This is a genomic window from Pseudomonas shirazensis, from assembly GCF_050496565.1.
Lineage (GTDB): Bacteria > Pseudomonadota > Gammaproteobacteria > Pseudomonadales > Pseudomonadaceae > Aquipseudomonas > Aquipseudomonas shirazensis_A.
The window spans coordinates 679040-735270 of record NZ_JBNWAE010000001.1 but is presented as its reverse complement, the minus strand read 5'-3'; the positions used below and the strand labels follow the sequence as shown (position 1 = coordinate 735270).

Sequence of the window (56231 nt, the reverse complement as noted above, 5' to 3'; positions counted from 1 at the left end):
GTGTCGGCTTCATTGCACTGTCCGGCGTTGCAGTCCTGAACGGCCTGGTGATGATTGCCTTCATCCGCGGGCTAAGAGAGGAGGGGCGGACGCTCAGGCAGGCAGTCGATGAAGGCGCATTGACCCGTCTGCGACCTGTTTTGATGACAGCTTTGGTAGCGTCCCTGGGCTTCATCCCGATGGCCTTGGCCACCGGTACCGGTGCAGAAGTTCAGCGTCCATTGGCAACGGTGGTAATTGGCGGGATCCTGTCCTCCACCGCACTGACCTTGCTGGTATTGCCTGCCCTGTATCACTGGGCACACCGCAAGGATGAAGACGGCGACGAGGCCGAAGTGGTTAGCTAACAGCCTCCGCTAAAGAGAAGCCCACAACACGTGGCTCAGGCACAAACTGCGCTGTGTCATCTGGCGACAATGGAAGCAGCCTTCGACGAGGGCTCGCAACCTGATACGGCTGGGGCTGGGTGCAGAGCGTGCCTGTAAATCGACCTCCAATGGAAGGCGGCCATGGTGGAACTCGGGTGCACCACATATGAATCAGGCGCTGCCGAAGAAACTATGGGACGCCTTGGGCTTGTCTCGATACTGGATACGATCAACCGGCTTAGTCGCATAACCTGAACCGCCGTGTACGGAAGCGTACGCACGGTGGTGTGAGAGGACGGCGGGCGTGAACCCGCCTCCTACTCGATTAAAGTGAAGTAGATGCACTTACCTTTCAAAATTGTAAGTTTCTCGTCATGCCGGTGATGCCTATGCATTGCTAAGGTTATGCCCGAGAAGTTTTGAAATTTAGAGGGTTTTATGAAAAAGCTAATTATCGCTGCTGCACTTGTTGTTTTCTCGGTGGCTTCGCAGGCCAACACTTTCTCCGAGAGCAAGCAGCTGCAATACACCAAGGAACACCAGACCGCAGTGGCCAAGTACGCGGAGAAAAATGGCAAGCCAATGCCAGAGATTCAGGATTACAAATATGGCATGAAGATCGACGTTGCTAAGTTCGTACGTCAGTCGCAGGACCCCCGTACCTGCCAGGTCTACCCACGGTTGATGACCTTCGAGGACTCCCAGGGCACGCTGAAGACTGTTCGTTACTCGATGTATTCGCAATGCATCAACAACAAGTAGTAAATGATTTGAACAGTACAATTAGAGATTTCGTAAATGCCAGGCAGTGCCTGGCATTTTTTATTACGCCCGTTGCCTCCATAGGTTCGAAATTTTTGCGCCTGGGCCCGGGCAAACCGTGCAATAGATCTCAGCCAACCAACAGAGACGGCTCTGAGCCAACCCGTTCAGGCCCATCGCCTGGATGCCCAGCAGAGCGCGGTGGCGTTCCAATATGCGAAAGGACCGGAGATAGCATCGAAGGTATTAGGCTCTCAGATGCTCGCGGAGCAGTGGCTTTGTCGGCCGTGCGGTCATTTGATGGGTTTTGTTCCATTCGAGATGCTCGACACGTCGCTCGGGTTCAGCCTAGTAGTGGACTATCTTGAGCGTCTACTCTTGGGTGTCTACCAATAGTTTGCCTGAGGGGGAACGGGTATGCGGTGAAGCCGCAACGCTACCTTCTTCTGCAAGCGGGACTTACAACCTTGTAATCCCCGTATCACTCAATTGACAGCGACCAAACCTTAATCTTCAGTCACGTCTAGTGGAGTGATTGAAATGAAAGTCATCAAAAGTATCACCGCCATCCTGGCCATAGTGGCCTCCTCAGCCGCACTCGCCGAAGGAGGATCCGACCGTCTATACGGGAAAATGATTCAGGCCAATGAGCAAGCTATGCGAGCTTATGCAGCCGCCAATGGTAAGAAGCCACCGGAGGTGATCCATTATCGCTACGGGATGCGGCCCGACGTGGCGAGGGTAATCAGCATGACATCGACCACGGCGAGCTGTGACGTGATGCCGGCACAGATGAACTACGAGGATTCCAACGGAGACGTGAAAATCCTTGAATACCGGACCGCTGGAGTCGGTTGCCGGGGCCAGAACTGAGCACTGAGCGAGCGGACAGGACTTACGCTGATAAAAAGCCGGGTTGAAGCGTCAATTCCGGCGATTGATCGCCTGGTGACCGGCTTACATGACTCGTGGAGTACGATGAGGATTGGTAGCTCAGACAGGAGAGCCTAATGACTGAATCAGTGCGCACCACGGTAAAGTGCCTGATCCCGGCGACGGCTCCGGCGATGTGATTGTGGAATTACCCGACAATATTCTGCGCGAGCTCGGGCTTACGACGGGCTACATACTCTCCATGGAGCTCATCAACGGCGATATCGTACTCAAACCAGTACGCGAGCGCCGTGAATCTGATTAGCTATCTTTTACAGGCCCACTGTATCGTCGTGTTGAGCAGATGAAGCTTTCTAGCCGGAGCACATGGGACGGCAGTCAGCCTACTGCCGTCCTTCTGGTCGATGTGTTATTTGGCCGGATAGTTGGCGACTACTTGGTCCTCGCCGCTTTTGGTTAAACCAATGACTTGGTAGGTATGGCTTACGCCATCAACCTCCATGCCTGGGGATCCAGCTGGCATTCCTGGTACGGCGATCCCGGCCAGATCGTTCCGCCCCCTGAGCTCTCGAATCTGCTCAGCTGGCACGTGACCTTCGACAAACTTTCCGTCGATCACTGCTGTGTGGCAGGACGCTAACCGTGGCGCTACGCCCACCTTCTGTTTCACTGCGCTCATGTCCGTCTCAACATGGTCGATCACTTTGAAACCATTAGCTTCCAGGTGCGCGATCCACTTCTTGCAGCAACCGCAGTTCGCGTCTCGGTGAACGTTGATGGACAATGGCTCGGCAGCGTAGGCCGCCGAGGTCACCAGAAGCCCAGCGATAGCAGCTAGCCGAACGAAGACCCGGTTAGTTGGCATGAGTGTGCTCCTTACCGTCTTTGTGAACATGCGTCTTAGGCGACGATGCCGGGTGGGGATCCGAATGGGCCTCGGCCGCATTGTGGTCACCGTGATGATCTGCCGCTTGGGCGGAGCCTGCGGGTGCAGTTCCGTGGTCGTGAGCTGCCTGGGCATGATCGTCGTCTGCCGCTTCGTCGTGATCACCATGCTCGGCACGACTGCTTACGCCGTGCTGGCCCTCATGGTTGTGCATATCGCTTTCACCGCCGCCGTGCTTGTGGCCACCGCTCGTGGCCACTAGAGCCTTGTACTGCTCAGGATTGATTTGGGGCAGTTGGTTCAGGAACGCGACGATTCCCCAGATGTACTCATCACCCATGCTCTTGCCCCAAGCGGGCATGCCGGTGGCTTTGATACCGTGTTTGATCGTCCAGAATGCGGCGGCCGGATCGCCTCCGACACCGACCTTGGTGAGGTCAGGTGGCGACGGGTATAGCGCTTGGCTTAGTTCAGTCTGCCCAACGCCTGGGGCGAGGTGGCACCCAATGCACATGGCGTTGTAGTTGCCTGCTCCTGCCTTGATCAACGCGGCATTCTTTAGGTCAGGCACTTCAATGTCTCGCGCTCGAACCTCAATCGACCGGTCGCGAGCCATGGCGAGAAACGAATGGACAGCCGGAAAGTGAGGATCATCGGCGCCGACATTCACCAAGCCGAAATACGCCGTGCCCAATACAGCAGCACTTCCGAAAGTACCGGCCACGAGCAGCGTTGTAATTGTTCTTTTCATGTTGAAATTCTCAGAACCACATCCTGATACCGGCAACGAAGCGTGCCTCATTAACATCTCCACCCTCGTCTCGGATGAAGTCAGCGGTGTTGCCGTAGGAGCGGCTCCAGGTAACGCCTATGTATGGAGCAAACTGGCGGACAATTTCATACCGTAGACGCAGGCCGACTTCGGTATTGGCCAGACCCGAGCCAACACCGCGCTCAGGATCGTTCTTGCCATAGAAGTTCGCCTCGGCCGTGGGCTGCAAAATCAAGCGATTGGTCAGCAGGATGTCGTATTCGCCCTCAAGACGCGCAGCAGTCTGGCCGTTCTCGCCTATGAACGCCGTGGCTTCGGCCTCGAAGTCATACAAGGCCATGCCCTGAATACCAAAGGCTGCCCAGGTCTGTGGGGATTCCGGTTTGAAATCCTGACGGACCCCGGCGACCACATCCCACCATGGACTGACCGAGCGGCCGTAAAGCAATTGCAGCTCGGCGTCTTCGGTTACCCCATTGGTGCGCTCGCCTTCCGAACGAACCCAGAGTCGATTAATGTCACCGCCTACCCAGCCTGAAGCGTCCCAGGCCAGGGTGCTGCCCTCATCGGCGTCCTGGTATTCGAGCTGGTCCAACAGGAAGAAACTGTTGATTCCGCTGTCGTGCACCTGGTGGCCACCCAAAGGCGGAAAGGCTGCCTCACGGTCGGCATCAGTGAGCACTGGAATCGGCGTGCGGCTAGTTGTGGTTGGAGAAGTCGCTGAACCATGATTCATCTGGGAATGGTCCATGCCCTTCATCGAACCGTGATCCATGCCCTTCATGGTTCCATGGTCCATCTTGCTATGGTCCACCGGGCTGGATTTGCTCTGGCTTTGAGCATGCCCCATCTGGCTGTGATCAACAGGGGCAGTCTGTTTCTGATGTTTGCTAACCCCCATCTTGCTGTGATCCATCGCCGGCATCGATTCGGACGGAGCAGCATCCATTTGCATGGAACCGTGCCCCATTTTCGAATGATCCATGCCCGAGTGATCCATTTCTTCAGCGGCGAAGCTGGGCGTTACGCCCAGCATGCCGATTGAAACAGTCAGGGCCAGCAGCGAAGGCCGCCCAAAGCTATTGGCCATCTTTCCCTGCCTTAGCTTTGTCGCTGCCATGCGATTCCATCATTTTGTCGTGGTCCATGCCTTCCATCGAGCCATGGTCCATCCCCTTCATCGAGCCGTGGTCCATACCTTCCATGGAACCATGCTCCATGCCTTCATGGTTCATCCCCTGGCCCTGCTTGTCCTGCGAGCCTTTGGCTTTGCCTGCCTCGGTGGATTTCTGTGAGTGCTGATCATGGTTGTCGCTGGACCACGACGACGGGGCATAAACAGCCAGCATGCCTACCATCGCAGCAGAAAGGAAAAAGGCGCTTCGTTTCATTGGTTTGCTCATCTCAGATCTCCGGTTCATTCGTCCACACGGACTTCTCGGAACATGCCCATTTCCATGTGGAACAGTAGGTGACAGTGATAGGCCCAACGTCCCAAGGCGTCTGCGGTGACGCGATAGCTTCGTTTTGAGCCAGGTGGCATGTCGATGGTGTGCTTGCGAACCATGAAGTTGCCATTCTCGTCCTCCAGATCACTCCACATACCGTGGAGGTGGATGGGGTGAGTCATCATGGTGTCGTTGACCAAGGTGATGCGAAGACGCTCGCCATATTTCAACCGCAGCGGTTCAGCGTCGGAGAATTTGATACCGTCGAACGACCACGCGAACTTCTCCATGTGGCCGGTAAGGTGCAGTTCGATTGTGCGTCCAGGCTCTCGACCATCGGGATCGATGAAGGTGCTCCGCAAATCGGCGTAGGTCAGCACTCGGCGCCCGTTGTTGCGCAGGCCAATTCCCGGATCGTTCAGCTTCGGGGTCGGCGACATGGTCTGCATATCGACCAACGGGTTGTTGGTCTCGGAAGCCGGATGGCTCTGCATTGCCCCGCTCATGCCGGCCATGCCCTCATGACCCATCCCAGCCATCTTGCTGTGATCCATGCCGGCCATATTGCCGTGGTCCATCCCAGCCATCTTGCTGTGGTCCATGCCGGCCATGCTGCCATGGTCCATTCCAGCCATCTTGCTGTGGTCCATGCCGGCCATGCTGCCGTGGTCCATCCCAGCCATCTTGCTGTGGTCCATGCCGGCCATGTTGCCTTGGTCCATGCCAGCCATGCTGCCGTGATCCATTCCGCCCATGCTGCCGTGGTCCATGCCCATGTCGCTCATGGCGATGATCGGGCGCGGATCTACCTCCGGCACGGGCGCTTGCAAGCCTTCACGAACTGCCAGGGTGCCTCGGGAGTACCCGGTACGGTCCATGGACTGCGCGAAGATCGTATAGGCCTGCTCGTTTTCAGGTTCGACGATGACATCGTAGGTTTCCGCAACGGCGATCCGGAACTCATCGACCGATACGGGTTTGACGTACTGGCCGTCGGCAGCCACAACCGTCATCTTGAGCCCAGGAATCCGGACATCGAAATAGGTCATGGCCGAGCCGTTGATAAAGCGCAGGCGGATTTTCTCGCCGGGCTTGAAGATTCCCGTCCAGTTGCCGTTCGGAGCCTGGCCGTTCATGAGGTAGGTGTAGGTATACCCGCTCACATCAGCGAGGTCGGTGGGGCTCATCTTCATTTCAGCCCACATCTTCCGATCCGCTACAGCGGCCGACCAGCCTTTCTCGCTCACATCGTCAACGAAGTCGCCAATTGTGCGCTTGTGGAAGTTGTAGTAGTCAGATTGCTTCTTGAGTTTGGAGAGCACCTGCGCCGGGTCTTCATCCGTCCAATCGCTGAGCATGACGACGTAATCACGGTCATATACAAACGGCTCCGGATCTTTGGCATCGATCACCAAAGCCCCATAGACCCCGGACTGTTCTTGGAAGCCTGAGTGACTGTGATACCAGTAAGTGCCGTTCTGGTGGACCTTGAACTTGTATTCGTACATGCCATCGGGAGCGATGCCGTGGAAGCTCAAGCCCGGCACACCGTCCATGTTGGCGGGCAGGATGATGCCGTGCCAGTGAATGGAGGTGTCCTGTTTCAGCCGGTTGCGTACGCGCAGCGTCACGGTGTCGCCTTCGCGCCATCGCAGGATTGGCCCTGGCACGGAGCCGTTGATGGCCATGGCCGTACGAGCTGCACCCGTGATGTTGACGGGCAGTTCACCGATATACAGATCGAAGTCCGTGCCGCTGAGCACGTTCGGTTGGCCAGGGCTGGTCACGGCCCAGACCGGCGCGCGCCACATGCCGAGCCCACCCAGAAGTCCGGTAGCGGCCAGGCCTTTGACGAAAGATCGTCTCGTGGTTTTGCTTTGCATGCCGTTGCGTCCAGTCAGGTAGATCGCTGATATCCAGGCTGCTCGATGGCGCAGCCCTTGGGTTCATTGGTGCTCTCACCAGTCTCGTAGACTTTCGCCACTGCGCGAGGCTGATGAGAGGCCGTAGTCTGAAACTGCCATAGTTCAGATTCCGGGGTGATTACATTTCTGTAAGCTCGGATCAGCAGCTTTCGTGGCCCGCGTGCTTGCTGGACTGGGCGGCGACTGGCGCCTGCTCTCTCTTCTCCTGCGCAACCTGGTAGCCCTGCATGGAACTTTGGCGAGCCGCTTCCATCCGCGCAAAGGTCCGGTCCGCGCCGCCCTCTGCCAGGGCAATGCCTGCCGTGCCGAAGGTAACGACCAACACAATTGCTTTGACCATGTTCATCTGGAGATCCTCAATGGTTCTGCGCCTCATGGCGTCAGGTACGTGGTCAAGTTAGCCTCGCGGTGCTGTCAGAAAACTGATCTCGACATTACTTTTCCGTCAGCTTCTGGTTGGGCGTCTTTTTTCCTGCAAACTGGAGATGCACCCCGCGTGGATGAGAGCAGATGAAATTACTCGTAGCCGAAGATGAGCCGAAAACCGGTGTCTACCTCCAGCAAGGCCTGACAGAAGCTGGCTTCACCGTTGACCGGGTGATGACAGGCACTGATGCCCTGCAACACGCGCAGAGCGAAGCCTATGACTTGCTGATTCTCGATGTGATGATGCCGGGGCTCGATGGCTGGGAGGTTCTGCGCAAGATACGCGCAGCGGGTAAGGATGTGCCGGTCCTTTTCTTGACGGCCCGTGATGGCGTAGACGATCGCGTGAAAGGTTTGGAGCTGGGCGCTGATGATTACCTAGTGAAGCCCTTTGCATTCTCGGAGCTGCTGGCTCGGGTTCGCACGTTGCTGCGCAGAGGCAACGGTGGTTCTGCTCAAACCACCATGAAAATGGCAGACCTTGAAGTGGACCTGCTCAAGCGCCGGGCTACGCGAAACGGTAAGCGTATCGACCTTACTGCCAAGGAGTTTTCCCTGTTGGAGCTGCTCATGCGCCGACGCGGCGAGGTGCTCCCCAAGTCGCTGATCGCTTCTCAGGTCTGGGACATGAACTTCGACAGTGACACCAACGTGATCGAGGTCGCGATTCGCCGACTGCGGGCCAAGATTGATGACGACTTCGCGCCAAAGCTCATCCACACCGCCCGAGGCATGGGCTACATGATGGATGTGCCCGAGTGATGCGCCCGCAATCATCCCTCGTCAAGCGACTGACACTAATGTTCATGTTCGCGGTGACTGCTGTCTTGGTCGTTGCCGGCGTGGCTTTCTACGGGCTCAGCCAGCACCATTTCCGGATGCTGGATGAGCAGGCGCTTGCCGAAAAGCTGGAGTCAACGCGTCATATCCTTTCCATTTCAGCAGCGCGAGGCGAGCTCGACGATCAGGAGCAGCAACTGCGGGCATTGCTCGGCGCACATCAGGATCTTTCGGCGAAAATCACCAAGGCTGACGGCACGGTCCTTTTTTCAGACTCCAAAGCCTCCCAAATCCCTCAGCGGTTCGAGCAGGCGCGCCAGGGTGCGGTTTGGGAATGGCAGGATGAAGCGCAGAACTTCCGCGGTATCACCGCCCAGTTGACTATCGCGGGCGAGCCGGAACCGGTAACGGCCGTGCTGATGCTCGATGTCACCACTCACGCGCATTTCTTTGTCACCCTGCAATGGTGGTTCGGCATCGGCTTGGTGATCAGCGCGATTGTGAGCGCAGGCTTGGGCTGGGTCGTGGCCAAAAGCGGACTCCGGCCTGTCAGGCAAATCACCAAAGTGGCCACCGGGATGTCGGCAAAATCTCTCCGCGAGCGCATTCCACTGGAGCCCGTACCGCTTGAGCTTCAGGAACTCATCCTGTCTTTCAACGGGATGCTGGGACGGTTGGAGGATACATTCGTTCGGTTGTCCAACTTCTCTGCCGATATCGCTCACGAGTTGAGAACGCCGGTCAGCAACCTGCTGACTCATACCGAAGTGGTGCTCACCAAGAAGCGTGACCTGGATGCCTATGAGGAAAACCTCTATTCGAACCTGGAAGACCTCAAGCGCATGTCGCGCATGATCGACGACATGCTTTTCCTAGCCAAGGCGGATAATGGTCTGATCGTGCCCGAGCAGATCGATGTGGACCTCTCCGAACTCGTATCCAAGCTGTTCGAGTACTACCAGTTTCTGGCTGAGGACCGGGGCATTCAGCTGACCCTCCAAGGTCGTGGCAAGGTTCGTGGTGATCGCCTGATGATTGACCGAGCCCTTTCCAACCTATTATCTAACGCGTTGCGCTACACCCCGGAAGGCAATGAGATAGCAGTGCAGATCGAGCAAACACGTGAAACCGTGACGCTATCCGTACGTAACAGCGGAGTAACCATCGATCCTCAGCACATTGGCAAGATCTTCGACCGGTTCTATCGGGCCGATCCAGCCAGACGCGAAGGTGGTCCAAGTAATGCGGGCCTGGGGCTGTCGATCACACGTTCCATTATTGAGACTCACAGCGGACGAATTTGGTGTACTTCAGAGGAGGGTGTCACAACCTTCTTCATCAGCCTTCCTGCCTCCAAGCGGTTGGTTGGTGCAGCCCCAACCCCTTAATGCTGAATTCATCCCGGTAACCTATACTCGCCCATCATGAATCGGTTCATTCGACTGCTCACCATCCTGATGATTATCGTGGCGCTTCCGCTTAACGGGATGGCGGGCATCGATTCGGCGACTGAACCTTGCCCAATGCAGACCATGGGCATGGAAATGATGGCGGGCATGGACCATGACTGCTGCCAGGACCAAGACCCGGGCAAGACTGGTGACCATGCCAAATCCTGCAAGGTGGGTCAGGAGTGCAGGACTGCCAGCACAGTGCAGCTCAGCTTCCTGACGCCTGGACTGACCTATGCAAAGCCACGGCCTGCCGATACCTACGCTGTAGGCATAGCGACAGGTTCTCCCCCCGATCCATGGCGTCCTCCCCGCGTCTGACTCCCTCTTAATTTCACACCATCGTTCTGCTTAGAAGCGGGGCGATGGCACGCGCCTGGGCGCTGATCTTTCGAGGAATCATTTTCATGACTCCCCAACGTTTTCAGGGACGGATCACCACGGCCGTCCTTTTCATACTGCTGCCGGCTGTCTCGGCACAGGCTGTAACGCTGTCGCTGGATGAGGCGCTGCAATTGGCTGAACGCAACGCTCCCTCTCTACAGGCCCGCCTGGAGCAGGCATCAGCTGCTCGCAGCTCGGTCATCCCAGCGGGCGAACTACCCGATCCGCGCCTCAATCTTGGGGTACAAAACCTGCCGATTGAAGGCGCTGATCGCTGGAGCATGAACAGAGACTTCATGACCATGCAGGTGGTTGGCCTGTCCCAAGACGTACCGAATCGGGAAAAACGCAAAGCTCGTGTAGAGACAGCTCAGGCCACGGTCGAGCGAGCCGATGCCGAGGCAGTCTTCGAGCGCCTGAAGATTCGGGCGGCAACCGCACAGGCTTGGGTTACGGCGTACACCGTGCAGCGAAAACTTGAACACTTCGACGCTTTCTACAAAGAAAACCAGCTGCTGGCATCTACGGTGCGGGCGCGCCTGGCCGGAGGCGCAGGCTCAACGGCCGATACGCTGGCTCCCAAACAGGAATTGGCACAGCTGGACGAGCAGAAAGATGTTTTGTTGAGTCAGGCAGCTCAAGCGCGATCCGCGCTGAAGCGCTGGATTGGGCAGGACGCCGAAGTAGGCGCGCCGACTTTCCCTGTCTGGCCAGTAGACGCAGCTGAATACCTGCACTCCGTTCATGCCCATCCGGAGCTCAATACCTACAACGCCATGACACGCGAGGCGCAAGCCCAGGTACACCAGGCCCAGGCAGAAAAGAAGTCAGATTGGTCTTGGGGGGTGGATTATCAGCGTCGTGGCCCGGACTTCAGCAACATGGTCAGCCTGCAAGTTAGCTTCCAGTTGCCGTTGTTCACTGGCTCACGGCAAGACCCGATGATTGCGGCACGACGCGCACAAGTTCGCCAGTTGGAGGACGAGCAGGACGCTGCCCTGCGCGAGCATCAAGCCCAGCTAGAAACAGACCTTGCCGAGTACCAACGCTTGCAACGGGCGGTGCGGCGCAGTCGCGAAACGCTTCTACCTCTGGCCGAGGACCGGGTACGCCTCGCTCTTGCGGACTACCGCGCCGGTAAGTCGTCGTTAAGTGAAGTGCTGTCGGCACGTCGGCAACGCGTGGAAGCGCTGTTACAGGATGTGGACCTGCAAGGACAGTTGGCGGCAACAGCAGCGCGTCTGCATTTCGTATATGGAGAGGTGCAGGCATGAGGGGTAGGTCGATTGGTTTGGTTGTGGCTGCTGCCCTTGCTATTGGGATAGGTGCGGGCTTCTGGCTGGGTGGACGTGGCACGGTTACCCCATCTCAGCCAGATGGTGAGCAAAAAGCGCTGTACTGGTACGACCCGATGTATCCCCAGCAGCATTTCCCGGCACCCGGTAAATCGCCATTCATGGATATGCCGCTCGTGCCCAAGTATTCAGACGACGCGAATGACAAGGGGCAGCTCGCGGTTCAGGTCTCGGCTGGGCTCCAGCAAAATCTCGGGATTCGATTGGCAACGGTGACGGCTGGCCGGCTTGAACGATCCCTGAGCGTGAGCGGCGTTCTGGCGTTCGACGAACGCGACTTCAGCGTATTGCAGGCCCGTACTGGCGGTTACGTCGAACGCGCATATGGCCGAGCGACGGGGGACATAGTTGTCAAAGGGGCTCCTCTAGCCGATGTGCTGACCCCGGAGTGGGCTGGTTTGCAGGAAGAATATCTGGCGTTGCGACATTCCGGCGACGCTCAGCTGACGGCGGCGGCGCGACAGCGGCTCGTGCTCTCCGGCATGCCGGTCGACCTGATCAACCGGGTCGCGAGTACTGGGAAGGTGCAGCTCTCGGTCACACTTTCTGCGCCTACTGCCGGTGTAATCCAGGTTCTCGATCTACGACCCGGCATGACGCTGACGCCGGGGGCTACCTTGGCAAGGATCAACGGAGTGGCCAACGTCTGGCTGGAAGCCGCCGTGCCAGAAGCCCAGGCTCAAGGTCTCCACGAAGGCCAGCCTGTACAGGCGCAATTGCCAGCGTTTCCAGGTGATCCCGTACCGGGCAAGCTGACTGCGCTGTTGGCCGATGCCGACTTGCAAAGCCGTACTTTGCGCCTGCGTATCGAGTTGCCCAACCCGGATGGACGGCTTCGTCCTGGAATGACCGCACAGGTGGCTCTCCATCCCAGCGTGTCCGCCGAGGAGAGTCTCTTGGTGCCTGCCGAGGCGGTCATACGCACCGGCAAGCGGGATCTGGTGATGCTGGCTGAAGACGATGGTCGCTTCCGACCGGTGGAAGTCGTGTTGGGTCAGGAGAGCAAGGGGCAAGTTGCGGTGTTGCAGGGCCTTCAGGCAGGTCAGCGCATCGTCGCATCCGGGCAATTCCTGCTGGACTCCGAAGCTAATTTGAAAGGCATCGAAGCGGCGACGGCGCAGGATGCTCAGCCCAAAGCGGGGCCCGCCCTCCATGAAGCGAACGGCCGTATCGTGCAGATAGACGGAGCCCAGCTCACCGTTGCCCATGGTCCCTTCCTCACCCTGGGCATGCCTGGGATGACCATGACCTTTCCGGTGGCTGATCAGTCGCTCCTTGATGGCCTCAAGGTCGGTGCGCAGATTCGCTTTGGCATACGCGAACGAGACGAGGGCATGGTGGTTGAGCAGATCAAAGTGTTGGAGGGCCAACCATGATTGCCAAACTGATTCGCTGGTCGGTAGGCAACCGCGTGCTGGTGCTTCTCGCCACGCTGTTTCTGGTGGCATGGGGATTCGTCTCGGTGAGGAGCCTGCCAATCGACGCCTTGCCCGACCTGTCGGATGTACAGGTGATCATCCGCACGTCCTACCCAGGACAGGCACCTCAGATCGTTGAGAATCAGGTGACCTATCCGCTGACCACCACCATGCTTTCGGTTCCGGGAGCCAAAACAGTACGTGGCTTCTCCGCATTCGGTGACAGCTTCGTCTACGTGCTGTTCGAGGATGGCACCGATCTGTATTGGGCGCGCTCTCGGGTTCTTGAGTATCTGAGCCAGGCGCAATCGCGATTACCTGCGGCAGCCAAGCCGGTATTGGGACCGGACGCCACCGGAGTGGGCTGGATTTATCAGTATGCGCTGGTTGATCGCAATGGCGGCCATGACCTGTCGCAACTGCGCAGCCTGCAGGACTGGTTCCTGCGCTATGAGCTCAAGACCCTGCCGGATGTCGCTGAGGTGGCCACCATCGGCGGTATGATCAAGCAGTACCAAGTCGTCCTCGATCCGCTTCGCATGGCCAGCCTCGGTATCACCCAAGCTGAAGTGGTGGAGGCTATAGGCAAGGCCAACCAGGAGACCGGTGGCGGTGTGCTGGAGCAAGGCGAAGCAGAATTCATGGTTCGTGCGGCGGGCTACTTAACATCGTTGGACGATTTCAGAGCGATCCCACTGCGACTGGCTGCCAAGGGCGTGCCGGTGAAGTTAGGCGATGTCGCTACGGTGCAGATAGGTCCGGAAGCCCGCAGAGGCATAGGCGAGCTGGACGGCCTCGGTGAGGCCGTAGGTGGAGTGGTTATCCTGCGCAGCGGCAAGAATGCTCGTGAGGCCATCGCGCACGTTAAGGCCAAGCTCGAAACCTTGAAGAAAGGCCTACCTACCGGGGTGGAGCTTGTCACCGTCTACGACCGCAGCCAGCTGATCGACCGTGCTGTGGAGAATCTCAGTCACAAACTTGTCGAGGAGTTTGTGGTAGTGGCGTTGGTATGCGCAGCGTTTCTCTGGCACCTGCGCTCGTCGCTGGTTGCCATCGTGTCGCTGCCCGTGGGAATTCTGATTGCGCTGATCGTCATGCGTCATCAGGGCATCAACGCCAACATCATGTCCCTTGGCGGAATCGCTATAGCCATCGGTGCAATGGTGGACGCTGCCGTGGTCATGATCGAGAACGCCCACAAACGAGTTGAGGCCTGGAATTCCCGGCACCCTAGTCAACTTTTGCGGGGCGAAGCGCATTGGAAGGTTATGACGGAGGCAGCCGTGGAGGTTGGTCCTGCGCTGTTCTTCAGCCTCATGATCATCACGCTCTCGTTCATCCCGGTGTTCACACTGCAAGCCCAAGAGGGCCGCCTCTTTGCCCCCCTGGCCTTTACCAAGACATACGCAATGGCAGCGGCGGCTGCGTTATCGGTGACCCTGATACCGGTGCTGATGGGGTACTGGATCAGAGGGCCACTGCCAGCGGAACAGCGCAACCCGCTCAACAGGGTGCTCATCCGGCTATACCGTCCGGCATTGGAGGTCGTCCTGCGCCGGCCTCTGGTGACCCTCGCTGGAGCAGCGCTTATCCTGCTCAGCAGTCTGTGGCCCTTGAACCATCTCGGCGGCGAGTTTCTTCCCCCCCTTGATGAAGGTGATCTGCTCTACATGCCTTCAGCCTTGCCTGGGCTCTCGGCGCAGAAAGCTTCAGAGCTGTTGCAGCGAACGGATCGCTTGATTCGTACCGTCCCCGAGGTAGCCAGTGTTTTTGGTAAGGCCGGCCGCGCCGAGTCGGCCACCGACCCTGCACCTCTGGAGATGTTCGAGACCACCGTGCGGCTCAAGCCCAAGAGTGAATGGCGTACCGGTATGACCACGGAGAAGCTCATCGAAGAGCTTGACCGTATCGTGCGTGTGCCCGGGCTCACCAACATCTGGATTCCGCCTATCCGCAACCGGATTGACATGCTGGCCACCGGCATCAAGAGTCCAATCGGCGTCAAGGTTGCCGGCAGCGATCTGAACCAGATAGACCGGGCTACCCTTGCTGTGGAGCGGGCAGCGAAAAAGGTGCCTGGAGTGACTTCGGCCCTGGCAGAGCGTTTGACTGGCGGCCGCTACATAGATCTGGACATCGACCGCCATGCCGCTGCCCGTTATGGCCTGAACATCACCGACGTTCAGGCTATTGTTGCCGGTGCAATAGGTGGCGAAACCATTGGGGAAACGGTTGAAGGGTTAGCTCGTTATCCCATCAGCGTGCGCTATCCACGCGAATGGCGTGATTCCGTGGAGGCGTTGCGTCAGCTTCCGATCTACACCTCGCAGGGCGGCCAGCTCACGCTCGGCACCGTGGCCCGCATACGTATTGCCGATGGCCCGCCAATGCTCAAGAGCGAGAATGCTCGCCCCTCAGGTTGGGTGTACATCGATGTGCGCGGCCGAGACCTATCGTCTGTTGTCGCAGACCTACGTCAATCTATCGACAGCGAGGTAAAGCTCGATCCGGGCATGAGCTTGAGCTACTCCGGTCAGTTCGAATACCTGGAGCGGGCGAACGCCCGCCTGGCCTGGGTGGTGCCGGCCACCTTGGCCATTATCTTCGTGCTGCTTTACCTGACATTTGGGCGCTTCGGTGAAGCAATGCTCATCATGGGCACCTTACCTTTTGCCCTAACCGGAGGCGTTTGGCTGCTGTATCTGCTGGGCTACAACCTGTCGGTGGCCACAGGCGTAGGTTTCATTGCCCTGGCCGGCGTAGCGGCGGAGTTCGGGGTGATCATGCTCATTTACCTGAATAACGCTTGGGCTGAGCGTCAGGCCGAATGCGAAACCACACGCGCAGCGCTGCTCGATGCAATCCGTGAGGGCGCGGTGCAGCGCATCAGACCCAAGGCAATGACTGTGGCGGTCATCGTTGCAGGCCTGCTGCCCATCCTCTGGAGCAGCGGTACCGGCAGCGAGGTCATGAGTCGCATCGCGGTGCCCATGGTGGGCGGGATGCTGACCGCTCCATTGCTCTCCCTGTTTGTAATACCTGCGGCGTACTGGCTGGTCCGTCGCCGCGAACTCGCTGTAACAACCCCTCACTTTTCAGGAGTAATCCAATGAAAAAGCTATTCGTCATCGCAGGCCTGGTCACAGTTTTCGCCGCCAGTGTGCATGCCCAGGACATGGATGGTATGGACATGAAGAACATGCCAGCTTCCGCCGAGGGTGGCCAAGGCACCCAGGCGGCATCCACTGCGCATGCTGAAGGGACAATTAAGGCGCTGGATCCGCAAAGCGGAAAAATCACCTTGGCCCACGGCCCAGTAGCAGAGCTCAAATGGCCGGCGATGACCATGGGTTTCCAAGCGGAACCTGCACGGCTGAACGGCTTGAACGTAGGAGACAAGGTGGAATTTGCATTCCGTATGGAGGGAAGCGTCGCGAAAATCGTGAGCATTCAGAAGCAGTGATTTTCCAGCCTTAAATGATCCGGCAGGCCTTCACACCGAGATGCTTCGGACAAGCTTACAGAAATGTAATCAATCTTCAGGACCCCGTCAGGTCGAACGCTACATACCGTTTTGAAACGGTTTACTGGCATCACATCGACCCGATACCGGAGATATGACCATGAACAGTCGCTTTGAAGAATGCATCTCGGAATGCCTGCGCTGTGCGCTGGCCTGTGAAGGCTGTGCGACAGCCTGCCTTCAAGAACAGGATGTAAAAATGATGGCTGACTGCATCAAGCTGGACAGGGATTGCGCAGATATGTGCAAGCTTGCGGCTACCTTGATGGCACGAGAAAGCATGCTTGCCAGAGAGCTATGTGCCCTATGCGCCAAAATTTGCCGGGCCTGCGGGGAGGAGTGCGGTCAGCATAAGGCAGACCACTGTCAGCATTGCGCACAGGCCTGTATGGCCTGCGCAGAATCCTGCGAAGCAATGGCTGCGTAGCGCATCTAGCCCAGTCTTCGCCGGCTTTCCATGCGCCTGATAAAGGACTTGGATACGTCGATAACCGTCGGACTAGGGAGACGGGTAGATCGCTGATGTTGAGTATGCGCTCTGGCGGAGCCTAGCTTGGGCACCTAGCCACCGCTGCCTACGGATCTGGTAGCAAGAAGCCCGCCTCGGCGGCGGGCTATCAGATGTCTCCAAGGGGAGGCTGTAGGCCAACAAGTCTCGGAGCAAGCAGTTGTAGGATACGCCTCTTGGCTGACGCCTGCCAGCTAGCTTCGGCAGGAGCGTATGGTCCTGCTTTCCATCGACCTTAAAAAGCGGCCGTTGTAGGCCCCGCCAATTGGTAGGGCAGTCCGCCAAGACATAGCAGGCCGATTGTCCCCAGGCGGTGTACCCTTCGCCAGAGTCATAGACAGAGCTAGAGGTGAATCTAGCGGGCACCTACATTTGAGGGCAGAATCGCTAGCTCGCCTACATTGCACTGGGTTGAGGGGAAAGGTGTGGGAGCAGAGCTAGATCGGGTAAAGGATCGCAAGAGGAGCAGAGCTTTAATCGAAGACCTCTACCTCGACGCGAACCGAGTTTACGTAATCCACTACTCCTGCGAATCGTTTTATCAGAACGATACCGGGGAGTCGAAACGTGTGACATCCATCGCCACACGAAACCTAAAAACCGGCCAGACCAAGTCATGGTCCATCCATAAAGAAGCAGAGCTCAGTAAACAGCTCTCTAGCATGCAAGCAGAGCTCAATAAATTCGAAAAGTCGATGCTGAAAGGCTTTTTCCAGTGGCTTGATAAGCACAAGGATTGCCGGTTCCTGCACTGGAACGTAAACGGCCAGCCGAAGCGTCAGTGGTCATCGAGTTGCCCATGGCCGGGCAAGTAATCACATTGAAATGGCCAGCCTCGGATCCCGAGGGCTGCGCGCAATTTATCCGGGCTGTGGCCCAATGATCCGCATCGATGCGATCTGGCTGTCCACCGAGCCGATGGACATGCGCGCCGGAACCGAAACGGCATTGGCCCGAGTGATCGCGGTGTTCGGTGCGGCGAAGCCGCATTGCGCTTATCTGTTCGCCATTCGCCGCGCTAACCGGATGAAAGTGCTGGTGCATGATGGCGTGGGCGTCTGGCTTGCCGCGCGGCGCCTGAATCAAGGGAAGTTTCACTGGCCCGGCATTCGCCATGGCTGTGAGGTCGAACTCGACAGCGAGCAACTCCAGGCGTTGGTGCTGGGCCTGCCGTGGCAGCGGGTCTGCTCGTCGTCGTTTCGGGCCTGCTCTGGCACAATCAGCGGCATGACTTCCTCGCCCAACCTCGACCATATGACCCCGGAACAGCTTCGTGCCTTGGCGGCACAGGCGTCGCAGTTGCAGTCCCAAGTCGAGGCGATGAGCAGGAAGATCCAAAATGATGAAATTCTCATCGAACAGTTCAAGTTCGAGATCGCCCTGCTCAAGCGCCACAAATTTGCCAAGCGCAGCGAGCAGATCAGCCAAGCACAAGGCAGCTTGCTGGATGATCTGCTCGACACAGATCTTGAAGCTATCGAAGCAGAGCTGAAACAGCTCCTCCCAGCTTCGTCACAGGTCGAGCCACGGCAATCGCCGAAACGTGCACCATTGCCGCCGCAGTTTCCACGCACGGTGATCCGTCACGAACCGGAAAACACTCAGTGCGCTTGAGGCTGCCAACTTCAACGCATCGGCGAAGACGTTAGCGAGTAGCTGGATTACACGCCGGGCGTGTTTACCGTCGAGCAGCATGTACGTGGTAAATGGGCCTGCCGTCAGTGCGAAACCCTGATTCAGGCGCCTGTTCCGGCCCAGGTCATCGACAAAGGTATTCCAACCGCAGGCCTGCTGGCCCACGTGATGGTGGCCGAGTTTGCCGCTCACTGGGTCTGACCGGAGAAAGCAATGCGGAAACGCCACGCGAGAACGAAGGCTAAATTCCAAGCACAAAAAAGCCAGGTTTTACCCTGGCTTTTTTGTCAATTACTTTTGTCATTTGAAGTCCTATTTAACCGCCGATTAATTGTCGGCTTGTTCCCTACCATCCTTGCTTTCTTTCTTTTGCTCTTGAGCGACTTGTTGTTTGTTCTGGTCCGAAGCGTCATCGCTCCATAGGCGAGCCTGTTCGGTTCGGAAGTTCTCGTTGAACTGTTTCGCTCGCTCGAAGCCGCCTTCAGCGTAAGCGGTACCCATGAGACCCAGCAGCAGGCTGCCAATAGCGATAGATTTGACAAATTTCATTGTGAACCTCGGTTCATACTAGGCCTACCTGATTAGCGGCCTTTGTTGGTTTGTAGTTTAGGAACACGAAGCTAACGACAAGGTGAGTCAATAATTACAATTCCGTAATTTAGGCTGCAGATAGGATGTGTTAAATCGTCAAATCTGGAAGGATCATGTCTATCTCGGCATTGTCGAGGTGGATTAAGAATTTTCTCTCAAATTACAATTTTGATATCTAGCGCGTTAATTCAGCGCGGCGTTGTTGGCCGCCCTAGGAGATAGCCATGAATTACATAGAGCCCTGGGCAGTTGCTATCGGTGACTTTCGCCGCTGCACTGAAAAACTCACTGTCCAGCTCGATGAGCTGACCTCGCAGACGCGCACCTCCAGCGCTGTTCTGGAGAGGTCGAACGAACTGGTGGAGCAGGTGGACGCTGTCGGCCGGCAGATTCAGGAGGAGGTGCGAAAGGCAGAGAAGGCTTGGTCGAATGCGGAAGAGGTTGCCTTGCGCGCCGCTGCAGCAGCGTATTCAGCTGCATGCCGCGGAGTCGACACCGCCATCCAGCCACTGATCTCAGAGCTAACAGCAGCGGCAAAGGTAGCGGACGCCTCTATCCAGGAGCTCAAGCGGGCACCGGTGCTGGCCAAGCGTTATGTGATGGTGGTCGCCACGGCATTCTTCATCTTGGCGCTGATCTGTGTCTACTCGACCATGCGCCTGATCGATGCCGCCGGCAGCGTAAGTGCTCAAGAGAAAGTGAATGCTCAGTATTTCTCCCACCTGTGAAAGAACGCCAATCCTGACGAACAGAAGATTATTAAGTCGGTGATTCTGCGGTCGCCCATGGACCCTGTGGTCCTCCGGCACTGATGCAGTGAGGCAGACAAAAAGGCCCGTCGATTGACGGGCCTAATCATGTCTGCGCGGTTTAAGCGGCGGTCATTGCCGGCTGCAGTTGCTGGGCTGCAGGAAAGTGAAGGTGGAACCAAGTGAAGTTTTCTTCGGTCACCTCCACGCTCGCCGATCCCTGGTGCAGGCTCATGATCGACTGAACGATGGCCAAGCCAAGACCGGTACCGCCTTCGCTCCGTGCTCGGCTCTTGTCCACACGGTAGAACCGCTCAAACAAGTGCGCGTGGTGTTCCTTGGCGATACCGCGGCCGGGGTTGCCGACACTCAACGTCGTACCGCTCGCACTATGCTGCACCTTCACGTAGACCGTGCGGCCACGAGGGCAGTAACGGATCGCGTTCGAGACCAAATTCGAGACGGCACGTTGAACCATCAGGCGGTTCCCGCGCACCACGTCATCACTGCCAGAGATCTGCAGCTGGATCTCGCCTTCTTCTGCCGAAATGCTGAAGAGATCGCACACTCGCTGAACCTCGTCGACCAAGGAGACGGGTTCGAACTCCACCATTGATGCTGGATGACTGACCTGGGCCAAGAACAGCATGTCCGAAACCATGCGGCTCATGCGGTCCAGCTCTTCTGTGCACGACTCCAGAACCTCCCGGTATTCGGAAAGTGATCGTTCTCTGGTCAAGGCTACCTGAGCCTTACCCATAAGGTTGGAAAGCGGTGCTCGAAGTTCATGAGCGAGATCGTCAGAGAACTGCGAAAGCTGCTGAACCCCATCATCCAGGCGAGCCAGCATGATGTTGATACCGTCGGCGAGCTTCTTGAGTTCTGCTGGCATCCCATCAGTTGGAAGGCGATGGTCGAGGCTCTCGGTTGAGATCTTTGACGCTACCTTGAGGAATTTGGTCAGAGGCAGCAGGCCTCTGCGCACAGTCCACCAGCCAATGGCCAGGATCAACGCGAGGATGACAGGGGACATCATCAGCCCCCAGGTTAGCAAAGCATCGAGTAGTGCTTCATTGGATGACTGATCAGCAGTCATGTAGACGCCGACCTCCGTACCATCGCCCAGAGTCATGGCCTGAGAAGCACTGAGCAGGGGCCGTCCATTATAGTCGCTCCACTCGTATTCCGTGGTCTGCGCCGCAGCTTGGAACCTATGAACCTCTCGATTGATCTGTTTGGAACCGATGGTGAGTAAAGGATCTTCACTCTCTGCGGACCTGTAGATGCTTACGTAGAGGTTGTTCTGGCCTGTGACCAAATCCACCAGCTTGTGCGAATCTGAACTGACATCGGCAATATCAGTAATTTCGGAAAGGCTGTGCGCCATTGCCTCCATTTTGACGCCGAGATCGATGCGAGCATTTCTATCCAGTGCTTGCCCAACCATCATGTAACCGAAGGTAGCGAACATCAGCAGCAGCGCTGCGCTCATCAATCCAACTTTTAATCCCAGCTTTGCAGCCAGGCTGAATGGCCTCATGCGCGTTCCTCAAAAACGTACCCAACGCCACGGAGCGTGTGAATGAGCTTGGTTTCAAACGGGTCATCGATCTTAGAGCGCAGGCGCCGGATGGCGACATCGATGACATTGGTGTCGCAGTCGAAATTCATATCCCAGACCAACGAGATGATCTGAGAGCGAGTCAGCGCTTCGCCCGTTCGGCTCATAAGCAGGTGCAGGAGCGCAAACTCCTTGGTGGTGAGATCGATGCGTGTGCCACTGCGGAAAACGCGATGGCGGACGGAGTCGAGTTCCAGGTCGGCAATTTTCAGTGAGCTCTTCTCGACTAACTCATCACCACGGCGCTGTAGCGAACGGATGCGAGCAAGCAGTTCAGGAAATTCGAATGGTTTCACAAGGTAGTCATCCGCGCCGCCGTCCAAGCCCTTGAGCTTGTCATTGATGCGTCCGCGGGCGGTCAGCATGATGATACGGACCCGGCTGGTTTTACGGATGGTTTCCAGCAGGTCCCAGCCGTCGATACCTGGGAGGTTCACGTCCAGCAGGACCAACGAATAGACATTAGTGTTGAACAAGTGCAGGGCATCTACACCGTTGTGCACGATATCTACAACATACCCGCTTTCGGATAGGCCCTGCTGAAGATATTCGGCAGTTTTAATTTCGTCTTCCACAACTAGAACGCGCATAACTTATCTCAAGGTATGAGGAAGGAGTTGGCCTAATCCGCCAAGATTATGGTTGCAGGCTGTTGGAAAGTTTGGCTGGGGGTATGGCATGTGGTAGTCGCTACCTCTGTCCATACGCCGGGTCACCTGAGGACGCTTGAATCTTAACGCGAAGAAGCTGGCCGCGGCGAAATCCTACAAATTTGTAATGTAGCCGCAAGATTTCTGACAGTCATGCAGGCTCCATCTCTTAGCTTAGCGGATTCTGGGGCCTGCGACGGAGTACGACAGCTTCGCCTGATAGGTGGAATCGGCCAGGACAGGCAGCATTTCGGTCGCTAGCTTGCAAGGACTGGTAATGGCCTTGGATCGAGGGCGCCACGCAGGCAGTCCCCATGCACGGCCGTAAACTGCAGCGCCTTTCTGCAAATTAGTTCACGTGGCGGCTCGATATTCTCTCGAATATTTATCTTACAATCTATTACATGTCCAAATTGTAATTGCGCGATCATCTTGGTGTTAGCCTCCTTTGCTAGTTTAAGGGCAGCGGAAGAGGCATCGCTGCTTTGGAAATTGTCTCATTTCAAAGCAGCTTGGCAAGAGCATCGAGCAGTTGTTCGCGCCAGTGCATTCACCTGTAAACCATACGCTCCTTTGGTAGGTGAATTTTAGCGCCCCCTACGGGCGCTTTTTTATTAAGGGACTTCTTATGAACACTACAGTATCAGCGATCGCCGTGTTTATGCTCTTTACATCACTAACAGCCAATGCCCAAAGCGGTATGGAGATTAATCAACGCATCGAGCGTTCTGCTAGAGAGGCTACTGCGGATTATGCTCAACGCGTAAAAAAGCCCATGCCTCAACTAGAAGACTACGCCTACGGCATGGACCTGGACGTTGGTAAGTTGGTGTATGTATCACCCAGCGTGCGGTACTGCGGGGATGTAAGAAGCATGATGACCTACGAAGACTCGAAAGGCGAACTGCACATGGTTCGCTACCTAGTGAAGGGCGAGTGCGTTAATAGCCGTTAAGACTCATCAAGATGATCCCTACGGCCACCGGATCACAGAAGCTCAATGCCGAACCGGCGCAGCAGTATCACGAAGCCCCCGAAGCTGGCCATTGTGATGAGGATGCTGCAGATCAGTGTCGGCCAAAAGCCGAGCTTAGGTAGCAGCAACGGAAAAGCGATAAACATCGGCAGGGTCGGAAGCACGTACCAGAACGTGTACCAGGCATGGTTGGCGATCTTCTCCATGCTCTGGTTCTCCAAGTAGAGCCAGACCAGCGTCAACACCGTGACCAAGGGTAGGGCGGCGACCAGGCCGCCCAGCTTGTCACTGCGTTTCGCCAGCTCTGATACGAGAATCACTATACCGGCAGTGAGTAGGTACTTCGTGATGATCCAAGCCATCGCTGAGCCTTCTGGAGGTTGTGGACGGGGGCAGGCGAAGCCATTCACCAACCCCTCTCGAAGCGCTCCTGCCGTTTACGCCATCCCTCACCGCATTTCTATTGCAGCATCACCCTCAGCCAGGAAGGTGATGTGTTTGCATGGTGTTACCGATCGATCAGTGCGAAGGCGAGGGAACGCTCTCGTGGAAAGCTGCCCGCTCGATCTGGATGGTGCAGTGATGGATTTCGAATGCATCGCTGACAGCTTCCACGACGGCCGCCAGCACAGCATCCCCATCTGCAGAATCCCGTATTACTACGTGCGACGTCATCACGTTGCTGCCACTGCTGACGGCCCAGACGTGCAAGTCATGTACGTCCGTGACGCCATCTACCCCGAGGATCGTGGCCTCGATTGCCGTAACGTCGAGCCCCCTCGGCACACCCTCCATGAGGATTCCCAGGCTTTCGCGAAGCAGTTGCCACGTCCGCGGAAGTACCCAAAGGCCGATTGCCACAGCGACAATCGTGTCGACCCAGGTCCAGCCGGTGAAGCGGATGATGAGCGCCGCGATGATTACGCCTAGCGAGCCGAGCATGTCGCTCCAAACTTCGAGGTAGGCTCCTTTGACGTTGAGGCTTTCGTTGCTCGCTGATGCCAGAAGGCGCATCGAGATTAGGTTGATGATCAGGCCGGCGATTGCGATCCACATCATCGCTCCCGTAGCGATCTCCGCCGGCATGAAGAAGCGCTGGTAGGCCTCGTACAAGATGTACATTGCCACGAGAAAGAGCAGCACGGCGTTGAACGTCGAAGCCAGAATCTCCAGACGCGCATAGCCGAAGGTTCTTTTTTGATCCGCCGGCCGCTTGGCTATCTGAAGTGCAATCAGTGAGATCGCCAAGGCGGCAGTATCTGTAAACATGTGAGATGCGTCCGACAGCAGCGCCAGGCTGCCGGTAATCCACGCACCGATCACTTCTGCAATCATGAAGCTGCCAGTCAAGGCGAGCGCCATGATTAGCTTCTTCTGATGCCCCTCGCGTACTGCGGCGCTGCCATGGTCATGATTTGAACCCACGTATTTCTCCTTGCGCAGGGTTGTGGTCTCGTTGGCCTTCCTGTCTACCTAGCCTTAGAGCGTCGCTTGGCCACACTGACTGCAAAATCTTGCCCCTGCACTCAGCAGCGAGCCGCAGGCGGTGCAACCACTCGATAGCGGTGTTCCGCAGTTTAGACAAAAGCGTGCTGACGGATCGTTGGCCGTCCGGCACTGCCTGCAGCCCTGCAGATCTTTGATGGGGGCAGGAGTGGCAGGGCGCCCGCCGTCATACACCTGATTACCGCCGTCGCAGCCCTGCTGCCGGCCATGGCGATCATACTGCTCGGCCCCATGTCCCCCGCTGTGGTGCTTGCCTCCACCGTGGTTTCCACGGCCATGGTGCTCGCCCAGGATGTTTTTGAAAAAGCTCATGGTATTCGCCCCTCATTGATGGGTGACATATTAACGAGCAAAAGTTGAAAATAATGTTCTGCTCGCGAAAAAGACTTGTAAGTTTAATTGGAAGTTCAAAATTAGCCTACGACAAAACGAAACCGTTTTGTTTGTGAAATTAAATTTATCTAGCTGAGCGGCGTATTGCTTTTAGTGGGTGGTATCCCCCTAATTTTGATCATAGCGTGATCAATGACAATCAAAACAGCTGTTATTGGATTTCTGTCAGCATTGTAATCCCGAGGTCATCGTGTCGTTATCAGGTCCCGGAAATAATGCGCTCAGCGAGATTCATTTCTCTTTTTATCCCTATGCCTCACACATACTAAGCGTCTCCAACGCCTAGGGGCCTAAGGCCTCTGGCGCTCCGCACATTGCGCAATCGCTTAGCATCTGTCGACGGCTTGCCTTGTAGCTCCCGCTAACTCCATAGCTACCGCCATGGATAAGCAGCTTCCAGAGTTTGATAATGACACCTTCCAAATCCATTGTTCACACCCTGTTAAGCAAATGGATCTTTGCTATTCGCAATGCGCGGCAGAAAGGCATCAGTACTAATTTGCTAATCGGCCTGGTGACTTTTTGGTTGCTGCTATTCGCGAACGCAGAGCTCCGGAACGTGCTCTGGAAGCTGGTATTCAAAACCGATGAAGTGAACTGGCTGCTAGCGGCCAGCCTCCCAGTCATAGTATTCGCATGGGTGCCTGAAGCGTCAGCTGGCCTCACCTAAAACGCTGACGGCCATTGGTACTGATGCGGTAGTTAATCGACAGGGTGCGGCTCGTAAACCCAGGCTGCTGGTACTGGCAGTAGGAGAGACCGCTCGCTCCGCCAACTTCTCCCTCAACGGCTACTCCCGTGAAACGAATCCGGAACTAGAAAAGCGAAATGTCATTAGCTTCACGAACGTGAGCTCCTGCGGCACCGCTACCGCGGTCTCGCTGCCATGCATGTTCCTGGACGTGGGTAAGGCCCAGTACAAAGATGGCTTGGCCAAGAGCCGAGAAGGGCTGCTCGACGTGCTTCAACGCGCTGGCATCAGTGTCATGTGGACTGACAACAACTCGGGGTGCAAAGGGGTCTGCGACAGGGTTCCCAACCACAAGGCTGCCTCTCACGCGGATTCCCAACTGTGCACCAGCGAGGAGTGTAAGGACGGGGTGCTGCTCACGGAGATGCAAGACTTCATCAAGCGCCAGGAAGGCGATGCTGTCCTGGTGCTCCACTACAAAGGCAGTCACGGCCCGGCCTACTACAAGCGCTACCCCTCGCAATTCAAGAAATTCGCACCGGTGTGCGAGACCAACGAGCTCGACAAATGTAAGCAGGAGGAGGTGGTCAATGCCTACGACAACTCAATCCTCTATACCGATTATGTGACTGCAAATCTCATCGATATCTTGGCGGCCAACACCAAGTTCGACACTGCGCTGATGTACGTTTCGGACCACGGCGAATCGCTGGGGGAGGGTGGGCTCTATCTGCATGGGCTGCCTTACGCGATGGCTCCTGACGAGCAAACAAAGGTGCCGTTGGTACTTTGGATGTCTGACTCGCTCGCGAAGAGTGAAAAGGTCAACGTGGGTTGTTTGAAAGCTCAAACCACGTCATCGCTGAGCCACGACAACCTGTTCCACACCGTGCTCGGCATGATGAACGTCCAGACGTCTTCGTATCGCTCAGCGCTGGATTTTACAGCCCCTTGCAAGCCCTTGGCCGGAGGCTTTTATTCTGGCCTCTGAATGTTCGATGTGGACCGGATCATCGGCCAGGCGGTTCTGCACCAGCCTGCTTTGACAGCTGAGAGAAGCTGGACTAATTACATAGCTGCATTCAACAACCCAAGCGGAAAAGGAAGTTTTGCATGAGCATCAAGCCAGGCCCAAAGCGCACCAATGAAGATGGCACTCCGGACAAAAGGCAGCGAGTCACCCCTGAAAAGCAGAAGGACCATCCGGACCTGAAACCCCACAAGCACAAAAAGGGCGAGTAAGAAAAAAGCAGCTCTCGGGAGCTGCTTTTTTGTTTGGGCTGTGTGCAAACCTTCCCGACTGTCTCGCTGATCAATCGGACCCAGTCGTGAGTCTTCCGCTTGGCTTGATGGATTCTGAAGCTACCTCCGGATCGGTTATCCCTTCAGTGCGGACGACGAGACTGATATCCCAGAGCGTTGAGCTGATACTCGCTGACAGCCCGAAATTGTGATTCTGCGATTTGACGCAGGCGCTCAACCTCTTCGGCAGATGAGCCAGAAGCCTGCGCCTCGTGGTATTGCTTCATCGCATCCACTGCGTCGGTATACATGGGGTGGTCGGGGAGAAGAGCTGGTATCTTTTTCGTCATGTAGCGGCAGGTCCTCACTGGATAGTCGACGGTGGTTTACCTGCTTTGAGGAGCTGAAAATCAATGACCGCCTGATAGAGCGAATCTGCCAATAGGTGAAGACGCTGTACCTCAAGGTCTGGCAATCCAGCAGCCTCCGCTTCGTGGGCCTGTCGGATAGCTTCAAGCGCTTGCCTCATCAGTGGCTCACCAGCCTCGACCATTCCAATGAATGTGCGCTTCACAACATTTTGCTCCATTCAGCTGAAGATGAATTATAGGACACCGCGGCGTGGCAAGGCCCCGAGCAGCACAGGTGTTCGACGTCCGGCTGAACGAACCAATGAGGAGCGCGCTGGCCTGGGGAGTGGCCAGGGCGCGTGTCATAGCTACGTTGTAAACCACTTTTTTCACTGTAAACCACTGTGGTTTACAGTGAAAAAAAGTGGTTTACAGCAGGCCTCCTCAGGCCTGAGTCAGCTCCAGCAGATCGCCCAGTTCCTCCCGGGCCATCTTCACTCTATCCATTCTGCGATAAGGATGATCAACCGGCATCCGGATAAGAGATTCGAACCAAGCCGAATCGAATTTGATGACTTCCTTGTGAATGTGCTCAAGCTCACCTCCGCGAGGCTGTGACACTACAAACTCCATGCTTTCAACCAAGCCAGACGCTTCACTGTCTTTGACGATTCGATGGCGGATGAAACTCATTTTGAGATCAAAATATGCCGCCTTCGAACCAGGCACCTTCTTCGATTCCAGCCGACCAGTGCTGCTGATTTCCGCCCCCGGCACCTCAGCGGCAATAGCTTTCACCAGCTCAGCATTTCCACTGACCTTCTGGCCAAACAGGCGGGTGGCGTCCGACATGTAAGCAAAGATCCATGGCACATTGCGAAGCGTCGCGCCGGTATAGAGGTAGCCACGCTCTCCCTTGTAACGCTGCAGCATACCTCTCAACGCGTTCTCGGAAAGGACCAGTTGGGTCTCTTTCTCCAGGATGTAAACCACGCGATCGAACTGTTCGATCAATAGCTTGAGAATCTTCCGCGGGACGCCGTCAAACCTGGTTTTTCGTTCTGTTTTCTTATGCTGGCGAGGCTTGAAGTACGGGCAATCGTTACGGGCCTCACTATCAAATGGAGCGATGCCGCGAATGCTCTTAGTAGCATGTTTCCCGAATGGGTTCTTCACGTTAGGCGGTAGCTCATACAGCCCAACCAGCTGGACAGGGTTGTCGCATGCCGGGCATACAGCAAACTGAGCTAGCTTGCCCGCACTTCCAGGCTGGTACCACGGATCTCTGCGGAAGGTCTCGGCCTCGAAACCTTCCTTGTCGATGATCTTGCTTTCTGTGTCTTCGATGCGGAGCTTATAGACATCCATCTTTGCTGAAACCGTATCAATAGAGGGTTTCTGGATGGTAACGAGCGAGGATAGGCAGCAGTAGGCCTAACTGACCCTTTTGGTGGTCACCCACTGGTTTGAGGCCAGCCCAAAGCATGCCTGATCGACCTGGGCGGGCCCTAGAAACAACTAACCCCCTGATGCGCAGTACAGGTCTGGGACCTGCCCGAGGCGTGGGGGCTATTCTTGGAGCGACAGTGACACCGGCTCCGGAGAAAATCAATTGGTTTGTAGAGCAGCCGGTCAGCTAAGGTCAAACCCAGATCCTAAAGGGGAGGCCGATAGCAGCTCAGTCAGCATCATCGGCACCTTCTTCATCTTCATCGGTATCCCCAACACTGAGCCAGTCGTGAAGGTTGTACCGCACGAAGTCTTCCGCATCGAGCATGGTAAAGTCTTGTAGCACCGTGACGTCTGCTCCACCGAAGTACAGCCCATCGTTGAGATTTCTGGCCACCCCGAGCACTTCATTCAGCTGGTCGTGCAGCTCATTTGCGCGCCTGGCGTGCTCTCGTTTGGTCAAAAACCGGAACACCACCTCGTAGGGCTCAGCCGGGTCGCGAATCTCGCCCTTGGGGTTGAAGGAAACCCAAGCACTAGCGAAAAATTGGTTGTTCTGATGGAGGAAATCGTCGACAAGCACGGCGATGCCCTTCATGCCGTCGTCACCTTGGTCTGCCTTCAGGCGGTTGACCAACTCGTCCGGCATCGCAATACGGTTGTAATGGTGGGACATCCAGTATGAGAAATACTGACCGTTTTCTTCGCTCAGCGTGATTACCGGATTTCGGTGGAGCGTCGGAAGCACGGCTCTCTTGGTCCACACACGCTTGTGAATCTTGAGCTCCATAACCTGCTTTTCCGCGTGCTGCAGGTGCAGCGTACGTGGATTGAGGGCGTGCAGCTGCTTATCGAAGGCCTTTTTCTTTACCTTAACGGCAATCCACTCTATCCACGGCGCATCACAAAGGTTGCGTGCATGCACCGTGCAGGAATGGGAGGCCAACATCCAATAAGCTGGAGCCACCCCCTCGAATTGGCCTTTCAGGACCTCCTCGGATATGTGTTCAATCAAGGCGTCACCTGAGACGGTATCTCCTTGCAGCCAACCAGCAGCGCTAATGGCACTTACGATCTCTTGCTCAGGTGTATCAGCCATAATCAAACCAAATTCGAACCGCCCGATTTTTCTAACCTGGCGATGGTTTTGAGGTCCCTATCACGTAGCTGCTGCGCCTTGCCAGCCAACTCCGCAACCATTCCGTACACACCTTTAGCGCCATTTCGATTCCACGCTTCATCCGAAAGCGCATCCTGAATCAGGCGGCCATCGGCGGTTGGATAGAAAAGCACCCGATGCAGATACTGCGCTTCTTCGGCGTTAACTTGGCGCAACGCCTCAGTTAAAGCCGCAAGCCTCTCGGGAAAACCAGTGGCGGTTTTTCCAGTCCGCCAATTGTACACGGTCTGACGAGACACGTTGAAGATCTGCGCGATGGAGCTATCTGACAACTTGAAGTCGCTCCTAAGCTCCTCGATTAAGGCCGGCGCTACGTCTTCGGTAACATTGGCATCCTGGCTGGTGTCCACCTCGGTCCAGGCACCAGCATGCACGCCATGAAAGCTCATGCCTGCTGAGCCGATAAGTTGTGGATAGGGCAGGGAGGCAGTCCCAGGAGCGACTACTACCGAAACGGCCAGCATCGCTGTGAAAGCAATCGCCAATACAGGGTTTGCTGTCGTGCTACCTACACGCGGAGCAATTTCAGGGTTTTCCCAAGTAGAAGATCTGCTTACAGCAGCCCCGGTAGGATCAATCCATTGCCCATTCATTGCTGTAGTCATTTCGCCTTCCCCCAAACCTCAAAGGCATGATCTTTCGCGACTGTCCTAAAAGCAAAGTTAGCAGTCTTATGCAAACCGTCGAGTCTCGTGCAGATCTCCTCGGTTCCCAGTCGTTCGGCTAACTGCAGCGGCCAATGCGCATCCGTATCGAGAAGAGCACCATTTTCGCTAACAGGCACAAATGCACCTTGCAGAGGAGCACCATGCTTGGATGAATTCCTCGATTGCTTAGCAATTTCGAAAACCATGGCCGGCTCGACCAAATCTTCCGGTATCCACATACCAGTCTGCCGCCAGCATCTGATGTGCAGATACTCCGGATCTAGATGGTAGGTGGTAGTAGAGATTCCAAGCTGCTCCTTGGGGACTTTCCCATGCGCCGCTAGCTCATCGCATTTAAGTGGGAGCATGGCTTCCGGAAGGTAGTCGGCTAGGGTCTCACCTTCAGCTGGTTCAATTTTATCGACGTACCGCATCCCGATAGCGGTGATATCCAATGCACCTGCTTGCCCTACCAGCGCCTCAATGCACTCACGGAAAAGCGCTAAGTGGTTATCAAAATGAAGATAATTTGTGCTTTGCAGGATCATGTGATCCATGGCCAGCACGCACGCGTAGTCAGCATCCCGATTAAGGAACGCCCAAGAATTCGGTTCTCCGCTGTGCATCACTCCAGGCGGCACGCCCTTGACCATCTGGAAGAAGCCCGGGAGGCTCTGACGGATCGTGTGCTGAATGTCTGGGATCAGCTTTGGCAGCTTAAGAATCGGGGCAAATCTGATTACGCTCAACGCATAGATAAGCGGCGCCCTTGCTAAGACCCCTTCGCGTTCTGACATGTTAACTCCTCCACCGCTCCCCAACGAGGGACCGGATTCTACATCATTTGACAAATCCTTTGACAAGAACTGTATAGCAGGGCCTTTCGATTTGACAAGCGGTCCCCGTGAGGAATGGAGTGCAGAAAACGCCTCCATCAGGAGCTTACTCGTCATTCCAGAAAAGCCTCTACAGACACCATCGCTAAGCCTCTGAGGAAGCACGAATTTTTAATCAGAGCTCTTCCTAGCAGTGAGAAGAAACTCAACGAATCGTCACCAGATAGCTCAATCCAGGGGAACGCTTGCTCTGATGGGGTGGTTCAGAAACGTGCTGTCTGGTCCAGATTTCTCATCTACGAAGAGCACGAAGAGCTCTTGGATCCAGAGTTTGAGGCCGTGATTGGCTGAATGGAGAGGTCGGAAAGAGGAGGGGTGATCCAGTGAAGCACAAGCGCAGTCAGGAGGCTTGCGATGGTGTTCACTGAGATTGAGACGAGAGCATTCCGCATTTTGGAGAGTCCATTTTTTGAAGTGGACCTCTATTTAATGCGCATAAACTGTGTGTCACCACCACCCGCAGAAAATTTCGTCACGCCCCAGAATGGGAATTTGCATTCGGGGCGCACCACGATTCATCTCGTGCCAGAAGCCGCCTGCAGTGCAATCAATTGGCGAGCCAAGACTCGACTACCTCAGCGCCATACTCGTTTTTCCAGGCCTTAAGCGTACGCTGATTACCACCCTTGGTCTCAACAACCTCTCCGCTGTGTGGATTCTTGTAGACCTTCACTTCGCGTGGTTTCCGAGAGGTTTTTGGGGCCATATCAGTGGAAGCCACCGCTTGCGGATCGAGGATCAGCACCACTTGGCGCAGGCCGTAGCCATACTCGTTGAGCAAACTGCGCAGCTTCGTTTCAAATTCCATTTCCTGCTTCAGGGCAGAGTCATTTTTCAGCGCTTCCAGCTCCGCCAGTTGGGCTGCGAGCTGTTGTTCGAGCAGGCGGAATTCAGCGAGACGGGACATAAGATTCTCCAAAATGGGTTCGATGATTTTAGCAATCAAGAAAGAAAGCGTGCTAACTATCTTGATCCCACATGCCTGAATCGGCAATCACGAGGCTGAGCGATCGGTGTGGATAAAAACGTGATGGCTTCAGGATCGTCGATCTGGGCGGCTTCACTTGCGAGGTAATCGATCAGCTTTTTGCTTCTTACCCAAACGTACTGCCGGCAAGCCGCGTTTGGAATGGATGGCCCCGCAACGGGGCGAAACCTGGCCTCCCAAAGGTGCTTGAACGCCTCCCTGGTCGACTTCCCCAAATACACCGCAATCTCCGGTCCCAAGATATAGCCACGCCTGAATCTGTCGATGGCTTGAGGCTTAACCATCAATTGCGTACGCCGGCCTCGTTCGACAGCAGTGCTCCATAGCAGACCCAGTCGAACGAACGCGTATGCGCATTGTTCTTTGACGCCTAACAGCGCAGCAGCCTTGACTACCGACAGGCCGGGAAAGACCGGACTCTTGTTCTCAGCTCGGGCTTGTTGCCACGCTGCAAAATCTTGCGGCTTGAGTAACCACGCCCCTACCGCAACCGAGCCATTCTCAGCTGGGCCGTAAGCGCGAAGTTCACCTGCACGTATTGCCTGAACCAACTCGACCAACCCACCCCCCTTGGGCAGAGAATGCTTGGCCAAGTAGTTGATCGACACCAGGCTCTGGTCAGAGCTGGTAGGCAGCTTCTCATCAATCAATTCGTTGATCGAGCGGCAGTCAATCAGCCACCTTTCGCCTGGGCGCGGTTCTCCACCAAAGAACTGGAGGGTACCACCAGCTAGCAGCTGCCTAACCCGATTGCGACAGAGGCTTAGCAAAGTCGAGGTTTCTTTCATATCAGCCACGCCCTGGAGATGCTGCGAGATTGCCTTCAAATGATCCAGGTCCACGACCGTAAAGACTCGATCTTCATGGACCTTCTCCCGATAGGCGATTTGTCCCTCCTGATGAAGGCGTTTTATGACTGATACCCCGAGACCACAAGCTTCAGCAGCAGAATCGAACGACACCCAACGATGTCTCTCAATCGTCTCCTCACTCAAATTGCGATTTCGCTTCGCTAACGGTGCTTCCCACGCATGCTGCAGAAATGATTCGAACTCTCGACGAAGAAAGTCAAAACAAGAGTCATCCAGATCACGGTGGATGTCGTGGTATATCGGGCCGAACGATCTGCTGAGCGTCCAATGTTCGTTATCGGAATGGACTGCCTTGAGGCCACTCAGCAGTTCTCTGAATGCGAGAGGCCAGTTCATGAGAACCACGCCCGCCGCGTTTGCCATAAGCCGCGATATCTCTAGCGAACCCGAATCAGCAACCTTCAGCGGCTGGGTTCTTTCCGTAGGCAAACTTCTGACAGCGAGACGCGATGACAACTCGTGAAACTGTTCGTAGGTGAGGGCCGCCAATCCCGCGTCAGCTGGCAACGAGTCGGCGTAAAACCTATCTTCAAAGCCAGAGGTGAGCCAGGCGGCCGTATCACTCGCCGGCGCGATCTCAAAATTGGTCCCACTCAATGAGGTGCCACACGCTTGGCAACTATTCGCACTCATTGCGCTTGGATCGGTTTCCTTCAGACAGTTGGGGCACCGCCCGTGGAGTTCAGTGCCGTGGACAGAACACGTCGTAACCAGGGTCAAGCCCCAGCTTTCTCTCCAATAACCGGCTTCGCCCAAACAGATCGGACAGTAACGAGCGTGATGAGTCGTCCATAACTTGACCCCCTTGGGCCTTGGATCACGAAACTCAGCAGATACCGCAGGCCAGCTCAGTGGTCCTTCCATCATCTGCAGCCAGTCCGCAACATCGGTCTCGTCGGCTCGTGCAAAGGCGGTGAGCAGTTCCTTTCTGGGTAATCCGTTGGCTTTCGCCAGGCGCTGCAGGTACCCCAAAAGACTTTCGTCTTGGTGTGGTCGTGGGTTGATTAAAAGACCAAACATTCCTACACATCCATGAAATCGAAGACATAAAAATCAGGGGAGTAGAGCCGGGCCGATAAGCCCGGCCCTTGGCCGTCAGGTACTGCTCTCTTCGAACGTCTCAAACGGCTCCCGCTTCCCGAACAGAGGCTGGAAATTGAAGCTCGCACTGAAGGGGTTTCGATCCTCGGTGGCGTAGCTCCAAACCTCGTCTTCAAAAGCCTGGGCCAGCACAGGAAGTTCAATCCCGACAAGGTCCTGGACTTGAACCAGCCAAACAGCCCTGTCCACAATCTTGATGAGGTAGTCGATCAATCCATAGGAAGCCAGGTAGAAGCGTTTAATCATCGCTGGCTCTACAAAACTGATGGTTTGAACAGGCAGTTCGCCCTCGATTGCCTGCAACAACATCACGAAATGAAGAGACGTATTAGCGGAGAAGGTGAAGCGATCGTATGCCACCGTGGCCGAAAACCTGCGTCGCAGTTGCTCGTTTGCTAGCAGGAGATTTTCGGTGCGCTTCAGCCCAATCAGAACAAACGCGATACTGGTTTCATTCATCAGACTCTTGATCCAGTCTGCTGCCTCATACGCACCATTACGACGATAATCGACCAGGTGCTGCGCCTCATCGAGGACCAACATCTCCACGCCAAGGTTCTTCAGCAGCAGGACTACTCGCGCAAATTTAACCTCTGCCGAATGTCCTCGTGCCTCTGCGAAGGGATCCTTCAGCTCTGCCAAAATGGCTGCTGCCAGGTTCTTTTTGGTTGGAGACGAAGGCATCTCGACGAACAGAACTGTCCGCTTCTGTGGGTCATGGCTCTCCAATTCCTCCAATGACCGAATGTACTCCTTGACCAATGTGCTCTTGCCCACTCCGCTTGGACCTTGGATCAGCAACCCTTTACTTGCTCTGGTACGCCGACTATCGCCGTGGATATCGCCTAGTCGCGTCAACGCTCGCTCGACTTGAGGGCTGTGAATAAAACGATCGCGGAGCGTAAAGCTGTATTCACCATGCTCGTAGCATTCGTACAGATTGATGGCGTTCATGGCTTAGAACTCCCAGCAGGGCGACGAACCGAGACCTTGAAGGCTGCTGGCGGAATGTTAGGAATAGAGTCACCGGTCCATTCCACTTCAGCGAGTACCTTGGGTGGAGGCGTGCTTTCGGTCACTCGACCCTCCTTGTCGATTTTCGCTATGGCAGCTGCGCGTCGTTTTCTGAGCGTCTGCGAACGGCGGGCCTCGTCTGCATCTTCCATAATTTCCTGGTAGCACCTGTGCGTAGCCTCGAAGCTAGGCTGCTCATTATATTTTTCTCGCAGCGCTTTCTCGGCAGCCTTCCACACCTCCCTGCTCTTACCGGCCATTCGCTCATCTTTGGCGGGCACTTTGAAGAACAAGTTTCTGAAGCGGTCGTGAACCCAAACGTGCCCGGCTTCGTCTCGATAGCGGACGTTTACCTTTTCTCCGTCTGCCAAACGCATACGGAGCTCAGCAAGTTCCGTAGAGTGGTAGCCCACTTTGGCAACCTCGATGCCGTAATGGTGAACCTTCACCGAGGCCCGCTTGGCCAGAATGCACTCCAACGAGTCCAGGTCGACGGGAAGGCTGATGACATGGTTCGCCTCGCTAGTCCCCCAGACTTGAGCCGGTGTTCTGTTGTCCAGCCCCCGATGAGGAGTCTGGTGGTAACCATCGACGATCCATTTCACTACCACCGCCTCCAATTGAGGGAGCGTGAAACATGCATTCTTCTCCGAGTCGTAATCGCCACGCTGCTGGATATTCGAGAAGGTGGTACCCGGGAGGTTGTGGATAAGCCCCAGGTTCTGTGTGCTGAAAAAGCGTTCGACGGCACCTTTCCTTTGAGGGGCCCTTGAAGCGGGATACATGATCTCGATACCCAACTCGTTGAATCCCATGATGAGATCGCCCGCGTGAAATTCCGCTGCGTTGTCTGGGACTATTCGAGCCGGCAGCCCACGTGCCCACCATTCATTTCTCACTTTCGGAAAGCGCTTCAGCAATTCGGCTTTTGGACGGATTGAGCGTTCGATCACACGAAGCACGGTTTCCGTATTTGGCGCCGACAGGTGGAGCAAATATCCCATCACCATTCGAGAGAAGCGGTCGAGGACGATCGTCAGATAGGGGCGCCCAATGCACAGCCCCGAGGTTTCATCCACAAGCTGGACGTCCAACAAGGTGTGATCAATTTCCCAACGTTCCAAAATCTCATGGACACGTAGGACACCCGCCGCAACACGGTGCTTCTTGTCTGCTGCGTGTTTTCCGAGCCTCTCCTTATCCACAAGGTACGGATCCAGCTTGGCGATGTACCTTCGGACAGTCATTCCGCTTGGGATCTTGAGCTGATCCGAAGGCAAACGACTTTTGTTCCTCTCTTTTATCTGATCCTCGAATTCTGAAACGACCACGCTGACCGCTGGAATCGTATCCTGCAGGTAGGTTTTATTAATCACCCCTTCAAGAATAACTTCGAGCTCTCCCTGTATCGCGGCAGCCCGACCCTTTTTGGCATGCTGAGGGATAAGCTTTACTACGTTCTGGCCAATGTATTTGGCTGCCCAACGTCGAATAGTGGAAACCGAGGGTGCGCACGCATCCCCAATCTTTTTGGCGATATCTCTAAGCTTCTTGATCATGTCTTCGTCACCCGGTAGCTTGTATTTACCGCGCTTAGTTAGGTCGTCCAGATACTTGCGTCGACGCAATGCCTCATCTCCATGTTTTTTGGGGAAGCATGAAATATCTGGAGGGACGTTCCGCACATACGGAACCCTCCCAAGGTATGGCTGATCAGCGGAGATCTCGATCTCGCGCTTCTCGTAGGCCTCATAGAACTCCTTCTCGGATAGCTTCGTGGGCTCACCAAGCTCATCGAAAAAAAGCAGCTTCCGGTCAATAAGCCTCTTCTCAAGCACCATCAGTACGCCACGAACGATGACGACCAATTTCACCCTAAGGGAAAAGGTTTGCATGACGGTGCCCCCCTTGCAGGAAGACCGGGGAGTCAGTGTCAATTGACCTATCAAGGTCAATGCCCACCACCCCAAGGCCTAACAAGCGCCAGGCTTTCCCCTCACCAACCACGTAGAGCAGATCTGCAACGGTCATAGGCGGCCATTCGTTGAAGGTCGCCATTACCTCCTCCAACGCCTGATGCGAAAGCTCTGGACCGCGCCGGTGATACATCAGCCTTCTAAGATTGGTAGCCAGGGGTTCAGCTTCAATTAACTTTTCAGTGATCACCGAAAAGTTACGGGCAGTGGCGTTGAAGTAGCGCTCAGCGGCATCCAGTCGCTGCCTGACGCTGGCAATCTTCAGTCGGTCGTGAGGCTTCACTTCAAACCACCACTCGCGCCCATCCGCGAGGAAAACCTGTACGTCTGGGTAATATTTGAAGTAGCCCTGGAGCGATGGAACACGTTCCTCACTGGGCTGCGGGACGTAGCCGATGACCGCAGGAGACAGCTCAAGAAGCCGAAAAAGAGCGCCTTCGAGCTGGGACTCCCAGGGCACAGGCTTTTTATTTTTGAGCGATGGGAAGTAGCCGCGGTAATGGTTGGACCGCCGCGTGACCACCTTTCGTACTGTCATGAAACACCTCCGAAAATCTCGAAACGAGCGCCGACGCTGCGCCAAAAAATCAAGGCGCAGGGCGGGCGAAGTGAGGCCTTTCGACAGGCAACACTGTGCCGTCGAGTAACCTCGCTAAGGTCGAAAAAATGGGAGAGGATTGACAGTCGCTTCGAAAAAGCAGACATTGCGGGTTCTGAGGACGCAAGTCTGCTTCGCTAAGCGCGGTCAGTCCTCTCGGGATTGATCGCGTTTTTCTACATTTTCAGGTCTCCTTTTCTCTCATTGGTCATGACTCTCATGACTGATCAGAATCTAAAGCAATCGGCTTGCTCTCTTTATTTCTAAACGGCCACTTCGTGATCGCTGGAGCAATTTGGATCAGGTCTGAAGCTCTCGCTTCAAACAGCTGATTTGGCTGAAAATCTTCAGTGCAAAGCGGAAAAGTTGGTCATAGATCTTATTCCAACATCCCTTCGAAATCTACAAAAAATCCAAAATGGCAACTTCCACCAAATTCCATTTCCATACTAAATTGTTCAAATTAATACTTAACACGTACGCTTAATTAACTATTAAGGTGTTCAAATATTAGTTTTAAAGTCCTCTCAATCTCTCTGCTGCTCAGATCCGCCCGCCGACCCTCTCAGCACTTCCAGCGCCCCATCAAATCACTTCCTCAAATCCCCCCATCTGCATCATTTTCCAATGAGCGGAGTAGGGCGCCCCGGCAGGAATTCCAGGCAAAAAAAAGCCCGCGAAGGCGGGCTTGATGGTGACCGACAGGGGCCATGGTTGAAGCCCGGCCGGTCATCTATTTGTGAAAGCGTGCAGCTTTTCTGTGAACCTACAACAGATCAGAAGTCCAGGTTGGACACCGACAGCGCGTTGTTCTCGATGAACTCACGACGAGGTTCCACCGCGTCCCCCATCAAGGTGTTGAAGATCTGATCAGCAGCGATCGCATCTTCGATGGTGACCTTGAGCATGCGGCGAACCGCTGGATCCATGGTGGTCTCCCAGAGCTGATCCGGGTTCATCTCGCCCAGACCTTTATAGCGCTGGATGGTATGACGCTTGGCGGTTTCGTTCATCAGCCAGTCGAGGGCTTCCTTGAACTCGCTGACAGCCTTGCGACGTTCGCCACGTTGCACGTAAGCGCCTTCACCAAACAGGGTGCTGATCTTGCCACCCAGGTTAACCACGGTGCGGTAATCGTTGCTGCCGAAGAAGTCACGGTTGAAGGTGATGTAGCTCGCCAGGCCGTGGGAGGTGATTTCCACTTCTGGCAGCCAAACGTTGCGCTCTTTGTCTTCACGCAGGCTGGCGTTGTAGGCCAGGCCCGACTTCTGGTTGCTGTGCAGGCGAGCCTGGAAGGTCTTCAACCAAGCCTGCATGTGAGCGTGGTCGCCCAACTGCTCCAGGGTGATTTCATCCATGTAGATGAAGTGCTCGGTCAACTCCTGTGGATACAGGCGCGACAGACGCTTGAGGGTCTTCATCACACTGCGGAATTCTTGGACCAGACTTTCCAGCTGTACGCCGGAAACTGCTGGAGCCGATTCGTCCAGGTGCAGGCTGGCATCATCCAGCGCCGACTGGGTCATGTACTCTTCCATGGCCTCGTCGTCTTTGATGTACTGCTCCTGCTTGCCGCGCTTGACCTTGTACAGCGGTGGCTGAGCGATGTAGATGTAGCCGCGCTCGACCAGCTCCGGCAGCTGACGGAAGAAGAAGGTCAGCAGCAGGGTACGGATGTGCGAACCGTCGACGTCGGCATCGGTCATGATGATGATGTTGTGGTAACGCAGCTTGGCGATGTTGTACTCGTCGCGGCCGATACCACAACCCAGCGCGGTGATCAGCGTGCCGACTTCCTGGGACGAGATCATCTTGTCGAAGCGAGCTTTCTCGACGTTGAGGATCTTGCCCTTCAACGGCAGGATCGCCTGAGTACGACGGTTACGGCCTTGCTTGGCCGAACCACCTGCGGAGTCACCCTCCACCAGGTACAGTTCAGACAGGGCAGGGTCCTTCTCCTGGCAGTCAGCCAGTTTGCCCGGCAGGCCAGCGATGTCCAGTGCACCTTTACGGCGAGTCATCTCGCGCGCTTTACGCGCAGCTTCACGAGCACGGGCAGCGTCGATCATCTTGCCGACCACAGCCTTGGCTTCGTTGGGGTTTTCCAACAGGAAGTCAGAGAAGAACTTGTTCATCTCTTGTTCGACGGCGGTTTTCACCTCCGACGAAACCAGCTTGTCTTTGGTCTGCGAGCTGAACTTCGGATCCGGCACCTTCACCGAAATGATCGCGGTCAGGCCTTCACGGGCGTCGTCACCGGTGGTTGCGACCTTGTTCTTCTTGGCCAGGCCTTCTTGCTCGATGTAAGCATTCAGGCTGCGGGTCAACGAAGAACGGAAGCCGACCAGGTGAGTACCACCGTCGCGCTGCGGAATGTTGTTGGTGAAGCACAGCAGGTTTTCGTTGAAGCTGTCGTTCCACTGCAGGGCAACTTCGACACCTACGCCATCTTCACGCTGGGTGCTGAAGTGGAAGACCTGGCTGTTGACCGGGGTCTTGTTGGTGTTCAGATACTCGACAAATGCACGCAGGCCGCCTTCATATTTGAAGAGCTCTTCTTTGCCACTGCGCTCATCCTTCAAGTGAATGCCTACACCCGAGTTCAGGAACGACAGTTCGCGAATACGCTTGGCCAGAATATCCCAGCTGAAGTGGATGTTTTTGAAGGTGTCAGCAGACGGCTTGAAGTGGATATGGGTACCGGTGCTGTCACTCTCGCCAACAACCGCCATAGGCGCTTGCGGTACGCCGTGGACGTAAGTCTGCTCCCAGACCTTGCCACTACGACGCACAGTCAGGATCAGTTGCTCGGAGAGGGCGTTCACTACCGAGACGCCAACACCGTGCAGACCGCCGGATACTTTGTACGAGTTGTCGTCGAACTTACCGCCGGCGTGCAGCACAGTCATGATGACTTCAGCAGCTGAAACGCCTTCTTCTTTATGGACGTCGACCGGAATACCACGGCCGTTGTCGCGCACGCTGATGGATTCGTCCGGGTGGATGATGACGGTGATGTCATCGCAGTGACCGGCGAGGGCTTCGTCGATCGAGTTGTCGACCACCTCGAAGACCATGTGGTGCAGGCCGCTACCATCATCGGTGTCGCCGATATACATGCCGGGACGTTTGCGTACGGCATCAAGCCCTTTCAGCACTTTAATGCTGGACGAGTCGTACGTTTGATTTTCGCTCATGCCTTCACTCCCGATGGTCGTGGGTCTGGGTGATACGGCCCTGTTCCACGTGGAACAAAGCAACTGGCGTTTCCGTCTGCCAGCCTTCCCTCAGTAATTCGTGATCTACACAGGTGATGAACACCTGGCAGCGTAATTCTTCAAGCAAGCGGCACAGTGCGCGGCGATGCTGCTCGTCCAGCTCAGACGGCAGGTCATCCACGAGATAGATACAAAGACCGCGGCGAGCCTGGCTAACCAGATGACCTTGGGCGATGCGCAATGCGCACACCACAAGTTTCTGTTGCCCACGGGACAAGATATCCGCAGCGTTGTTTGCACCAATACGCAGGCGCAAATCTGCACGTTGCGGACCGGCCTGGGTATGGCCAATCTGCTGATCGCGTTGAAGAGAAGTGGCGAGGACCTCGTTAAGTTCCCGGTCCTTGTCCCAGCCGCGATAGTAGCTCAGGGTCAATCCGTCCAGCTCGACCAGTTCGCTCAGGGTACGCTCGAAGACAGGCTTCAAGGCCTTGATGTAGTTGCGACGGTATTCATCTATCTCCGCGCTCGCCAGACACAGTTCTCGGTCCCAGGCTGCTTGCGAAGCAGCGTCAAGTGTACCATGCCGCAACCATGAGTTCCGCTGCCGCAGCGCCTTCTGCAAGCGCTGCCAGGCACCGAGAAAACGAGGTTCCACGTGGAACACTCCCCAATCGAGGAACTGCCGGCGTATTTTCGGAGCGCCTTCGAGCAGGCGAAAGCTGTCTGGGTTGATCAATTGCAGTGGCAGTAGCTCGGCCAACTGCGCGGCACTGCGTGCGTTCTGCCCATCGATGCGAATGGTGAAATCGCCCTGGCGCTCGCGTGATACACCCAGGTTGCTGGTGCCACCTTCGGCCAGTTGCACTTCACCAAAGACGGTACAGGTCGGCTGCTCGTACTGGATAACCGGCGTCAGCCGGGTACTGCGAAATGATCGGGCCAGGCCCAGAAGGTACACGGCTTCAAGCACGCTGGTCTTGCCGCTGCCGTTAGCGCCGTAAAGGATGTTGATGCGAGGGGAAGGCGTGAGGGTCACTGGGTGCAGGTTGCGCACCGCAGTGACCATGATACGTCGTAGGGACATTCGCTCAGCTACAGATTACAGGCGCATCGGCATGACGACGTAAGACGAGTCGTCGTTGCCTGCTTCCTGCAGCAGAGCACTGCTGTTGGAGTCGGACAGAATCAGACGAACCTGCTCTGTGGTCATCACGCCCAACACATCCAGCAAGTAGCTGACGTTGAAGCCGATCTCCAGCGCGCTGCCGTTATAGTCGACGCTGATTTCTTCTTCAGCTTCTTCCTGCTCAGGGTTATTGGCCTGGATTTTCAGTTGGCCAGCGGCCAGCTGCAGGCGAATACCGCGGTACTTCTCGTTGGACAGAATCGCCGTACGGCTGAACGCTTCACGCAATGCCTGACGATCACCCACCACCAGCTTGTCACCGCCCTTAGGCAGCACGCGCTCGTAGTCAGGGAACTTGCCGTCTACCAGCTTGGAGGTAAAGGTGAATTCACCGGTGGTGGCGCGGATATGGTGCTGGCCGAGCACGATGCTGACCATGCCTTCTGGATCGGTCAGCAAACGCGCCAGCTCCAGGATACCCTTACGCGGCACGATCACCTGGTGACGGTCAGCTTGCTCGATACCAGCGCTCATCGAGCACATTGCCAAGCGATGGCCGTCGGTAGCAACGGCGCGAAGGGTGCCCGGGGACACTTCAAGCAGCATACCGTTGAGGTAGTAGCGAACATCCTGCTGAGCCATGGCGAAGCTGGTGCGCTCGATCAGACGGCGCAGGCGGCTTTGCTCCAGGTCGTAGGTCAGCGAGCCTGGGCCTTCTTCAACAGTCGGGAAGTCATTGGCGGGCAGTGTCGACAGGCTGAAGCGGCTGCGACCGGCTTTAACCAGCAGCTTCTGCTCATCAACCTTGATGTCGATCAGCGCGTCACTTGGCAGGCTCTTGCAGATGTCCATCAGCTTGCGTGCCGGGACAGTGATTTCGCCTGGCTCGGCTGGTTCTTCCAGCTGCACGCGACCAACCAGTTCGACTTCCAGGTCGGTACCGGTCAACGACAGCTGCTGGCCTTGTACGACCAACAGGACGTTGGACAGGACCGGCAAGGTCTGGCGACGCTCGACGACACCTGCGACCAGTTGCAGGGGTTTCAACAGGGCTTCGCGTTGAATGGTGAAATGCATGGTCTAGTCCCTTGCCTTCAAAATGGCTGCGCCGGCGATCATCATGTCGTCAGCGTCCGCAGCAGGTTCTTGTAGTCCTCGCGGATGTCCGCATCGGATTCTTTCAGTTCGTTGATCTTGCGGCAGGCGTGCAGCACGGTAGTGTGGTCGCGGCCGCCAAACATATCGCCAATCTCTGGCAAACTGTGGTTGGTCAGCTCTTTGGACAACGCCATGGCCACCTGACGCGGACGCGCTACCGAGCGCGAGCGACGCTTGGACAGCAGATCGGAGATCTTGATCTTGTAGTACTCAGCAACGGTACGCTGAATGTTATCCACACTGACCAACTTATCCTGCAGCGCCAGCAAGTCCTTGAGCGACTCGCGAATCAGCTCGATGGTGATATCGCGACCCATGAAGTGCGAGTGAGCGATGACCCGCTTCAGCGCGCCCTCCAGCTCACGCACGTTGGAGCGAATTCGCTGGGCAATGAAGAACGCTGCGTCATGCGGCAGATCGACCTTGGCCTGGTCGGCCTTCTTCATCAGGATCGCAACGCGGGTCTCGAGTTCTGGCGGCTCTACTGCAACAGTCAAACCCCAGCCGAAGCGCGACTTGAGACGCTCTTCAAGGCCTTCGATTTCTTTCGGGTAACGGTCGCTGGTCAGAATTACTTGCTGACCGCCTTCAAGCAAAGCATTGAAGGTGTGGAAAAACTCTTCCTGCGAACGCTCCTTGCGTGCGAAGAACTGAATGTCATCGATCAGTAGCGCATCGACTGAGCGGTAGAAGCGCTTGAACTCGTTGATGGCATTGAGCTGCAGCGCCTTGACCATGTCTGCCACGAAGCGCTCGGAATGCAGGTACACCACCTTGGCATTCGGGTTCTTCTTCAACAGATGGTTACCCACAGCGTGCATCAAGTGAGTTTTCCCCAGGCCTACGCCGCCATACAGAAACAACGGGTTGTAACCGTGCTTGGGGTTATCCGCCACCTGCCACGCAGCCGCACGGGCCAGTTGGTTGGATTTACCTTCAACAAAGGTATCGAAGGTGAACGTGCGGTTCAGATAGCTGGTGTGCTTGAGCGCACCCTCTACCTGCACAGTGCGCTGTTCGGTACGCCCAGGTGCAGTTGGCTGCACGGGGGTATCGCCGCCCATCGAGTCAAAGCTGTGCCGCGAAGTCGGTTCTTCGACTTCGTTGACCATTACCGGCTCGATCGATTTGGCCGCAGTGCGCTCTTCGGACGGAGCCGCAGGTGCAGGTTGCTGAGACTGTGCAATCGCCGCGGCAGCAGCACTGACCGGGGCGTTGGGAGCTGCGCGCGCTGCAGAACTGCGGCGGCTGCCTATCAACAAGGACAGCGCCGGTGCAATGCCGCTGCCGTGCTCACCCAGCAGCTCAAGCAGCCGGCCCAGGTACTTTTCATTGACCCAGTCAAGGACGAAGCGATTAGGCGCGTATACGCGCAGCTCGTCGCCTTCGGCTTCGACCTGTAGTGGACGGATCCAGGTGTTGAATTGCTGGGCAGGCAGTTCGTCGCGCAGAAGCTCCACGCACTGCTGCCAAAGTTCCACTGACACGGATATCCCCTGAGTTGAAAGCCGGATGAGGCAAAAAGCAAACCGCCATTGTACCGGGCGGGTGAGTACTTATCCACATAAGAGCGGCATGGATGGCGTGCCAAAGCAGCCAATTGATGTCCGAAAAGCCACCTTAAGCCCTGAATAAGCTCTGTGGATAACCCCACATAAGGGCTATGCACAACCCTGGGCTGAACCCTGTGGATAAAACCCCTGTGGATAAACAGCCATTCGATCCACAGGTTTCGACCATGCGCAGCACAAGCGCAGCACCTGTTTCTGACAGAGTCTACGATCTCTGTACATAGCATGGACAAAGGGCTACGTAATGTTATCCACAGAAAAGGCTGTGTATAAGATCTATAAGTTATTCAGAAAAGCTTTATATATGCCTCTTTTATATTTTCATATTGAGCGTGTCTGTGAAAAGCGCTCAGGCCGATCACGCACTCGGTTCAGCGCCACCTCATCCACCTCGCCGATGAAAAAAGTGCTGCCATCCATAAGGAAAGGCTGGTTGGAAATTGACCTATTGGCTTGCTTTCTCTAGAATCGCCGATCTCTTAAAACGGGGGCCATTCCGGCCCGTGTCGTCGAACCCAGGTAACACGCCATGAAACGTACTTTCCAACCAAGCACCATCAAGCGCGCGCGCACCCACGGCTTCCGTGCCCGTATGGCCACCAAGAACGGTCGTGCAGTACTGTCGCGTCGTCGCGCCAAAGGCCGTAAGCGTCTGGCCGTTTGATTTTTCGGCACAGGTGGTGAGTCAGGACTTCAGTCGGGATAAGCGACTGCTTACAGCCCGGCACTTCAAAGCGGTCTTCGACTCGCCAACTGGCAAGGTTCCAGGCAAAAGCCTGCTTATCCTTGCCCGCGAGAACGGCCTCGATCACCCGCGCCTCGGCTTGGTGATCGGCAAGAAGAGCGTCAAGCTTGCCGTTCAACGCAATCGCCTCAAACGTTTGATGCGTGATTCCTTTCGTCTGAATCAGCAGAGTCTTGCTGGGCTGGACATTGTGATCGTCGCGCGCAAAGGCTTGGGCGAGGTAGAAAACCCAGAATTGCACCAACACTTTGGCAAACTCTGGAAGCGCCTGGCTCGCAGTCGGCCCTCTCCAGCGGTAACTGCCGATCCTGCAGGGGTAGACAGTCCAGATGCGTAAACTGGCCCTCGTTCCGATCCAGTTTTACCGTTACGCCATTAGTCCTCTGATGGCCAGCCACTGTCGTTTCTACCCCAGCTGCTCCTGTTACGCCTATGAAGCCATTGAAAACCATGGCCTCTTGCGTGGCGGGTGGCTAGCCGTTCGTCGCCTGGGGCGTTGTAATCCGTGGAACGACGGCGGTTTCGATCCCGTCCCACCCGCTCCCTCCTCCCGAACTTCTTCGATAGCCGAGTAATCATGGATATTAAACGCACGATCCTGATCGTCGCCCTGGCAATCGTGGCCTACGTGCTGGTCCTTAAATGGAACCAGGACTACGGTCAGGCTGCTCTGCCGACTCAGCACACTGCTGCCAGCAACGCTGCACCGGCTTTGCCGGACACCGTACCGGCTGGTAACAACGACGGCGCCAGCGCCGACGTGCCGAGCGCCAATGCTGATGCCAACCCGGCCGAACTGGCTCCAGTGGCCGTCAGCAAGGACCTGATCCGCGTCAAGACCGACGTCCTTGATCTGGCTATCGACCCGGTCGGTGGTGACATCGTCCAGCTGAACCTGCCGCAATTCCCGCGTCGTCAGGATCATCCGGATATCCCGTTCCAGCTGTTCGACAACGGCAATGAGCGCACCTACCTGGCTCAAAGCGGCCTGACCGGCGCCAATGGCCCGGACGCCCGCGCCACCGGTCGCCCTGTGTATGCCGCCGAGCAGAAGAGCTTCCAGCTGGCCGATGGCCAGGAACAACTGGTCGTCGACCTGAAGTTCAGCGAGAACGGCGTCAACTACATCAAGCGCTTCAGCTTCAAGCGCGGCGAGTACGACCTGACCGTCAGCTACCTGATCGACAACCAGAGCGGCCAACCCTGGTCGGGCAACATGTTTGCTCAGCTCAAGCGTGATGCCAGCTCCGATCCATCCTCGAGCACCGCGACCGGTACCGCGACCTACCTGGGCGCTGCCCTGTGGACGCCGTCCGAGCCGTACAAGAAAGTGTCGATGAAAGACATCGACAAGGGCAGCCTGAAAGAAACCGTATCCGGTGGCTGGGTTGCCTGGCTGCAGCACTACTTCGTGACTGCCTGGATTCCGGCCAAGTCGGACAACAACGTCCTGCAGACCCGCAAAGACAGCCAAGGCAACTACATCATCGGCTACACCGGCCCGGCGCTCAGCGTGCCTGCCGGTGGCAAGGTCGAAACCAGCGCCATGCTGTATGCCGGTCCGAAGATTCAGTCCAAGCTCAAGGAGTTGTCCCCAGGCCTGGAACTGACCGTCGACTACGGCTTCCTGTGGTTCATTGCCCAGCCGATCTTCTGGCTGCTGCAACATATCCACAGCCTGCTGGGTAACTGGGGCTGGTCGATCATCGTCCTGACCATGCTCATCAAAGGTCTGTTCTTCCCGCTGTCGGCTGCCAGCTACCGTTCGATGGCGCGCATGCGTGCCGTATCGCCGAAACTGGCCGCGCTGAAGGAACGCTTCGGTGACGATCGCCAGAAGATGTCCCAGGCGATGATGGAGCTGTACAAGAAAGAGAAGATCAACCCGCTCGGTGGCTGCTTGCCGATCCTGGTGCAGATGCCGGTGTTCCTGGCCCTGTACTGGGTTCTGCTGGAAAGCGTCGAGATGCGCCAGGCGCCATGGATGCTGTGGATTACCGACCTGTCGATCAAGGATCCGTTCTTCATCCTGCCGATCATCATGGGCGCGACCATGTTCATCCAGCAGCGCCTGAACCCAACCCCGCCGGATCCGATGCAGGCGAAGGTCATGAAAATGATGCCAATCATCTTCACCTTCTTCTTCCTGTGGTTCCCAGCGGGTCTGGTGCTGTACTGGGTTGTGAACAACTGCCTGTCGATTTCGCAGCAGTGGTACATCACTCGCCGTATCGAAGCAGCCTCCAAAAGTGCTGCTGCCTAACAGGCTGATACGCTAGCCTGTGAATAAAAACGCCCCCTCGTGGGGCGTTTTTGCTATCTGTGTATTGAATTTGTGGAGAGGCTTGCGAGCATGAACCCTGTGCGTGAAACCATCGCCGCGATTGCCACCGCCCAAGGCCGCGGTGGGGTCGGCATCGTCCGGCTGTCCGGCCCATTGGCCAGCGAGGCCGGGCTGGCCATTACCGGCCGCAGCCTGAAACCACGTTATGCACACTACGGCCCGTTCCGCGACCAGGACGGCCTGGTGCTCGACGAGGGCATCGCCTTGTTCTTCCCCGGGCCGAACTCGTTCACCGGTGAAGACGTGCTCGAGCTGCAGGGCCACGGCGGCCCGGTGGTATTGGACATGCTCTTGCAGCGTTGCCTGCAGTTGGGCAGCCGCCTGGCGCGTCCGGGTGAGTTCAGCGAGCGGGCGTTTCTCAACGACAAACTCGACCTGGCCCAGGCTGAAGCCATCGCCGACCTGATCGAGGCCAGCTCGACTCAGGCTGCGCGAAATGCACTGCGCTCGCTGCAGGGCGAGTTTTCCAAACGTGTGCATGGCCTGACCGAAGCGCTGATTGCCTTGCGCATCTACGTCGAGGCGGCGATCGATTTTCCTGAAGAGGAGATCGATTTCCTCGCCGATGGCCACGTGCTGGGCATGCTCGACGAGGTTCGCACCGCGTTATCCACAGTGCAGAAGGAAGCAGGCCAGGGCGCATTACTGCGTGACGGCATGAATGTGGTGATCGCCGGTCGGCCCAATGCCGGCAAGTCGAGCCTGCTCAACCGCCTGGCCGGGCGCGAAGCGGCGATCGTTACTGAAATCGCCGGCACCACTCGGGACATCCTGCGTGAACATATCCACATCGATGGCATGCCGCTGCATGTCGTGGACACGGCAGGCCTGCGCGATACCGATGATCATGTGGAAAAGATCGGGGTTGAGCGGGCCTTGAAAGCAATCAGCGAAGCCGACCGTGTGTTGCTGGTGGTCGACAGCACCGCGCCGGAAGCGGCAGATCCCTTTGCACTGTGGCCTGAATTTCTCGATCAACGGCCAGATCCAGGCAAAGTCACTCTGATTCGCAACAAGGCCGACCTCAGCGGCGAAGCCGTTGCGGTCGAACAATGCGCCGATGGCCACGTAACCATCACCCTGAGCGCCAAGGGCGATGACACTGGCCTGGAGCTGCTGCGCGAACACCTGAAAGCCTGCATGGGTTATCAACAGACCTCCGAAAGCAGCTTCAGCGCGCGCCGGCGCCACCTGGAGGCGCTGAACATCGCCAGTACGCATCTGGAGCACGGTCGTGCCCAGCTCACGCTGGCAGGCGCTGGAGAGCTGCTGGCCGAGGATCTGCGCATGGCGCAGCAGGCGCTCGGCGAAATTACCGGGGCGTTCAGCTCGGACGACCTGCTCGGGCGCATCTTCTCCAGCTTCTGTATCGGTAAATAATCCACAGATCTGTCGCCTACTGGCCTGAAACGCAGGCCGGTAGGCCTATGGCAGCAGCAGCACACTGGGCGCAATGTCCGGTTTTATCCCTCCTTTCCAAAAAAATCCCTGATCCATGGCTGCTGATTTTGATCAACAGGCCTGCTTCTCCGCGTCTAAGCTCTGTGGATAAGCATCCCTTAGCTCAGTTGATAAGCATGCTTTTTTTCTGAGGATAAATCCACCTGTGGGTAACATGGCATTCTATCCACAGGCTCAAATGGCTTATCCAGAGCCCTCATAGGTACATGGACACAGGGTTTAATTCCTCTGTACATACCATGAATTATGGCCTGTAGCGTTCTATCCACAGATAGTGGCCTGCATAGAAATAAACATAAAAACAAAGCTTTTAAATATTTTCCTTTTTAATTTCTGTTATCCCGTTCATCCACAGGCTGGTCAAAATTTGCGCAGACGGTTTCTTTAGAAGGCAGGAAGTCGCATACTTGTCCGCTTAATTTTTCTATTCGCGAAACAGGCACGAGGTGCGTGGTGGATTTCCCTTCCCGTTTTGAAGTGATCGTCATCGGCGGCGGCCATGCCGGTACCGAGGCTGCGCTTGCGTCTGCACGCATGGGTGTGAAAACCCTGTTGCTGACCCACAACGTGGAAACCCTCGGTCACATGAGCTGCAACCCAGCCATCGGTGGCATCGGCAAGAGCCATCTGGTCAAAGAGATCGATGCGCTCGGCGGCGCCATGGCGCTGGCCACCGACAAAAGTGGTATCCAGTTCCGTGTCCTGAACAACCGCAAAGGCCCGGCCGTACGGGCAACCCGTGCTCAGGCCGACCGCGCCATCTACAAGGCAGTGGTGCGCGAGATTCTCGAGAACCAGCCCAACCTGTGGATATTCCAGCAGTCCTGTGACGATCTGATCGTCGAGCAGGACCAGGTCAAGGGTGTGGTCACGCAAATGGGCCTGCGCTTTTTCGCAGACTCGGTGGTGTTGACCAGTGGCACCTTCCTCGGCGGGCTTATCCACATCGGCATGCAAAACTACAGCGGTGGTCGCGCCGGTGATCCGCCTGCCAATGCCCTGGCCCAACGCATGCGTGAACTGCCGCTGCGTGTCGGCCGCCTGAAAACCGGTACACCGCCCCGCATCGACGGCCGTTCGGTAGATTTCTCGGTAATGACCGAGCAGGCGGGGGATACGCCGACTCCGGTGATGTCGTTCATGGGCAACGCGCAGATGCATCCGCGTCAGGTCAGCTGCTGGATTACCCATACCAACGCCCGCACCCACGAGATCATTGCCTCGAACCTGGATCGCTCGCCGATGTATTCGGGCGTGATCGAAGGCGTCGGCCCGCGTTATTGCCCGTCGATCGAAGACAAGATCCACCGCTTTGCCGACAAGGACAGCCACCAGGTATTCATCGAGCCGGAAGGCCTGACTACCCACGAGCTGTACCCCAACGGCATTTCCACTTCGTTGCCGTTCGACGTGCAACTGGAGCTGGTGCGCTCGATCCGCGGTATGGAAAACGCCCACATCGTGCGCCCGGGCTATGCCATCGAGTACGACTACTTCGACCCGCGTGATCTCAAATACAGCCTCGAGACCAAGGTCATCGGCGGCTTGTTCTTCGCCGGTCAGATCAACGGCACTACCGGTTACGAAGAAGCCGGTGCCCAAGGTTTGCTCGCCGGGACCAACGCTGCGCTGCGTGCACAGGGTCGCGACAGCTGGTGCCCGCGCCGCGACGATGCCTACCTCGGGGTGCTGGTCGATGACCTGATCACCCTCGGCACCCAGGAGCCGTACCGCATGTTCACCTCGCGGGCGGAATACCGCCTGATCCTGCGTGAAGACAACGCCGACCTGCGCCTGACCGAGAAGGGCCGTGAGCTCGGCTTGATCGACGACCAACGTTGGGCCGCGTTCTGCACCAAGCGCGAAGGCATCGAGCGTGAAGAACAGCGCCTGAAGTCGACCTGGGTTCGCCCAAATACTCCGCAAGGGCAAGCCATTGTGGATAAGTTCGGCACACCGCTCAGTCACGAGTACAGCTTGCTCAACCTGCTGGCCCGCCCAGAGATCGACTATGTCGGCCTGATCGAGGCGACCGGGGGCGAGATCCTCGATGCACAGGTTGCCGAGCAGGTCGAAATCAAGACCAAGTACGCCGGCTACATCGATCGTCAGCAGGAAGAAATCGCCCGCCTGCGCGCCAGTGAGGACACCCAGCTGCCTGTGGATATCGACTACACGACGATTTCCGGGCTGTCCAAAGAGATCCAGAGCAAGCTTGGCCAGACCCGTCCAGAGACGCTCGGCCAGGCTTCGCGCATCCCCGGCGTCACGCCGGCGGCGATTTCGCTGTTGTTGATCCACCTGAAAAAACGCGGCGCTGGCCGCGAATTGGAGCAAAGCGCTTGAGTTCTTCGGTCACCCCGCAGCACGCAGAAGAGTTGTCCACAGGCGCGCGCCAGCTTGGCGTCGCCCTGAGCGAGCAGCAGCACCAGCAGTTGCTGGGTTATCTGGCCCTGTTGATAAAATGGAACAAGGCCTACAACCTCACCGCAGTGCGCGATCCTGATGAAATGGTTTCGCGGCATTTGCTCGACAGCCTCAGCGTGATGCCGTTTATCCACAGCGACGCGCAGAGCTGGCTCGATGTTGGCAGCGGTGGTGGCATGCCCGGTATCCCGCTGGCGATTCTGCATCCGCACAAGCAAGTGACCCTGCTCGACAGCAACGGCAAGAAAACCCGCTTCCTGACCCAGGTGAAGCTGGAGCTCAAGCTCGACAACCTGCAGGTTATCCACAGCCGGGTCGAGGAGTACCAACCGGCGCAGCCGTTTGCCGGGATCATCTCCCGAGCATTCAGCAGCATGGAGAACTTCACCGGCTGGACCCGCCACCTCGGTGACACGCAGACGCACTGGCTTGCAATGAAAGGGCTGCATCCTGCCGACGAACTGGTAGCATTGCCCGCAGACTTCACAGTCGAAAGCGAGCAGGCCCTGACCGTTCCGGGTTGTCAGGGCCAGCGTCATCTGCTGATACTGCGCCGCAAGGCATGACTGGGAACACACGCAACAATGGCTAAGGTATTCGCAATCGCGAACCAGAAGGGTGGTGTGGGTAAAACCACCACCTGCATCAATCTCGCCGCATCGCTGGCTGCGACCAAGCGTCGTGTGCTGCTGATCGACCTCGATCCGCAGGGCAACGCGACAATGGGTAGCGGGGTCGACAAGCATGAGCTCGAGCATTCGGTCTATGACCTGCTGATCGGCGAATGCGACCTGGCCCAGGCGATGCACTACTCCGAGCACGGTGGCTATCAGCTGCTGCCGGCCAACCGCGACCTGACCGCCGCGGAAGTCGTCCTGCTGGAAATGCAGGTCAAGGAGAGCCGCCTGCTCAATGCGCTGGCGCCGATCCGCGACAACTACGATTTCATCCTGATCGACTGCCCGCCGTCGTTGTCGATGCTGACGCTCAATGCGCTGGTAGCCTCCGATGGCGTGATCATCCCGATGCAGTGCGAGTACTACGCACTGGAAGGTCTCAGCGACCTTGTGGATAACATCAAGCGCATCGCCGCCAAGCTGAACCCGCAGCTGAGGATCGAAGGCCTGCTGCGGACCATGTTCGATCCGCGCCTGAGCCTGAACAACGACGTCTCGGCGCAGCTCAAGCAGCACTTCGGCGAGCAGCTCTACGACACCGTGATCCCGCGCAACATTCGCCTGGCCGAAGCGCCAAGCTTCGGCATGCCGGCGCTGGCCTACGACAAGCAATCGCGTGGCGCGCAGGCCTATCTGGCCCTGGCCGGCGAACTGGTCCGCCGCCAACGCCGGCCATCACGCACTGCACAAACAACTTAAGGAATCCGCATGGCCGTTAAGAAACGAGGTCTCGGACGTGGGTTGGATGCACTGCTCAGTGGTCCTTCCGTCAGCTCGCTCGAGGAGCAGGCTGTCAAGATCGACCAGAAAGAACTGCAACACCTGCCGGTCGAGCTGATCCAGCGTGGCAAGTACCAGCCACGCCGTGATATGGACCCGGAGGCGCTGGAAGAGCTGGCCGCCTCGATCCGTATCCAGGGCGTGATGCAGCCGATCGTGGTTCGTCCGATCGCTGATGACCGCTTCGAGATCATTGCCGGTGAACGCCGCTGGCGGGCGACTCAGCTGGCTGGCCTCGACACCATCCCGGCGATGGTGCGGGATGTGCCCGATGAGACCGCCATTGCCATGGCGCTGATCGAGAACATCCAGCGTGAAGACCTCAACCCGCTGGAAGAGGCGATCGCGTTGCAACGCCTGCAGCAGGAGTTTGAACTGACTCAGCAGCAGGTCGCCGATGCGGTCGGCAAGTCGCGGGTGACCGTGGCCAACCTGCTGCGGCTGATCTCGTTGCCGGAGGCGATCAAGACCATGCTTGCCCATGGTGATCTGGAGATGGGCCATGCGCGTGCTTTGCTCGGTCTGGAAGAGAATCGGCAGGAAGAGGGGGCGCGTCATGTTGTCGCACGTGGCCTGACCGTGCGCCAAACCGAGGCACTTGTGCGCCAGTGGTTGAGCGGTAAACCTGATCCGGTAGAACCGAACAAATCTGATCCGGACATCGCGCGCCTCGAACAGCGTCTGGCAGAGCGGCTGGGCTCTGCAGTGCAAATTCGCCATGGCAACAAGGGCAAAGGCCAGCTGGTAATCCGTTATAACTCGCTAGATGAGTTGCAGGGCGTGCTCGCTCACATCCGCTGAAACAATTCCTGTTGTAGCGCGTAGTCGGAAATCACTACCCAAGAGTTGAATAGGGGTTAAACCACCCCTATACTCTGCGCGCATTTTGTCGGCACAAATTATGCCAAGTCGATGCTGACTTGAGGGTCGACATTCGAGGAGTAGTGGTGATGGAAACCCGCACGCCAAACCGCTTGCCTTTCCATCGCTGGGCGGTTTTCCCGGTGCTGCTGACGCAATGTGTCGTTGTCCTGCTGGCAACTTTGGTGTTGTGGCAGTGGAAGGGTGCAGTCAGTGGATATTCAGGCCTCTGTGGAGGGCTGATTGCCTGGTTGCCCAATGTGTATTTTGCCTGGAAGGCTTTTCGCTTTAGCGGAGCCCGGGCAGCGCAGGCCATCGTCAAGTCGTTCTACGCAGGCGAGGCAGGCAAATTGATTTTGACGGCAGTGCTGTTTGCACTGACCTTCGCAGGAGTGAAGCCATTGGCGCCGTTAGCAGTCTTCGGCGTCTTCATGCTGACCCAACTGGTCAGCTGGTTCGCGCCCCTGCTAATGAATAAAAGACTTTCGAGACCTAAGGGCGTTTGAGGCAACCATGGCAGCAGAAACCGCTTCGGGCTATATCCAGCACCACTTGCAGAACCTGACCTACGGTCAACTACCAGACGGCAGCTGGGGCTTGGCCCATTCGGCTGCAGAAGCCAAGGCTATGGGTTTCTGGGCATTCCACCTGGACACCCTGGGCTGGTCGGTTGCGCTGGGTCTGATCTTCCTGTTCATCTTCCGCATGGCAGCCAAGAAGGCCACTTCCGGCCAACCTGGCGGTCTGCAGAACTTCGTCGAAGTGATGGTCGATTTCGTTCACGGCAGCGTGAAGGACTCGTTCCACGGTCGTAGCCCGGTGATTGCACCGCTGGCGCTGACCATCTTCGTCTGGGTGTTCCTGATGAACGCCATCGACCTGGTACCGGTCGACTGGATCCCGCAACTGGCGATCCTGATCTCGGGCGACCCGCACATCCCGTTCCGCGCTGTGTCGACTACCGACCCTAACGCTACACTGGGCATGGCCCTGAGCGTGTTCGCGCTGATCATCTTCTACAGCATCAAGGTCAAGGGCATCGGCGGCTTCATCGGCGAACTGACCCTGCACCCGTTCGGCAGCAAGAACGTCTTCGTTCAGGCGCTGCTGATCCCGGTCAACTTCCTGCTGGAATTCGTTACCCTGATCGCCAAGCCGATCTCGCTGGCCCTGCGACTGTTCGGCAACATGTATGCCGGCGAGCTGGTGTTCATCCTGATCGCGGTGATGTTCGGCAGCGGCCTGCTCTGGCTCAGCGGCCTGGGCGTGGTGCTGCAATGGGCGTGGGCTGTGTTCCACATCCTGATCATCACCCTGCAAGCATTCATCTTCATGATGCTGACCATCGTCTACCTGTCGATGGCGCACGAAGATAACCATTAAGACCGCCTGGCGTGTCTGATAGCCTTCCCCGCCTGGCTGGGGGGAGGGCTGAAAAAGTCCGCAAGGGCAGCTGTACCAAACGATTCGTTTTACCGCTTCAAACTAAAAAACCTAACCAATACGACGTAAAAGTCGGGAGGAAAGATGGAAACTGTAGTTGGTCTTACCGCTATTGCTGTTGCTCTGCTGATCGGTCTGGGCGCACTGGGCACCGCCATTGGTTTCGGCCTGCTGGGCGGCAAGTTCCTCGAAGGTGCTGCTCGTCAGCCTGAGATGGTTCCAATGCTGCAGGTCAAAATGTTCATCGTTGCCGGTCTGCTCGACGCCGTAACCATGATCGGTGTTGGTATTGCTCTGTTCTTCACCTTCGCAAACCCGTTCGTTGGTCAACTCGCTGGCTAATCATCTCGTCCTACGAGTTGATGGCTGGTGATGAACAAAGACCGAGCGAG

Annotated in this window: 54 protein-coding genes and 4 pseudogenes (1 of these 58 cut by a window edge); 31 read left to right on the top strand and 27 right to left on the bottom strand. The window is 56.6% G+C overall.

Annotation, left to right across the window (positions count from 1 at the left end; translation table 11 throughout):
* The 5 genes and pseudogenes from ACQZ2L_RS03320 to ACQZ2L_RS03300 form a co-directional block, all read left to right on the top strand.
* Positions 1 to 347 carry the end of a CusA/CzcA family heavy metal efflux RND transporter gene (locus ACQZ2L_RS03320; protein ID WP_047279636.1) on the top strand. The gene continues 2815 nt to the left of window position 1, outside the view, so 347 of the gene's 3162 nt are visible here — the last part of the coding sequence; the start codon falls outside the window, past its left edge; its stop codon occupies positions 345 to 347.
* Positions 348 to 378: 31 nt separating this feature from the next.
* Positions 379 to 623, top strand: a pseudogene (locus ACQZ2L_RS03315) (group II intron reverse transcriptase/maturase); the annotation flags it as partial.
* Between the two features lie 183 nt (positions 624 to 806).
* On the top strand, positions 807 to 1130 hold the full coding sequence (locus ACQZ2L_RS03310; protein WP_003253432.1) for a DUF2790 domain-containing protein: 324 nt from the start codon (positions 807 to 809) through the stop codon (positions 1128 to 1130).
* A gap of 201 nt (positions 1131 to 1331) precedes the next feature.
* Positions 1332 to 1526, top strand: coding sequence for an MbcA/ParS/Xre antitoxin family protein (locus ACQZ2L_RS03305; protein ID WP_255032616.1), 195 nt, complete (start codon positions 1332 to 1334; stop codon positions 1524 to 1526).
* 144 nt (positions 1527 to 1670) lie between these two features.
* The gene (locus ACQZ2L_RS03300) at positions 1671 to 2003 is read left to right on the top strand and encodes a DUF2790 domain-containing protein (protein ID WP_047279638.1); all 333 of its coding nucleotides are present in this window, start codon (positions 1671 to 1673) and stop codon (positions 2001 to 2003) included.
* A 430-nt stretch (positions 2004 to 2433) separates the two neighbouring features.
* On the opposite strand, the gene ACQZ2L_RS03295 is transcribed toward ACQZ2L_RS03300, so the two are convergent.
* The 6 genes from ACQZ2L_RS03295 to ACQZ2L_RS03270 all read right to left on the bottom strand — a co-directional run bounded on the left by ACQZ2L_RS03295 (position 2434) and on the right by ACQZ2L_RS03270 (position 7401).
* Entirely contained in the window at positions 2434 to 2889 is a 456-nt protein-coding gene (locus tag ACQZ2L_RS03295) for a DUF411 domain-containing protein (protein ID WP_047279639.1), read from the bottom strand.
* Positions 2879 to 3661, bottom strand: coding sequence for a c-type cytochrome (locus tag ACQZ2L_RS03290; RefSeq protein ID WP_047279640.1), 783 nt, complete (start codon positions 3659 to 3661; stop codon positions 2879 to 2881). The genes ACQZ2L_RS03295 and ACQZ2L_RS03290 overlap by 11 nt, the downstream gene beginning before the upstream one ends.
* 10 nt (positions 3662 to 3671) lie before the next feature.
* On the bottom strand, positions 3672 to 4772 hold the full coding sequence (locus tag ACQZ2L_RS03285) for a copper resistance protein B (RefSeq protein WP_047279641.1): 1101 nt from the start codon (positions 4770 to 4772) through the stop codon (positions 3672 to 3674).
* Positions 4762 to 5085 carry a hypothetical protein gene (locus ACQZ2L_RS03280; protein ID WP_080960264.1) on the bottom strand — a complete coding sequence of 108 codons (324 nt, stop codon included), beginning with the start codon at positions 5083 to 5085 and terminating at the stop codon, positions 4762 to 4764. Before ACQZ2L_RS03280 ends, ACQZ2L_RS03285 begins: the two co-directional genes overlap by 11 nt.
* A 14-nt stretch (positions 5086 to 5099) precedes the next feature.
* A complete protein-coding gene (locus ACQZ2L_RS03275) occupies positions 5100 to 7013 on the bottom strand; it encodes a copper resistance system multicopper oxidase (RefSeq protein ID WP_047281597.1) in 1914 nt (637 codons plus the stop codon).
* 181 nt (positions 7014 to 7194) lie between these two features.
* On the bottom strand, positions 7195 to 7401 hold the full coding sequence (locus ACQZ2L_RS03270) for a co-regulatory protein PtrA N-terminal domain-containing protein (RefSeq protein WP_047279644.1): 207 nt from the start codon (positions 7399 to 7401) through the stop codon (positions 7195 to 7197).
* Positions 7402 to 7565: 164 nt separating this feature from the next.
* Between ACQZ2L_RS03270 and ACQZ2L_RS03265 the strand changes: the two genes are divergently transcribed.
* The 10 genes and pseudogenes from ACQZ2L_RS03265 to ACQZ2L_RS03220 form a co-directional block, all read left to right on the top strand.
* Positions 7566 to 8243 carry a heavy metal response regulator transcription factor gene (locus ACQZ2L_RS03265; RefSeq protein WP_047279645.1) on the top strand — a complete coding sequence of 226 codons (678 nt, stop codon included), beginning with the start codon at positions 7566 to 7568 and terminating at the stop codon, positions 8241 to 8243.
* Entirely contained in the window at positions 8243 to 9649 is a 1407-nt protein-coding gene (locus tag ACQZ2L_RS03260) for a heavy metal sensor histidine kinase (protein ID WP_060477658.1), read from the top strand. Before ACQZ2L_RS03265 ends, ACQZ2L_RS03260 begins: the two co-directional genes overlap by 1 nt.
* A 470-nt stretch (positions 9650 to 10119) precedes the next feature.
* A complete protein-coding gene (locus ACQZ2L_RS03255; protein WP_060477667.1) occupies positions 10120 to 11370 on the top strand; it encodes a TolC family protein in 1251 nt (416 codons plus the stop codon).
* The gene (locus tag ACQZ2L_RS03250; RefSeq protein ID WP_060477657.1) at positions 11367 to 12827 is read left to right on the top strand and encodes an efflux RND transporter periplasmic adaptor subunit; all 1461 of its coding nucleotides are present in this window, start codon (positions 11367 to 11369) and stop codon (positions 12825 to 12827) included. Before ACQZ2L_RS03255 ends, ACQZ2L_RS03250 begins: the two co-directional genes overlap by 4 nt.
* Positions 12824 to 15982 (top strand): efflux RND transporter permease subunit, encoded by a 3159-nt coding sequence (locus ACQZ2L_RS03245; protein ID WP_047279649.1) that lies wholly within the window; start codon positions 12824 to 12826, stop codon positions 15980 to 15982. The genes ACQZ2L_RS03250 and ACQZ2L_RS03245 overlap by 4 nt, the downstream gene beginning before the upstream one ends.
* Positions 15979 to 16332 carry a copper-binding protein gene (locus ACQZ2L_RS03240; protein WP_047279650.1) on the top strand — a complete coding sequence of 118 codons (354 nt, stop codon included), beginning with the start codon at positions 15979 to 15981 and terminating at the stop codon, positions 16330 to 16332. Before ACQZ2L_RS03245 ends, ACQZ2L_RS03240 begins: the two co-directional genes overlap by 4 nt.
* Positions 16333 to 16492: 160 nt before the next feature.
* Positions 16493 to 16819: a four-helix bundle copper-binding protein gene (locus tag ACQZ2L_RS03235; RefSeq protein ID WP_371326763.1), complete on the top strand. Its 327-nt coding sequence runs from the start codon at positions 16493 to 16495 to the stop codon at positions 16817 to 16819.
* A gap of 650 nt (positions 16820 to 17469) precedes the next feature.
* On the top strand, positions 17470 to 17715 hold the full coding sequence (locus tag ACQZ2L_RS03230; protein WP_169862263.1) for a hypothetical protein: 246 nt from the start codon (positions 17470 to 17472) through the stop codon (positions 17713 to 17715).
* A 10-nt stretch (positions 17716 to 17725) separates the two neighbouring features.
* Positions 17726 to 18073: pseudogene (tnpB, locus tag ACQZ2L_RS03225) on the top strand (IS66 family insertion sequence element accessory protein TnpB); the annotation flags it as partial.
* Between the two features lie 54 nt (positions 18074 to 18127).
* Positions 18128 to 18727, top strand: a pseudogene (locus ACQZ2L_RS03220) (IS66 family transposase zinc-finger binding domain-containing protein); the annotation flags it as partial.
* Between the two features lie 135 nt (positions 18728 to 18862).
* On the opposite strand, the gene ACQZ2L_RS03215 reads toward ACQZ2L_RS03220, so the two are convergent.
* On the bottom strand, positions 18863 to 19084 hold the full coding sequence (locus ACQZ2L_RS03215; protein ID WP_047279652.1) for a hypothetical protein: 222 nt from the start codon (positions 19082 to 19084) through the stop codon (positions 18863 to 18865).
* Positions 19085 to 19350: 266 nt separating this feature from the next.
* On the opposite strand from ACQZ2L_RS03215, the gene ACQZ2L_RS03210 reads away from it, so the two are divergent.
* Positions 19351 to 19854 (top strand): hypothetical protein, encoded by a 504-nt coding sequence (locus ACQZ2L_RS03210; protein WP_169862265.1) that lies wholly within the window; start codon positions 19351 to 19353, stop codon positions 19852 to 19854.
* 142 nt (positions 19855 to 19996) lie between these two features.
* Here the strand turns inward: ACQZ2L_RS03210 and ACQZ2L_RS03205 are convergent, their stop codons facing one another.
* Together ACQZ2L_RS03205 and ACQZ2L_RS03200 are read right to left on the bottom strand one after the other, a co-directional pair.
* Entirely contained in the window at positions 19997 to 21415 is a 1419-nt protein-coding gene (locus tag ACQZ2L_RS03205) for a heavy metal sensor histidine kinase (RefSeq protein ID WP_047279653.1), read from the bottom strand.
* The gene (locus ACQZ2L_RS03200) at positions 21412 to 22086 is read right to left on the bottom strand and encodes a heavy metal response regulator transcription factor (RefSeq protein ID WP_047279654.1); all 675 of its coding nucleotides are present in this window, start codon (positions 22084 to 22086) and stop codon (positions 21412 to 21414) included. The genes ACQZ2L_RS03205 and ACQZ2L_RS03200 overlap by 4 nt, the downstream gene beginning before the upstream one ends.
* A 688-nt stretch (positions 22087 to 22774) precedes the next feature.
* On the opposite strand from ACQZ2L_RS03200, the gene ACQZ2L_RS03195 reads away from it, so the two are divergent.
* Entirely contained in the window at positions 22775 to 23101 is a 327-nt protein-coding gene (locus tag ACQZ2L_RS03195) for a DUF2790 domain-containing protein (protein ID WP_095041100.1), read from the top strand.
* Between the two features lie 32 nt (positions 23102 to 23133).
* On the opposite strand, the gene ACQZ2L_RS03190 is transcribed toward ACQZ2L_RS03195, so the two are convergent.
* From ACQZ2L_RS03190 to ACQZ2L_RS03180, 3 genes are all read right to left on the bottom strand, one after another.
* The gene (locus ACQZ2L_RS03190; protein WP_095041101.1) at positions 23134 to 23484 is read right to left on the bottom strand and encodes a DUF3147 family protein; all 351 of its coding nucleotides are present in this window, start codon (positions 23482 to 23484) and stop codon (positions 23134 to 23136) included.
* A 157-nt stretch (positions 23485 to 23641) separates the two neighbouring features.
* Complete coding sequence (locus ACQZ2L_RS03185) at positions 23642 to 24547, bottom strand: cation diffusion facilitator family transporter (protein WP_095041102.1); 906 nt, start codon at positions 24545 to 24547, stop codon at positions 23642 to 23644.
* Positions 24548 to 24601: 54 nt separating this feature from the next.
* Positions 24602 to 24940 (bottom strand): zinc ribbon domain-containing protein, encoded by a 339-nt coding sequence (locus ACQZ2L_RS03180; protein WP_095041103.1) that lies wholly within the window; start codon positions 24938 to 24940, stop codon positions 24602 to 24604.
* Between the two features lie 490 nt (positions 24941 to 25430).
* Between ACQZ2L_RS03180 and ACQZ2L_RS03175 the strand changes: the two are divergent.
* Both ACQZ2L_RS03175 and ACQZ2L_RS03170 read left to right on the top strand, forming a co-directional pair.
* Positions 25431 to 26703: pseudogene (locus tag ACQZ2L_RS03175) on the top strand (phosphoethanolamine transferase).
* Between the two features lie 122 nt (positions 26704 to 26825).
* On the top strand, positions 26826 to 26954 hold the full coding sequence (locus tag ACQZ2L_RS03170) for a hypothetical protein (protein WP_003253468.1): 129 nt from the start codon (positions 26826 to 26828) through the stop codon (positions 26952 to 26954).
* Positions 26955 to 27097: 143 nt separating this feature from the next.
* On the opposite strand, the gene ACQZ2L_RS03165 is transcribed toward ACQZ2L_RS03170, so the two are convergent.
* From ACQZ2L_RS03165 to dnaA, 15 genes are all read right to left on the bottom strand, one after another.
* Positions 27098 to 27304, bottom strand: coding sequence for a hypothetical protein (locus ACQZ2L_RS03165; protein ID WP_011953104.1), 207 nt, complete (start codon positions 27302 to 27304; stop codon positions 27098 to 27100).
* Positions 27305 to 27318: 14 nt separating this feature from the next.
* Positions 27319 to 27543, bottom strand: coding sequence for a hypothetical protein (locus ACQZ2L_RS03160; RefSeq protein ID WP_011953103.1), 225 nt, complete (start codon positions 27541 to 27543; stop codon positions 27319 to 27321).
* Positions 27544 to 27748: 205 nt separating this feature from the next.
* Positions 27749 to 28672: a hypothetical protein gene (locus ACQZ2L_RS03155; RefSeq protein WP_011953102.1), complete on the bottom strand. Its 924-nt coding sequence runs from the start codon at positions 28670 to 28672 to the stop codon at positions 27749 to 27751.
* 310 nt (positions 28673 to 28982) lie between these two features.
* Entirely contained in the window at positions 28983 to 29852 is an 870-nt protein-coding gene (locus ACQZ2L_RS03150; RefSeq protein ID WP_153443019.1) for a hypothetical protein, read from the bottom strand.
* A gap of 2 nt (positions 29853 to 29854) precedes the next feature.
* Entirely contained in the window at positions 29855 to 30538 is a 684-nt protein-coding gene (locus tag ACQZ2L_RS03145; protein WP_126404318.1) for a transcriptional regulator, read from the bottom strand.
* Entirely contained in the window at positions 30535 to 31377 is an 843-nt protein-coding gene (locus tag ACQZ2L_RS03140) for a TIGR04255 family protein (protein ID WP_010951432.1), read from the bottom strand. The genes ACQZ2L_RS03145 and ACQZ2L_RS03140 overlap by 4 nt, the downstream gene beginning before the upstream one ends.
* Before the next feature lie 646 nt (positions 31378 to 32023).
* Positions 32024 to 32383, bottom strand: coding sequence for a histone-like nucleoid-structuring protein, MvaT/MvaU family (locus ACQZ2L_RS03135; protein ID WP_010951431.1), 360 nt, complete (start codon positions 32381 to 32383; stop codon positions 32024 to 32026).
* A 56-nt stretch (positions 32384 to 32439) separates the two neighbouring features.
* A complete protein-coding gene (locus ACQZ2L_RS03130) occupies positions 32440 to 34356 on the bottom strand; it encodes a TniQ family protein (RefSeq protein WP_010951430.1) in 1917 nt (638 codons plus the stop codon).
* A 75-nt stretch (positions 34357 to 34431) separates the two neighbouring features.
* Positions 34432 to 35391, bottom strand: coding sequence for a TniB family NTP-binding protein (locus tag ACQZ2L_RS03125; RefSeq protein WP_010951429.1), 960 nt, complete (start codon positions 35389 to 35391; stop codon positions 34432 to 34434).
* Entirely contained in the window at positions 35388 to 37346 is a 1959-nt protein-coding gene (locus ACQZ2L_RS03120) for a DDE-type integrase/transposase/recombinase (protein WP_011953078.1), read from the bottom strand. The genes ACQZ2L_RS03125 and ACQZ2L_RS03120 overlap by 4 nt, the downstream gene beginning before the upstream one ends.
* Positions 37327 to 37965 carry a TnsA endonuclease N-terminal domain-containing protein gene (locus tag ACQZ2L_RS03115; protein ID WP_011953077.1) on the bottom strand — a complete coding sequence of 213 codons (639 nt, stop codon included), beginning with the start codon at positions 37963 to 37965 and terminating at the stop codon, positions 37327 to 37329. Before ACQZ2L_RS03115 ends, ACQZ2L_RS03120 begins: the two co-directional genes overlap by 20 nt.
* 836 nt (positions 37966 to 38801) lie before the next feature.
* On the bottom strand, positions 38802 to 41222 hold the full coding sequence (gene gyrB / locus ACQZ2L_RS03110; protein WP_430324643.1) for a DNA topoisomerase (ATP-hydrolyzing) subunit B: 2421 nt from the start codon (positions 41220 to 41222) through the stop codon (positions 38802 to 38804).
* A 4-nt stretch (positions 41223 to 41226) separates the two neighbouring features.
* Positions 41227 to 42330 carry a DNA replication/repair protein RecF gene (recF, locus tag ACQZ2L_RS03105; protein WP_430324642.1) on the bottom strand — a complete coding sequence of 368 codons (1104 nt, stop codon included), beginning with the start codon at positions 42328 to 42330 and terminating at the stop codon, positions 41227 to 41229.
* Positions 42331 to 42345: 15 nt separating this feature from the next.
* A complete protein-coding gene (dnaN, locus tag ACQZ2L_RS03100; RefSeq protein ID WP_430324641.1) occupies positions 42346 to 43449 on the bottom strand; it encodes a DNA polymerase III subunit beta in 1104 nt (367 codons plus the stop codon).
* Between the two features lie 41 nt (positions 43450 to 43490).
* Positions 43491 to 45017 (bottom strand): chromosomal replication initiator protein DnaA, encoded by a 1527-nt coding sequence (dnaA, locus tag ACQZ2L_RS03095; protein ID WP_101322783.1) that lies wholly within the window; start codon positions 45015 to 45017, stop codon positions 43491 to 43493.
* 613 nt (positions 45018 to 45630) lie between these two features.
* On the opposite strand from dnaA, the gene rpmH reads away from it, so the two are divergent.
* The 12 genes from rpmH to atpE all read left to right on the top strand — a co-directional run bounded on the left by rpmH (position 45631) and on the right by atpE (position 56181).
* Positions 45631 to 45765, top strand: coding sequence for a 50S ribosomal protein L34 (gene rpmH, locus ACQZ2L_RS03090; RefSeq protein WP_002551315.1), 135 nt, complete (start codon positions 45631 to 45633; stop codon positions 45763 to 45765).
* 13 nt (positions 45766 to 45778) lie between these two features.
* Positions 45779 to 46183: a ribonuclease P protein component gene (gene rnpA, locus ACQZ2L_RS03085; protein WP_101322784.1), complete on the top strand. Its 405-nt coding sequence runs from the start codon at positions 45779 to 45781 to the stop codon at positions 46181 to 46183.
* Complete coding sequence (yidD, locus tag ACQZ2L_RS03080) at positions 46176 to 46421, top strand: membrane protein insertion efficiency factor YidD (protein WP_101322785.1); 246 nt, start codon at positions 46176 to 46178, stop codon at positions 46419 to 46421. The genes rnpA and yidD overlap by 8 nt, the downstream gene beginning before the upstream one ends.
* A 2-nt stretch (positions 46422 to 46423) precedes the next feature.
* On the top strand, positions 46424 to 48109 hold the full coding sequence (gene yidC / locus ACQZ2L_RS03075; protein WP_430324640.1) for a membrane protein insertase YidC: 1686 nt from the start codon (positions 46424 to 46426) through the stop codon (positions 48107 to 48109).
* A gap of 90 nt (positions 48110 to 48199) precedes the next feature.
* Complete coding sequence (gene mnmE, locus ACQZ2L_RS03070; protein WP_430324639.1) at positions 48200 to 49570, top strand: tRNA uridine-5-carboxymethylaminomethyl(34) synthesis GTPase MnmE; 1371 nt, start codon at positions 48200 to 48202, stop codon at positions 49568 to 49570.
* A 534-nt stretch (positions 49571 to 50104) separates the two neighbouring features.
* Positions 50105 to 51997 carry a tRNA uridine-5-carboxymethylaminomethyl(34) synthesis enzyme MnmG gene (mnmG, locus tag ACQZ2L_RS03065; RefSeq protein WP_430324638.1) on the top strand — a complete coding sequence of 631 codons (1893 nt, stop codon included), beginning with the start codon at positions 50105 to 50107 and terminating at the stop codon, positions 51995 to 51997.
* Positions 51994 to 52644 (top strand): 16S rRNA (guanine(527)-N(7))-methyltransferase RsmG, encoded by a 651-nt coding sequence (rsmG, locus tag ACQZ2L_RS03060; RefSeq protein WP_150572356.1) that lies wholly within the window; start codon positions 51994 to 51996, stop codon positions 52642 to 52644. Before mnmG ends, rsmG begins: the two co-directional genes overlap by 4 nt.
* A gap of 18 nt (positions 52645 to 52662) precedes the next feature.
* Positions 52663 to 53454 (top strand): ParA family protein, encoded by a 792-nt coding sequence (locus tag ACQZ2L_RS03055; RefSeq protein ID WP_103435494.1) that lies wholly within the window; start codon positions 52663 to 52665, stop codon positions 53452 to 53454.
* A gap of 9 nt (positions 53455 to 53463) precedes the next feature.
* A complete protein-coding gene (locus ACQZ2L_RS03050) occupies positions 53464 to 54336 on the top strand; it encodes a ParB/RepB/Spo0J family partition protein (RefSeq protein WP_430324637.1) in 873 nt (290 codons plus the stop codon).
* A 149-nt stretch (positions 54337 to 54485) separates the two neighbouring features.
* Positions 54486 to 54902, top strand: coding sequence for a F0F1 ATP synthase subunit I (locus ACQZ2L_RS03045; RefSeq protein WP_101322792.1), 417 nt, complete (start codon positions 54486 to 54488; stop codon positions 54900 to 54902).
* 7 nt (positions 54903 to 54909) lie between these two features.
* Positions 54910 to 55779 (top strand): F0F1 ATP synthase subunit A, encoded by an 870-nt coding sequence (gene atpB, locus ACQZ2L_RS03040; protein ID WP_101322793.1) that lies wholly within the window; start codon positions 54910 to 54912, stop codon positions 55777 to 55779.
* Positions 55780 to 55923: 144 nt separating this feature from the next.
* Positions 55924 to 56181 (top strand): F0F1 ATP synthase subunit C, encoded by a 258-nt coding sequence (gene atpE / locus ACQZ2L_RS03035; protein WP_002555987.1) that lies wholly within the window; start codon positions 55924 to 55926, stop codon positions 56179 to 56181.
* Positions 56182 to 56231: the final 50 nt, after the last annotated feature.

Excerpts from the sequence above, each read along its gene's own strand:
- ACQZ2L_RS03280 (WP_080960264.1), bottom strand. The coding sequence starts at position 5,085 with ATGAGCAAACCAATGAAACGAAGCGCCTTTTTCCTTTCTGCTGCGATG.
- ACQZ2L_RS03310 (WP_003253432.1), top strand. The coding sequence starts at position 807 with ATGAAAAAGCTAATTATCGCTGCTGCACTTGTTGTTTTCTCGGTGGCT.
- ACQZ2L_RS03265 (WP_047279645.1), top strand. The coding sequence starts at position 7,566 with ATGAAATTACTCGTAGCCGAAGATGAGCCGAAAACCGGTGTCTACCTC.
- ACQZ2L_RS03300 (WP_047279638.1), top strand. The coding sequence starts at position 1,671 with ATGAAAGTCATCAAAAGTATCACCGCCATCCTGGCCATAGTGGCCTCC.
- mnmE (WP_430324639.1), top strand. The coding sequence starts at position 48,200 with ATGAACCCTGTGCGTGAAACCATCGCCGCGATTGCCACCGCCCAAGGC.
- ACQZ2L_RS03115 (WP_011953077.1), bottom strand. The coding sequence starts at position 37,965 with ATGACAGTACGAAAGGTGGTCACGCGGCGGTCCAACCATTACCGCGGC.
- ACQZ2L_RS03245 (WP_047279649.1), top strand. The coding sequence starts at position 12,824 with ATGATTGCCAAACTGATTCGCTGGTCGGTAGGCAACCGCGTGCTGGTG.
- ACQZ2L_RS03210 (WP_169862265.1), top strand. The coding sequence starts at position 19,351 with ATGAATTACATAGAGCCCTGGGCAGTTGCTATCGGTGACTTTCGCCGC.
- ACQZ2L_RS03160 (WP_011953103.1), bottom strand. The coding sequence starts at position 27,543 with ATGGAGCAAAATGTTGTGAAGCGCACATTCATTGGAATGGTCGAGGCT.
- dnaN (WP_430324641.1), bottom strand. The coding sequence starts at position 43,449 with ATGCATTTCACCATTCAACGCGAAGCCCTGTTGAAACCCCTGCAACTG.
- ACQZ2L_RS03180 (WP_095041103.1), bottom strand. The coding sequence starts at position 24,940 with ATGAGCTTTTTCAAAAACATCCTGGGCGAGCACCATGGCCGTGGAAAC.
- ACQZ2L_RS03295 (WP_047279639.1), bottom strand. The coding sequence starts at position 2,889 with ATGCCAACTAACCGGGTCTTCGTTCGGCTAGCTGCTATCGCTGGGCTT.
- ACQZ2L_RS03255 (WP_060477667.1), top strand. The coding sequence starts at position 10,120 with ATGACTCCCCAACGTTTTCAGGGACGGATCACCACGGCCGTCCTTTTC.
- ACQZ2L_RS03145 (WP_126404318.1), bottom strand. The coding sequence starts at position 30,538 with ATGACTACAGCAATGAATGGGCAATGGATTGATCCTACCGGGGCTGCT.
- ACQZ2L_RS03140 (WP_010951432.1), bottom strand. The coding sequence starts at position 31,377 with ATGTCAGAACGCGAAGGGGTCTTAGCAAGGGCGCCGCTTATCTATGCG.
- ACQZ2L_RS03045 (WP_101322792.1), top strand. The coding sequence starts at position 54,486 with ATGGAAACCCGCACGCCAAACCGCTTGCCTTTCCATCGCTGGGCGGTT.
- atpB (WP_101322793.1), top strand. The coding sequence starts at position 54,910 with ATGGCAGCAGAAACCGCTTCGGGCTATATCCAGCACCACTTGCAGAAC.
- ACQZ2L_RS03235 (WP_371326763.1), top strand. The coding sequence starts at position 16,493 with ATGAACAGTCGCTTTGAAGAATGCATCTCGGAATGCCTGCGCTGTGCG.
- ACQZ2L_RS03055 (WP_103435494.1), top strand. The coding sequence starts at position 52,663 with ATGGCTAAGGTATTCGCAATCGCGAACCAGAAGGGTGGTGTGGGTAAA.
- ACQZ2L_RS03165 (WP_011953104.1), bottom strand. The coding sequence starts at position 27,304 with ATGACGAAAAAGATACCAGCTCTTCTCCCCGACCACCCCATGTATACC.
- ACQZ2L_RS03190 (WP_095041101.1), bottom strand. The coding sequence starts at position 23,484 with ATGGCTTGGATCATCACGAAGTACCTACTCACTGCCGGTATAGTGATT.
- rpmH (WP_002551315.1), top strand. The coding sequence starts at position 45,631 with ATGAAACGTACTTTCCAACCAAGCACCATCAAGCGCGCGCGCACCCAC.
- ACQZ2L_RS03130 (WP_010951430.1), bottom strand. The coding sequence starts at position 34,356 with ATGTTTGGTCTTTTAATCAACCCACGACCACACCAAGACGAAAGTCTT.
- ACQZ2L_RS03125 (WP_010951429.1), bottom strand. The coding sequence starts at position 35,391 with ATGAACGCCATCAATCTGTACGAATGCTACGAGCATGGTGAATACAGC.
- ACQZ2L_RS03195 (WP_095041100.1), top strand. The coding sequence starts at position 22,775 with ATGAACACTACAGTATCAGCGATCGCCGTGTTTATGCTCTTTACATCA.
- ACQZ2L_RS03240 (WP_047279650.1), top strand. The coding sequence starts at position 15,979 with ATGAAAAAGCTATTCGTCATCGCAGGCCTGGTCACAGTTTTCGCCGCC.
- ACQZ2L_RS03275 (WP_047281597.1), bottom strand. The coding sequence starts at position 7,013 with ATGCAAAGCAAAACCACGAGACGATCTTTCGTCAAAGGCCTGGCCGCT.
- ACQZ2L_RS03200 (WP_047279654.1), bottom strand. The coding sequence starts at position 22,086 with ATGCGCGTTCTAGTTGTGGAAGACGAAATTAAAACTGCCGAATATCTT.
- ACQZ2L_RS03155 (WP_011953102.1), bottom strand. The coding sequence starts at position 28,672 with ATGGATGTCTATAAGCTCCGCATCGAAGACACAGAAAGCAAGATCATC.
- ACQZ2L_RS03120 (WP_011953078.1), bottom strand. The coding sequence starts at position 37,346 with ATGCAAACCTTTTCCCTTAGGGTGAAATTGGTCGTCATCGTTCGTGGC.
- ACQZ2L_RS03215 (WP_047279652.1), bottom strand. The coding sequence starts at position 19,084 with ATGAAATTTGTCAAATCTATCGCTATTGGCAGCCTGCTGCTGGGTCTC.
- ACQZ2L_RS03250 (WP_060477657.1), top strand. The coding sequence starts at position 11,367 with ATGAGGGGTAGGTCGATTGGTTTGGTTGTGGCTGCTGCCCTTGCTATT.
- ACQZ2L_RS03170 (WP_003253468.1), top strand. The coding sequence starts at position 26,826 with ATGAGCATCAAGCCAGGCCCAAAGCGCACCAATGAAGATGGCACTCCG.
- recF (WP_430324642.1), bottom strand. The coding sequence starts at position 42,330 with ATGTCCCTACGACGTATCATGGTCACTGCGGTGCGCAACCTGCACCCA.
- yidC (WP_430324640.1), top strand. The coding sequence starts at position 46,424 with ATGGATATTAAACGCACGATCCTGATCGTCGCCCTGGCAATCGTGGCC.
- ACQZ2L_RS03290 (WP_047279640.1), bottom strand. The coding sequence starts at position 3,661 with ATGAAAAGAACAATTACAACGCTGCTCGTGGCCGGTACTTTCGGAAGT.
- ACQZ2L_RS03205 (WP_047279653.1), bottom strand. The coding sequence starts at position 21,415 with ATGAGGCCATTCAGCCTGGCTGCAAAGCTGGGATTAAAAGTTGGATTG.
- atpE (WP_002555987.1), top strand. The coding sequence starts at position 55,924 with ATGGAAACTGTAGTTGGTCTTACCGCTATTGCTGTTGCTCTGCTGATC.
- ACQZ2L_RS03285 (WP_047279641.1), bottom strand. The coding sequence starts at position 4,772 with ATGGCCAATAGCTTTGGGCGGCCTTCGCTGCTGGCCCTGACTGTTTCA.
- gyrB (WP_430324643.1), bottom strand. The coding sequence starts at position 41,222 with ATGAGCGAAAATCAAACGTACGACTCGTCCAGCATTAAAGTGCTGAAA.
- ACQZ2L_RS03270 (WP_047279644.1), bottom strand. The coding sequence starts at position 7,401 with ATGAACATGGTCAAAGCAATTGTGTTGGTCGTTACCTTCGGCACGGCA.
- ACQZ2L_RS03260 (WP_060477658.1), top strand. The coding sequence starts at position 8,243 with ATGCGCCCGCAATCATCCCTCGTCAAGCGACTGACACTAATGTTCATG.
- ACQZ2L_RS03150 (WP_153443019.1), bottom strand. The coding sequence starts at position 29,852 with ATGGCTGATACACCTGAGCAAGAGATCGTAAGTGCCATTAGCGCTGCT.
- yidD (WP_101322785.1), top strand. The coding sequence starts at position 46,176 with ATGCGTAAACTGGCCCTCGTTCCGATCCAGTTTTACCGTTACGCCATT.
- ACQZ2L_RS03135 (WP_010951431.1), bottom strand. The coding sequence starts at position 32,383 with ATGTCCCGTCTCGCTGAATTCCGCCTGCTCGAACAACAGCTCGCAGCC.
- ACQZ2L_RS03050 (WP_430324637.1), top strand. The coding sequence starts at position 53,464 with ATGGCCGTTAAGAAACGAGGTCTCGGACGTGGGTTGGATGCACTGCTC.